The organism is Allokutzneria sp. A3M-2-11 16, assembly GCF_024213555.1.
Taxonomy (GTDB): domain Bacteria; phylum Actinomycetota; class Actinomycetes; order Mycobacteriales; family Pseudonocardiaceae; genus Allokutzneria.
This window is the reverse complement of sequence record NZ_JANAVO010000021.1, coordinates 1-55999: the sequence shown is the minus strand read 5'-3', so window position 1 is coordinate 55999 and position 55999 is coordinate 1. Positions and strand designations below refer to the sequence as shown.

The following is a 55999-nucleotide window of genomic DNA, read 5'->3' as shown; positions in this document are numbered from 1 at the left end:
TTCGGCCTCGACCTGGCGTGGTGGGTCTACTCGCTGGCCGGGTGGGTCGTCGTCGCCTGCCTCGGCTTGCAGTACATCGACCTCAACGGCAAGGTGCTCGCCCTGCTGCTGATCGCCGAGTGCCTGGTGATCGTGGTGTACAGCGCCGCGAACCTGGCCAACCCCGCCCGGGGCACCGCCTTCGCGGACGGTCTCGCCGTGGAAAGCCTCTTCGCGCCCGGAGCCGGAACGCTGTTCGCCATCGCGATCCTGGGGTTCGTCGGCTTCGAGACCACCGCGGTCTTCGGTGAGGAGACCCGGTCGGCGCGGCGGACGGTCCCCATCGCCACCTTCCTGTCGCTGGGCGTGCTGGTGCTGCTCTATGTGCTGGGCTCCTGGTCGATGAGCGTGGCGGTCGGGCCGGACCGGATCGCCGACGTGGCGCGCGGTCAGGGCACGAACCTGATGTTCGACCTCGCGGCGGCGAACCTGGGCGGCTGGGCCGCCGAGGTCGGCAGGCTGCTCTACATCACCGGAGTGCTGGCGGCGCTGATCGCCTTCCACAACACCGCGGCCCGCTACGCCTTCTCCCTCGGCCGCGAACGCCTCCTGCCCGCGTTCCTGGGGCGGACGTCCCAGCGCACCAACTCGCCCCGCAACGGTTCTCTCGCGCAGAGCGCCGTCTCGGGCCTGGTGATCGGTGGTTACGCCGTTGCCGGTGGAGACCCGGTGCGCGACCTGTTCTTCATCTGGAGCACCACGGGCAGCATCGGCGTCCTGCTGCTCATCGCCACCACGGCGATCGCCGTCGTCGTGTTCTTCGCCCGCGTCCCTTCCCGGCGGCGCGCGCGGCCGGGTGTCGTCGTCCCGGTCCTCGCCTGCCTCGGTTGCCTGCTCGCGCTGGTGCTCGTGTTGTCCACATTGGACAGTCTGCTCGAGGTGGACGGCGATTCCCCGCTGCGATGGGGGATTCCGGCCTTCTACCTCGGTATCGCCGTCCTCGGAGTGGGCTGGGGCCTGGTGCTGCGCCGGAGGCGGCCCGCCGTCTACGCCATGATCGGCCTGGGCACGATGAGCGCCTCGGGCACCGGTCTCGGGCAGGTCGGCCACGACGACGAGACCCGGCCCCGGCGGCGGTACGCGGGGCTTTCGCAACCGTTGGGTTGACAACGATCGGCTCCCGTCCTACGTTGGTATTCAACCGCTGGGTTGAATAAGGACGGGATGCACCATGAGCGTGATCAGGCACGAGACCGAGATCGCGGCGGACGCGAAGGTCCCGACGATCGAGATCGTCCGTGAGTTCGACGCCGCTCCCGCGCGGGTGTTCCGCGCCCACGTCGACCCCGAGCTCTACGCGCGGTGGGTCGGGCCGCGCTCGGTCACCACCCGGATCACCACGTGGGACGCCCGCACCGGCGGCGAGTGGGCCTTCGCCAACGACCGCGACGGCGAGGAGATCGCCTCCTTCCACGGCTGCTTCCACGAGGTGCGGGAGAACGAGCGGATCGTGTGGACCTTCACCTACGAGGGCGAGCCCGACGGAGTCGCGCTGGAGACGCTGACCCTTGAGGCGATCGAGGGCGGCCGCACGCGGCTGCGGGTGGTCAGCGTGGTGGCGGACTTCGAGACCCGGGACGGCATGCTGTCCAGCGGCATGGACATCGGCGTCAACGTGGGCTATGACAAGCTCGACGAGCTGCTCGCGGAGGAGCCCGACAGCACGCCGAAGAGCCCGGCGCAGCAGCACGCGCTTGACGCGGCCCGGTTCACCGAGCTGGTCGAGTCCGCCTCGTCCGGTGACTGGGGACGGCCCAGCCCGGTCGCCGAGTGGACCGCCCTGGACGTCGTGAAGCACCTGGTCGACTGGTCCCGCGGTTTCCTCAAGGGGGCCGGTGTGCAGCTCCCCGCGCTCGACGTCGAGGCCGACCCGGTCGCCGCGTGGAAGCGGCACGTCGCCGACATCCAGGCCATCCTCGACGACCCCGCCGGGCGGGTGCTGAGCAACCCGCACACCGGCGACAGGCCCGTGGACGAGGCGATCGACCAGTTCTACACCGCCGATGTCTGGATGCACCGGTGGGACCTGGCCAAGGCGCTCGGTCGCGAGCCCGACCTGGGTGAGCAGCGCTGCGCGGACGCGTTGGCGGGCATGGCTTCCGTGGAGCAGATGCTGCGCGACAGCGGGCAGTTCGGTTCCGCCGTGCCCGTCGCGCACGACGCGCCCGCGCAGGATCGGCTGATGGCGTTCATCGGCCGCGATCCCGCCTGGCGGCCCTCGGCCTGACATCGTGAACGTATTGGGGGTGGAGGTCGCGGCCGACCTGTTCCAGCGTTGGCGGGACTGGTTCGCACCACGGCTCCAGCCGTTCCGGGCCACCGAAGCGGTGCCGGGCCGTCGATCGCGGTCCAGCGCGGAGGTCCGCGACACCTTCCACATGTACGGCGGCAGCTGGATTTGGCTGCAGGAAACGGAATTCGCCCAGCTGCCGCTGGAGGAGCGCAGAGCGCTCGTCCGTGGGCGGGAGGCCACGGGGCGGTTGAGCCGGTTGCCGGAACCTGTCCGAAACCTGGTCACCCGTCACTGGACGGATTCCCGCATCGTCTGGTGGCCATCGATCCTGCGGGAAGTCGGCGACGGCCCGCTGGTGGACTACGTCGAGGACGGAGTCCGGCCCAGCCGCCACCGCGAAGTGCGGAGTCTGAATGGATATTCCAGGAACCGTTCGAGCAGTGGCTGGCCTCGCACGCGACACCGATTCGCGGCACTTCCCGAGATCACGGTCCGGGCGTCGTCCTCGTCTGTGCAGTCCGCGTCTGGTGTGGACGGTGCGGGAAACCATTGCCGCCGCTCGGTTTCGTGGCCTCACACTCAGCCGCTGGTCCTCGCCGCGCGGCCCTGAGGCGGCCGTCACGGTGGCTCGAACATGGGGTTGGCGGTGGCGGCCGCCCAGTCCGCGTAGAACAGGCCGATGCCGACCAGGCAGCACACCGCGGCCAGCAGCCACAGCCGGATGATGACCGTGGTCTCGGCCCAGCCGCCGAGCTCGAAGTGGTGGTGGAACGGGGCCATCCGGAACACCCGCCTGCGCCTCGTGCGGAACACCAGGACCTGGATGCCGACCGACAGCGCCTCGACCACGAACACGCCGCCGATGATGACCATGAGGAGCTCGGTGCGCGTCGTCATGGACACCCCGGCCAGCAACCCGCCGAGCGCCAGCGAACCGGTGTCGCCCATGAAGATCTTCGCCGGTGCGGCGTTCCACCACAGGAACCCGACGCAGGCGGCCATCCCGGCGGCGACGACCAGGGCCAGGTCGTGGGGATCGCGCACGGTGTAGCAACCCGCGGCCGCGTCGGGGAAGCAGTCGTGCAGGCCCTGCCACAGCGTGATCACCACGTAGCTGCCCAGGACCATGGCCGCGACGCCGCTGGCCAGGCCGTCCTGGCCATCGGTCAGGTTGACCGCGTTCGACCACGCGGAGACCAGTACGAAGCAGAAGACGACGAACCCGATGGCGCCGAAGCTGATCGGAACGGCCGCGTCGCGCAGGAACGACAGCCCATCGCCCGCCGGGGTCACGGACCGGGCGTCCGGGAAGCGCAGCGCCAGCACCCCGAAACCGATGGCCGCCACGGACTGACCGACCAGCTTGGCGGTCTTGGTCAGGCCGAGGTTGCGCCGCCGACGGATCTTGATCGCGTCGTCGAGGAGGCCGACCAGTCCCAGGCACGAGGTCAACGCCAGCACCAGCAGACCCGACACCGAGAACGGGACGACGCCGGTGAGGTGGGCGGCGAAGTACCCCGCGTGCAGCGCGACCAGGACGGCCACCCCGCCCATGGTCGGGGTGCCCCGCTTCACCTGGTGGCTCGCGGGTCCCTCCGCGCGGATCTCCTGCCCGAAGCCCCTCCGCGCGAAGAGCTTGATCAAATAGGGGGTCAGCAGCACGGACACGGCGAACGCGACACCGCCCGCGACGGCCACCGCTCCCAGTACCGGCACCGTCTCGGCCATCGCCCCGCTTCCGTGGAATTCGCCTTGTCCAGCACCGAATTCTTCGTGGAAGCGGGCGCATTGGCAATCGGTGTTCGTCCCCGCGGAAGGGCGGGGACGAACACCGCGATCACGGCGCGCGCCAGTCCTGGGCGGTGATCCAGGTGCTCAGCGGCGTCAGGGGAACACCGAAGGCCGCCTCGACCGCGCTGGGGTCGCTCGCGTACAGGTCGGCGTGCTGGGGAGCGGCGATGTGCCGGTACAGGCCGGCGATCCCGGCTGCGGTCGCCCCGTCGAACTCCTGGGCCAGTCCCTTCTCGAAGTCGTCGGCGTCGACGGGCACGTAGCCGATGTCGTGGCCGAGGGCCTGGCTGAAGGCGGCCGCCAGCTCCGGGCCGGTCACCACGTCTCGGCCGCCCACGTCGATCGTGGAGCCCACCAGGTCGTCCCGGCTCGCGGCGGCGACGAGCAGGGCGGCCAGGTCGTCGTGGCTCAGCCACGCGACGCGGTGACCGGCCGGGATCGGATAGGGGAGGACGCCACCGGCGAGCGCGCTCCTGGCCCACGGGGCGGCCAGGTTGTCCAGGAAGATCGGCGGGCGCAACACCACGGTGGGGACGCCGGAATCGAGCAGCACCTGCTCGGCGCGGCTCTTGACGTCGAACGCCGGAACGCCCGTGCGGTGCGGAATCCTCCGGTTGCCAGTGTTGAACACCAGGCGCCGCAACCCGGCTTTCTGCGCTGCGGTGACGATGTTGGCGACGTATCCGTCCACAATGGACTCGTCGAAGTTCAGTGGGATCGTCAGGAATGCCTGGGAGACACCATCAAATGCCTCGAACACCGCGTCGGCATCGGCGAGATCACCGTGTACCCATTCCATGTCGACCGGTGACGCGTCAGGGGTGGACAGGCCGCGGCGCAGTCCCCGGACCCGGTGCCCGCCGTCGAGCAGCCGTCGCGCGATCGCGGCCCCCTGCTGGCCACCCGCGCCGATCACAAGATGTGTTTCGCTCATGCCGGTGAGCCTGCCGTCCCCGGGCAGTACTGTCGTTTGACGGAAGTCCGCAAACTCTTATGGATCGTCCATGGACATCACGGTGCAAGACGCGCCCGCCGCCCGAGGCGACCTGTTGGGCGAGTTGTTGGAGCCCCTGCGGCTGCGCGGTGTGTTCGCGGCGCACTGGACGGCCCAGGCCCCGTGGGGGATGCGCGGAAACCAGGAGCAGAACGCGATCCTGCACTACGTGCGCTCCGGCGAGGCAGCCGTGACAGCGCCCGGCGCATCGGTGGTGTTGCGCCAAGGAGATCTGGCGGTGTTCCCGCACGGCACCGCGCACGACCTGGCGGACCGGCCGGGGCGCTCCGCTACCTCCCTCGACGTGCTGATCCCGGTGCGGGCGGCGGGAACGACCACGCGGGTGCGGGTCAAGGGCTCCGGGCCGACGACCGAGATCCTGTGCGGCGGGCTCCACTACGACGAGGCCGCGGTCTCGCCGCTTTACCGCGCCCTCCCCGAGATCCTGGTGCTGGACGCGGAGATGCTGGCCGGGGAACCCCTGCTGGCGGGGACGCTGCACCGGCTGGCCGAGGGGGCGCGACCGGAGGCGCCCGGCAGCAGGCTGGTGTCGCTGCGGGCCTACGAGCTGGCGTTCGTGCTCTCGCTGCGCGTCGCGCTGGAACGCCTGAGCGACACGGTTCCCGCGCTGCGGGCGCTGAACCACCCGCAGATCAGCCGCGTGTTGCTGGCGATCCAGGCGCGCTACGCTGAACCCTGGACGCTGCACACGCTCGCCCGCGAAGCGGCCATGTCGCGATCAGCCTTGGCGGCCACGTTCCACCGACTCGTCGGCCAGACGCCGATCCGCTACCTGACCGAGCGCAGGATGCAGGTCGCCGCGCAGCTCCTCGCCGACACCCGGGTACCGCTGACCGTTGTCGCCGACCGCGTCGGTTACCGGTCGCCCGTCGGGTTCCACCTGGCCTTCCGCCGCTTCTTCAGGCGCACACCGGGCGAGCACCGGCGGGCCGCCCGAGCCCAGGTCCTCCCACCCGCACCGCACACCACGTAAACTGTGCCCATGCGCCACATCCGCCCGTCGACCTCATCCACGGCGCGCGCGGTCTAGAGATCTCCCGTTTCGTACTCATAACGGGAAAAAGAGCGCTCCACAATCCCGGTAAGAGTACGAAACGGGTTCTTCGGCGAGCGCGGGTTCAGGTTCAGCTCGAGCATGGTCGGTAGCGCGGCCCGCAGCTCGTCCAGTGCGCGCTGGTGTTCTCCTTGCGCCGCAAGGGCTTGGCCGAGGTGGAAGCCCGTGGCGGCCAGCCCGCGCCGGTCACCGAGGAGCGCGGAGGTCTTCCTGGCGCGCACCGCCCAGTCCACCGCCTCGGTGAGCCGTCCCTCGGCGAAGTTGATCCGGGACAGCAGCAGGTCGGCGTAGCTCCCGCCGTACTGCCCGTCGCAGCGGCCCAGGAGTTCGGCGGCGAGCCCGGCCTCGTGCCTGGCCCGGACGAGGTCCCCGGCGTCCAGCAGCAGCTGCCCGAGGCCGCGGCGGAGCCTGCCTTCGGAGACGATCCCGCTGACCTCGTTGAAGGAACACCGCGCGATGACCTCCAGTGCCCTGTCGAACAGCGCCAACGAGCGCGGGAGGTCACCGAGCTTGCCCACCCTCGTCGCGAACAGGCGCAGGCAGAAGGCCAGCACCCGCGGGTCGCCCGCTTCCTCGGCCAGGTCGACCGACAGCTTCGACGCGGCGAACGCGTCCTGGCTCCTGCCCTGCTCCTGGTAGCAGAAGGACAGTGCCGCAAGGCAACGAGCGCGTAGGGCGTGCAGCGAGGTCGTCGCCAGCTCCTCGACGCACGCCTCGAAGGCGGTGGCACAGGAGACCATGTCACCGCCCACCGTGGCGGTGGTGATCCGATGGGCCTCGGCCCGCAACGCGGCCTCCCGGTCCCCGGCGCGCCGCGCGAGGTCGCGGATGGCCGCGTGCGCCTGGGCGAGCCGTTCCCAGTTGCCGTTGGCGTACTCCGTCGACGAGACCCGGATGAGGAGCAGCTGCGCCTCGGCGAAGCAGCCGGCGGCGGCCGCTTGGCGGGAGAGGTCCAGGAGGTTCTCGCGTTCGGCGCGGAACCACGCCTCGGCATCCGAGCCCACCCGCTCGACGAGCTCCTCGGGGATCGCGACGGGATGCCGCCACGGAGGACTCGGGATGTCGTCGGTGGTCAGGACGACCATGTCCGCCATGGCGCGTTCGCTGAGCAGCGTGTAGCCGTCCAGCACCAGGCGCAGAGCCGCGTGCTGTTCGGTCGCGGGGTCCTCTTCCCGAAGCTCCTCCCCGTACACGGACAACAGCGTGTGCAGGTGGTACCGGGGTTCGCCGGTGTCGTCGGTCCCGGCGGGGACGAGCATGCCGTGGTCGAGCAGCTGCTCCACGACGCGGTCGCCGTCGCTGTCCTCGCCGAGCAGACCGGCGGCCCACGAGGCGAACGGACGGTCCCCGAACACGCTCAGGCGGCGGAACGTCCGGCGCAGCGCGGCGGGCATCGACGAGTAGCCGAGCGCGAGGCTGGATCGGACCTGGTGGTCAGTGGTGGCCAGCTGGTCAAGGCGCGCCTTGGTGTTGCGCAGCAGCGGCAGGACCGCGGTGAGTCGACGGTGCGGCAGGGCGGCCAGGCGCGAGCCGAACACCCGTAGCGCCAACGGGTGTCCGCCGCACCGCGCGACGATCTCCTGTGCGGCGTCCGGTTCCTCGGCGATCCGCGACCGGCCGATGATCCGCTCCAGCAGCGCGACGCCTTCGGACAGCGCGAACTCCGCGAGCCCGACATGGCGGACGCGCCCGCCGATGGAGCGCAGCGCGTGGTACCCGGTGATGATGAACGCGCAGTCGCCCGACGCCGGGAGCAGCTGGTTCACCTGCGCCGAGTCGGTCGCGTCGTCGAGCACCACGAGGACGCGCTTGCCCTTCAACCGGTTGCGGTAGAGCGATTCCCGGGCAACGGGCGTCGCAGGGACACGGCCCGCCGCGACACCGGACAGGTGGAGGAGATCGCCCATGAGGTCGTGGGCCTGCGCCGCGGCGTCAGTGCCGTGCCGCATCCGGATCCAGTGCTGGCCATCGGGGAAACGTGGGCGGAGCGCGTGGGCGAGGCGCGCCGCGAGGGCGCTCTTGCCCATGCCCGACAACCCGTGGATCACGACCACGGCGGGACTGCTCGCCCCCGCCGTGTCCTCGGTGAGCCAGCCGACGACGTCGCGGACCACGTGCGACCGCCCGACGAAGTCGACGACCTCCGGGGGCAAGGACGACACCGTCACCCACGGGGGCTCCCATGCGCGGTCGTCGCCGCACTGCGCGGGCGTGGCCTGGGGCGGGGAACCGGCGCCCCGGAGGACGGCCTGGTGAGTGTCGCGCAGCGCCTGCCCGGGCTCGACGCCGATGTTCTCGGCCAGCAGGGTGCGGATTGTGCGGTACGCCTCCAGCGCCTCGGCCTGGCGCCCGCCGTGCAGCAGCGCGGTCATCAGGTAGCGCCACAGCTCCTCGCGCAGTGGATACCGCCGGACCATGGTCTGGAGCTCACCGACGAGGCCCGCGTGCCTGCCGAGGGCGAGCTCCAGGTCGATCCGCAGCTCGACGGCGCGCAGGCGCTCCTCGTCCAGCGTGTCCGCGACCTCGCGGCGCAGCACGGTGGAGTCCACGTCGACCAGGGCCGGGCCGCGCCACAGCGCGAGCGCGCCCCGCAGCAGCTCCACGGCCCCGGTGAGGTCGCCCTCGGCGCGACGGAGCTCGGCGCCCCGGGCCATGGCGTGGAACCGGCCGAGGTCCACCGAGTCGGGGGAGAGGTCGGCCAGGTAGCCGCCGGGGGTGGTCTGGATCAGCACGGCCCCGGTCGGGCAGTCCGCGAGGGCCTTGCGGAGCCGGTTGACGCAGGTGTGCAGGCGGGATGACCAGCCGGGCGCGTCGGGGGAGTCGTCGAGGTACTCCGCGAGGTGAGCGGCGGTGACCACGCGCCGCGGCCGCAGCAGCAGTGCCGCGAGCAGCGTTCGCGCCTTGCCCGCCGGGATGCGCAGCTGCCGGCCCTGGCACCACGCTTCCACCGGGCCCAGGAGTCCGATCTCGCAGCACTCCGTCACGCGTGAGCAACCCCGATCCGTTGTCCGGATCCGCTCGTCCCGGACGTCGGCCGTTGACCTTAGCAACGCTCGCGCGGCTCAGCCGACGAGCAGTCCCGTCAGGAACGCTCCCAGCTGGTGCGGTGACGCGTTCCCGGCGCCCGCGCACTCCTGGATGACCGCGGTCGGGCAGCCGAGCGCGGCGATGAGCCCGCCCGCGGCGGCGAGGCCGCTGCGGGTGACGCGGACCCGCCCGGTGAGATCGGTGGCCGCGGTGTCCAGGCCGAGCGAGACCACGACCGCGCTCGGCCGGAACCGGCTGGCCTGCCGGACGATCTCGGTCAGCGCGGCGAGGTACTCGCGATCACCGGCCGCCTCGCCCAGCGCCACCGTGCGCGCGGTGGTGCCCGTCGTCGGCTCGCCGTGCACGGAACCGACGAAAACGGTGCGGCGGTCGCGGAAGATGTCCTGGGTGCCGTGCCCGTGGTGGAGGTCGATGTCGATGACCGCGACCGGGCCGCGCTTGCTCAGCGCGTCCGCGGCGAGCGCGGCGTTGTTCAGGCTGCGGGGATCGCCGAGCTTCGTCCGGCTCGTGCGGTTGCCGGGAGCGTGGCACGGCGCGTAGGCGACGCGGGACTCGAAGCCGACGAGCTGCGCGGCGGTGACGGCGAGCGCCGCGGAGCGGTGTGCCGCGTCGGTCGCGGCACCCAGCGCGGCGAGCACGGTGCCGTCGTGCACGGACAGCACGTCCTTCGCGGGGAGCCGGCCGGGCCGCACCACCGCCGAGCCGAGCGCGGTGGCCCCGTCCAGCAGGGCGGCGGTGTCCGGACTCGCCGGTGACGCCTGGTCGTGCACGGTGATCAGGTCGCGCATGCGCTGTCCACCGGCACCGATATGTGGTTCTGCCGCGACATTGTGTCAGGCCGCCTTTCGTCGTTCCGCAGCGCATTCATGAGGAATCTTCTGATAAGTGGGAATTCCTCTTCTTGGTGCGGGCGATCCTGGCACGGAATGTCATGCACGGTGACTGTTCGAGCGACGGGGACTCCCATATGTGAGGTGGCATATGAATGGGAGGCGCTGTGCTACGGCGCGGGGTGTCCCGGGTCCGGGTCGTCCTCGGGTGTCGCGGTGATCCACCGCGACCAGGCGGTGAGTTCCCTGGCCCTGGCCGCGGCGGCGACGCGGCACGCCCCGGTCGTGGCGCAGGTCTGCAGTGCCGAGACGTCGGCGGACCGCGCCGTCGCCTCGACCTCGTCGAGCACCACGCGCAGCCAGCGCGGCTCGAACTCCGCGGACATCCGCAGCGAGAGCGCCCGGTGCTGGTCGCAGCCGTCCCAGTTGCCCGCGAAGGTCAGCTCGACCACCAGGTCGTCGGCGTGGTCGGAATGCAGGGCGCAGCTGGGCAGCTGGGGTTGCAGCAGGCCGGTGTCGTCGAGCTCGGCCCAGGCGGGCAGGGCGGGGTGGGCCCAGAGCACGCCCGGTTCGGAGAGCTCGGTGAGCGGGTCGGGCACCTCCTCGCCGAGCTTGGACCAGCCGCGGCCGAGCAGTTCGGTGTGCAGGCGGGCGTAGATCCGGAGCGCGTGCCGCTCCGCCGCCGAGTGCTCCAGCGCGGGAGCCCGCTTCAGGAATTCCAGGCTGCACGAGCAGAGCTGGTCCGGGCGGTGCGCGTGGTCCGGGGCTGGCCACTCGCGGAAATCGTGACTGGACATTCGACCCTCACCGTGATGGTCCTGGTGGTGCGACCGGCTCGGCGATTCTTGCATTTTTCACAACGAAATCCACTGTTCGGTGCGCGTGAAAAAAGTGTTCGACTACGGCAAAAGGCCACAGACGAACGCATCAGAATCCTTTGCGGAGCTCGGACGCGTTTTCCTTCGCGAGCCGCCGCCGCTCGGACAACATATGTTCATGCCCTCCATTCGAATTGCGGTCGCGTCCCTTCTCGCGGTCATTTCCGCGGCTGCCCTCGCGGTGGGACTGCGCACCTGGGCGGTTGAGGAGGGGGTCATCGGGCCCGCGCGCGTGTCGGTGCACTCGCAGGAACCCGCGCCGAGCCGCCTCATGATCAAGTGTTTCCGCGCGGACCAGTAGGCTCCGTGTGGGCGCGGGAAGCGGGGCATCGCAGATGGACGCGGAGTTCGAGTTCGGGCTGCTGGGCCCGCTGGACGTCCGCTGCGGCGAGCGCCGGATCACCGTCCCCACGGGCAAGCTCCGGATCGTGCTCGCCGCGCTCCTGCTGGCACCGGGGACGATCGTCACCGCCGACCGGTTCGCGCACTGGCTCGACGACGATCCGCACAGCGAGGGCTGGCCGGCCCGCATGCAGAGCTACATCGGGCGGCTGCGCGAGATCCTGGCGCCCTACCCCGGCGGGCGCGAGGCGATCAGGACCCTCGCCGGGGGTTACCTGCTCGACGTCCGTCCGTCCACCGTGGACCACCTCCGGTTCCGCGAGCTGACCCGCCGTGCCGAGGGGGTCGCGGCGGAGGAGGCCGTGCGAACACTCGGGGAGGCGCTGGCGCTGTGGCGCGGACCCGCGCTGGCCGGGATCAGCTCGGCCTCGTTGCGGCGCGAGGTCGGCGACGGGCTCGAAGAGGACTACCTGACCGCGCTGGAGAAGCGGATCGAGGGCGAGCTCGCCCTGCACCGGCACGCCTTCCTCATCGGGGAACTGCAGACCCTGGTGCGGCGCCACCCGCTCCGCGAGGGCCTGTGGCGCTCACTGATGCTGGCACTGCAGGGCACCGGCAGGCAGGCCGAGGCGCTGGATGCCTATCAGACGGTCCAGCGCCACCTGGCCGAGACGCTGGGCATCGACCCCGGTCCCGCGTTGCGCAAGGTCCACCGGCTCATCCTCGGCGGGGGTGAGGCGGAGGAGGTCCCGGAGACCAGCGCGCGGGAGCTGGCGGAGAGCCTGGCCGAGCACGCGGTGACGGCTCCGTGGGTGAGCGCGTGCGCGCTGCCGCCGGATGTGACGGACCTGGTGGGCCGGGAGAAGGAGCTCGACGAGATCGCGTCCTGGCTCACCGCCGAGGACGAAGCGCCGGGCGGGCCGAGGGTCGCGGTGATCCACGGCCTGTCCGGGATCGGCAAGAGCTCCCTCGCGCTGCGCCTGGCGCACCTGCTCCGCGACCGTTTCCCGGACGGGCAGCACTGGCTGCGGCCCGGGGCCACCGCGGAGGCGTCGCGGCAGGCGTTCGCCGTGATGGGGGACGTCCTCTTCGCCACGGGGGTCGCGGTGAAGTCGATTCCCAGCGCGCCGAGGGTGCGCGAGTCGGTGTACCGCGCCCGCTTGGAGGGCAGGCGCGTGCTGGTGGTGCTCGACGACGCCACCGACGCCGGGCAGGTCGACGCGGTGATCACCGGTTCCGGGCGGTGCGCGTTCGTGGTGACCGCGAAGCAGGCGCTGCGGTCGTTGTCCGGGCGGGTCACCAACTTCCGGGTCGACGAGCTCAGCCACGCCGAGGGTTTCGACCTCCTGGTGCGCATGATCGGCTCGGACCGCGTGCGCGATGAGGAGGACGCCGTCCACGAGATCGTCGACCACTGCGGCGGGCATCCGTTGGCGCTACGGGTGATCGCCGCCAGAACGAACGCGTTGCCCGCCCGGCGGATCGGGGCGGTCGTGCCGCGGCTGCGCGACGCCCGCAGGCGGCTCGACCAGTTCGCCTCGTCGGACCAGCAGGTCCGGTCGAGCTTCGCGCTCGGCTACGCCTCGATGCCGGAGTGGTTGCAGCGCGCGTTCCGCGGGTTGAGCCTGCTCGGCGAGCACACGTTCGCCTCGTGGGCGGTCGGCCTGCTGGCCGCGCACGGCGACGGCGACCGGGTCGTCGCCGCGCTGGTCGACCGGGGGATGCTCACGCCGGTCGGGGTCGACGAGGCCGGTGAACCGCGCTACCAGCTGCACAGCCTGCTGGCCCTCTACGCCGGGGAGCTGGCCGCCGAGGACCCCGCGGAGCGCCACGCAGCCCTGCGCCGCCTCGTCGACGGGTACCTGGTGTTCAGCGAGCGGGCCAACGCCGGGATGATCGTGATCATCACCGACATCTCCGTCCATCCGGGGCTGCGCGAGGCGATCGGGCTCCCCGCGGACGAGGTCGAGCGCGTCACCGCGGACGCCCAGACGTGGTTCCGCTCCGAGCGGCACAACCTGACCGGCCTCGCGGTGCGCGCGGCGCGGGCGGGGTTCTCCGCCGACGCCGAGGTGTTGCTCGACCGCGTCGCCCCCACCGAGGAGAACGACGGGAACTGGCGGCGCGTGGCCGAGCTCTACGCGGCCCTGCGGGACGCGGCGCGGGAGCACGGTGACGAGAACGCGGCCCTGACCGCAGAGGCGGCCAGGATCAACACGGTCATGATCGGCGGCGATCCCGGGCAGCTGATCGCCGACTACACGAAATGCCTTCCAGCGTTGGAGAAATCGCCCTTCACCTCCGATCACGCCCGGTGCCTGGCGAACCTGGCCCTCTGCCACTACGGCCAGGGCGACTACGCCACGGCCGAGAAAATCGCGCAGCGCGCGGCCGACGCCGCTCGGGCCGCGTCGAACGAGCGGGTGCTGGCGTACTGCCTGCGCGTGTGCGGATCGACCGCGAGCATGCTGGGCGATTACGGCAAGGCCGTCGTCCATTTCGAGAGCGCGCTCGCGACCGTCGAGAGGAGCGCTTTCAACGACGCCAGCCGCAAGATCAGCGAAGCGAACGTCCGCTTCGCCCTGGCCACCAGCGCGTTGCGACACGGTGATCCGCAACGAGCCCGTGCGGAGGCGGAGACCGTCCTGGCGTTGGTCGAAGGCTCCAACCGGCAGCTCACGAGGGGCTACACCGCGATGTTGCTCTCCCGGCTGCACGCCGCGGGCGAGGACTGGACGCAGGCGGAGGTGTGGGCGGCCCGCGCGGTGCGCGTCCTGGTGGCCATGGGCGACGAACGCGGGCAGGCGTACTCCCGGCACCAGCTGGCCCGGGTCCTGGTCGCCCAGGACCGGCACGAGAGCGCGATCGCCGAGCTCCGGGTGGCGCTGCCGATCATGGAGGAGATGAGCCTCGCCGAGCGGACCGAGGCGGCGGAACTACTCGCGCGCATCACGGCTTCGCACGGACAAAGCTGAACAACGCGTTCGTCTGCCCGTCGTGTACAGGTGATCGGGAAGCGGGATCTGGTTGGCTTTCCGATCATGCGGCGAGTGATGGTGATCAGCACGGTCCTGCTGGCGGTGGCGGCGGTCGCGACTCCGGTCGCGGGCGCCCGAGTCGTCGATCCGAGTGCCTTTCCCGACGTGCTCGACCGTCGAGGCACCCCGGCCGCCTCCCAGCCGCCGGAACACGATCCGATCAACGTCTTTGCCGACCACGGCTCGTGGCACGGCTACGCGCTGCCCGACGCCGCGAGCTACGGCGCGTTCACCGGGCCGATGTACATCGCTCAGGAATTCCCTTGGTACCTGGGCAAAGCCTTCACCCGTCTCGGGCTGACCGATCAGGCGACCGGGAAGCGGATCGACCTGGCCGACGACCCCGCTCCCGAGATACGCAGCTATCCCGGCTCGCTTTCCCAGCGGTACCGCGTGGACGGCTTGACGCTGACCATCGACCTGCGGTTCGTGACGGAGCGCAGCGCTCTGCTGCGAGCACGCGTGGACAACTCCGGCGACCGGCCCCGCACGCTCGGCGTGGACTGGAGCGGTGCCCTGCTCCGCCCGGCGCGGGAGCCGATGCGCTCGGCGCCCAGTCTCTCCGCCGCCGCTGACGGTGTCCAGGTGGACTTCGCCGAAGTGCGTGTGCCCGACGAGTACATGACCAGCGGCACCGAACGCTTCCACGTGACCCACGCGGACGCGGTTTCCACGACGGTGCAAGGTGATTCCTACGTCACCGCGCGGCAGGCGCCCTTGCGCGTCGGCCCCGGTTCGGGCCAGGAGGTGCACTGGGCCGAGACCTACACCTTCACCCAGGCCGAGCGGACCGCCGATGCCACGGAGGTGCGCCGCGCGCTCGCCCAGCCCCAGCAGGCGATTCGGCGGTCCGAAGCCCGCTGGCGCGGATACCTGGCCGGTGCACTGCGCGGGGTGGCGCCGCAGTACCGGCGGCTCGCCGTGAAGTCGGTCGAGACGTTGACCGGGAACTGGCGCGGTGCCGCGGGCAGGCTGCGGCACGCGGGCATCACCCCGTCGACGACGTTCAGGTGGTTCGTCGGCGGCTACTGGCCTTGGGACAGCTTCAAAGCGGCGGTGGGCACGGCCCGGTTCGCCCCCGAGCTGGCCGAGTCGGCGATCCGCGCCCAGTTCGACCACCAGCTCACCGGTGACTCGCCGGACGCCGGGATGCTGCCCGATGTCGTGGCCTACAACAACATCGCCGAGGGCGGGCGGCACTGGAACGAGCGCAACACCAAACCGCCACTGGCGGCATGGGCCGTCTGGGAGACCTTCAAGGCGGGCGGGCGTGCCGGGTTCCTGCGGGAGATGTATCCCAGGCTGATCGCCCAGCACGACTGGTGGTACCGCAACCGGGACGTCGATCACGACGGGTTGGCCGAGTACGGCGCGACCGCGCACCCGGACAACGCGAAACCGGGCGGAGCGCTCACCGCTGCGGCGTGGGAGAGCGGAATGGACGACGCGCCGCGCTTCGACCCCGACACCGGCATCAGGGTGCTGGAGAACCGTGACCGGTCCGGCAGGCTGATCGGGTACTCGCTGGACCAGGAGTCGGTGGACCTCAACGCCTACCTCGTCGCCGACAAGCGCCACCTCGCCGAGATCGCCCGGACGCTGGGCCACCACGCCGACGCCCGCGGCTTCGACCGCCAGGCCGAGTCGGTCGCCGGGGCGATCCGCGAGCGCATGTACGACGCGAAGACCGGCTTCTTCTACGATTCGGCCATCGACTCCGGTGCCCCGCTTGTCAAGCGCGGCAAGGGAATGGAGGGTGTCATTCCACTGTGGACCGGAGTCGCCGCCCCGGAACAGGCTGCGGCCGTGCGAGCGTCGCTGGTGGACCCGGACCAGTTCGGCACGGCCGTCCCTTTCCCGACCGTGCCGAAGAACTCGCCCGATTTCGACCCCAACGGGTACTGGCGTGGCACGACCTGGGTGGACCAGGTGTACTTCGGCACAGCGGCTCTCGACCGCTACGGCTACCGCGCCGACGCCGACCGGCTCCGTGCGCGGTTTCTCGGCAACGCCCAAGGGCTCACGGGTGCCGCGCCCATCAGGGAGAACTACAACCCGCTGACCGGTGCGGGCACGTTCGCCACCAACTTCAGCTGGTCGGCGTCGCTGCTGCTGGTGATGTCCGGCCGCGGCTGATTCAGTCGAACACTTCCGCGCCGGTCGCGGTCCTCGTAGGGCACGCCGAGCACCTGCTGGGTGTGCTGGTGGGCCGCGCGCGATGAGCTGGAACTCCAGATGGCTGTCGGCACGATGCTGAGGCGGCTGCCGCGCCTGGAGCTGGCCGTGCCGCGGCAGGAGATCTCCTTCGACAACACCCGCCTCTTCCGCAGTGTGACCTCTCTGCCGGTCACCTGGTGACGGGTCCGGTCGCGATCAGGGCGTCACCGAGCGGTGTGCGGTGGTAGAGCACGGAACGGCCCGCGCGGCTCCCCGCAACCAGCCCGCTTCTGCGCAGGACAGAGAGGTGGTCGCCAACCGCCCCGGGAGCCAGGGCGAGGGTCGCGGCGAGTTGCGTGGTGCTGGCCGGGGACTCAAGTTCGACCAGCAGACGGGCACGGGACTTGCCGAGCAGGTCCGCGAGCGCGTCCGGCTCGGCGGGGATCTCCTTTTCCCACAAGGCGTTGACGCCGCGGGCGGCGTAGATCAGCGACTTGGGCCACGGGGGATCGGTGTGCACGGCCGCGCCCGGCCAGACGAAGACCGACGGGATCAGCAGCAGGCCCGCTCCGTCGAGTTCGACGGTTTCCTTGTGCGCTGAACGAAATCGGACCTCGATGGCCCCGTCGCGCCACCGCGTTCTCGGGTCGAGGCCGTCGATGGCCGCCGCCCAGCCCGCGCGTGCGAGCAGCCCGGCGCGGTGGACCACGTCTCGTTCGCACAAGGCGCGCAGGCGGGGCCAGTCGGGGGCGAGCAGTTCGTGCCAGGCGATCTCCAGGGCGTTCGCGAGCCGGGCCACCACATCGCGCCCCTGGAGAACCGACAGCGCCCTGGCGTCGCCGCAGGCGTGAACGCGCAAGCACTCGGTGATCTCCGCGCGTGCTCGGCACGTCGGGGTCGCCCGCATGGTCGCGAGGTCGTCCTCAACCGTCTGGGCCAGCCCCCGTGGCGGTGGGGCGGTGAACGTCGCGCCACTGCGGGGCGCCAGCAGCGCGAGCACGGCGTCGAGTTCGGTGTCCTCGCGGAGCTGCCGGAACTTCGGGCGCAGCCGGTCGGACCAACCCGAGGGCAGAGGTCCCCTGCTGCGCCCCGAAAGCTTGCGCAGCAGGCCGTCCAGCTCGAACAGGGGAGCGACGGCGAAGCGGCTCGCCGCGATGTCCTCGGTTCCCGCACGAAAGCGCAACATCTCTCGACCTTACGTCCACCGACGTAACAGTGGTGGCGGCACCGCGGCGCGCCGGAGCCTGACCGCATGGTTTCTCCGAGTCGCGTGACCTTCGGGCACGTTCTTACCCGGCCCGTGTTCCGGGAGCTGTTCCTCGCCCGCGTGGTCACCATCGCCAGCGACGTGCTGCGCACGGTCGCGTTGTCCACGGCCGTTTTCCACGGCACCGGATCGGCGTGGCTGGCAGCGCTCACGTTCGGGTTGGCGTTCCTGCCGCAAGCATTCACCGGCGTGCTGCTCGGCCCGCTCGCCGACCGCGTCCGGCCGCGGGTGTTGATCGCGGGCGAGTACCTGGTCACCGGGATCGCCACCGCGCTGCTGGGCTGGGTGCCGATGCCGCCGTGGGTGAGCCTCGGTGTGATCACCGTGCTCGGCTGCCTCGCCCCGGCGTTCAGCGGCGCTGCCGGGCGCCTGCTCGCCGAGACCCTCGACGGTGAGGCGTACGTGCTCGCCCGGTCCTTGATGTCGATGGCCGTGTCCTTCGCCCAGATCGTCGGACTGGCCCTCGGCGGGATCGCGGTGGCCGTGCTCGGCCCGGCCACCGCTTTGTCGATCAGCGCGGCGTGCGCGCTGGCCTCGGCGGCCGCGATCTGGCTGCTGTTGCCGGACTCCGCTCCGCCAAAGGCAACGGAGTCCCTTGTGCGGCAAGGAATCCGTGGCACCCGCCAGCTCCTGGCCGACCGGCGGGTCCGCGCGCTGCTGATCGTGCAGTGGTTGCCGCCCGCCTTCGTGGCCGGTGCCGAGGGACTGCTCGTGCCGTTCGCGCTCTCCAGCGGCCTGAGCACCGGCGCGGCCGGAATGATGATCGCTTCCCTGCCCGTGGGGATGCTCGTCGGCGAGCTCGCCGTCGTCAAGCTGCTGTCCGCGCGGGCGCGGGAACGCTCAACACCCGCCCTGATCGCGCTGATGGGCTTGCCCCTGCTCGGTTTCGCACTCGCTCCGTCAGTGGTTCCCGCCTGCGCGTTGCTGGTGGCCAGCGGCGCTGGGTTCGGCTACGTGCTCGGCGTCGCCGCGCCATTTCGCGAGGCCGTGCCCGAACCTCTGCTCGGGCAGGCGTTCACGCTGCTGTCCGCCGGGCTGATGACCGCGCAAGGACTGGGACCCGTGCTGTGGGGCGCGCTCGCCGAACACGTCTCGGTCGGGAACGCCATCGCGGTCGCGGGGGCGGTGACGCTCAGTATCGCGTGGGCGTATCGCGAATCGCCTGAACCACGGCGTCCGGCCGGAGCCAGGCGATGCCCGAGTGCCCGGCATCGTCGAGGCGGCGGACCTCGGTCCGGGGCCGCGTCGTAGCCAGGTGGGTGTAGAGCCGGTGCTTGGTCCGGTTGGACTCGGCCAGTCGAATTGCGCAGCTGCTGCGCCTTCTCCGCCGACAGGTAGTCGACGATGTCCTCGTGGTCGGGTCGAGCAGGACCAGACCCGTTACCTCGCTGGGGAAACGCTTGGCGTAGAGCCGCGCGTACAGGCCGCCGAGCGAATGCCCCACCAGGACGTACGGGCCGGGTCCACCACGTCGTTCCAGCCCGTGCCCAGCCGGTCGTAGACCACGCTCGTGGCGAACTCCGCGACGAGGTTGTGCACGTTCCAGTAGCACAGGCTTGCCAGAACTCGGTGGAGAACCTTCGCGTCGCGCCCTAGCCTGTCCGCCATGACGCAGCAGTTCTTCTTCGGTCTCGGCTGACTCGGGTCCCAAGCCATTTCTGGTCATTCCTGAAGGAGAACCGTGCTGTTGCTCGTTTGCGGCGCCTCCGGTGTCGGCAAGTCCACCGCGCGCGTGCACGCGCGTCGCCTGCTCGACGACACCTACGAGACCGCCGAACTCATCACGTTCGGCCGGATTCCGGCTGTGCCAACCCTTTCCTGGCGACAGGAAAGGGTAGAAGCCGCGGTCCTGCGCGCGATCACCCTTGAAGCCGAAGGCAAACATCTGCTCTTCGCGGGTGATCCGGTGCCGCTCGGCGAGGCGCTGGCCGCCCCGAGCGCCGACCGGATCGACATCGCCGCGTGCCTGCTCGACCTCGACGACGAGGCCCATCTCGCTCGGCTCGCTCGGCGCGCCGAGCCCGCGGAGCTGATCCCGTTCCAGCAGGGCTTCGCCGCGTGGCTGCGCGCGCACGCCACCGATCCCGGCCACGTGACAGAGGTGATCACCACCGACGCGTGGTCGGAGATGCGCTGGGAGCGCTGGCTCGGTCGCACACCCGCGCCGGAGTGGGCGATGACGGTGCTGGACACCTCACGGCTCACCCCCGAACAGGTGGGCGCCGAGATCGCCGACTGGTGCGGGCGCGCGGTGGCCGGTGACGCTCCCGTCTTCCGGGCGGGCTGGTTCCGCCGAAAAGGAATTGACCCTCCCGGCGGCGCCGACGATCCTTGAGAAGCTCACGTGGTCCAGCGGAATGGATACCGGGTTCTCAGCCCGGAGACGCGGGTTCGATCTCGCACGCGTTACGCGGCTCTTTAGCTCAACTGGCAGAGCACCGGGGTGAAGACCCGGGTGTCGGGGTTCGAGTCCCTGGAGAGCCACCACTACTCGGTGGAACAGGCCCCGCCAATCGTCCGACTGTCACATCAACCAGGCCGCGCCCCACAAGTGGCCACCAACGCCCGCAACGCCCCCTCGTGCTCTCCCCCGAAACATCAGCTGGGCAGCCCAAACTCCCGTTTCGTACTCAAAACGGGTTTTTGGAGCGCTCTTTTTCCCGTTATGAGTACGAAACGGGGTTCTCTAGACGGCGCCCGCGGGGGTTGGGGTGGACGGGCGCGTGGAGTGCATGGGCTGAGTTTACTTGGTGTGCGGAGTGCTTGAGGACTTGCAGGACGCGGCCTGGGCCACGCGCGTGAACCAGGCTGAAGCCGCCGATTTCGCTGCTCTTCGGCTGTAGCGTCCTTGGCTGCGACAAATCGTCTACGGCTGCTGGCGAGAACCGGGGGACTTCTACGTGAACGGGAGTGTCGGTGAACTGCTCGCTCAGCTGCTTCAGCTCATCGAGCAGCTGCCCGCCGCAGTAGTCCTTCAGAACAAGAGCGATGCCCTCGCCGCAGCCGACGAGCTGGCCGAAGCCTGGCGCTCCACGGGCGATGCAAGCGCCACCGAGGTCGTGGGGTTCATCCACCAAGCCGTGGACCAGCTAGAGGACATCGTGGAGCGACTTGCCGGTGCCGGGGACCTGGTGTCCGTCTACATCCAGCGCATCTTGGCATTCAGGGTGGCGAACGTCGGTGAAGTGGCCCAGCGGCTTCGCGCCGCGCTGCACGGCATCCGCCCCGAGGAGCTGATGACCACCGCGGCGCGGTTACGCGAGGACCTCGTTGTTCTCCGCGCGGCCGCAGTCGAAAGCAATCAGCCTGACCTACAGGAGGCTTTCGAGCTGCTGGCGAACGTGCCCGATGAACTCGAAGCTGCCGCCGTGCTGTACATACAGGCTCGCAGCGGAACCGAGCACTACATCCGGCGACACAGCCGGGCGGGCGTTCTTCCCGACGCCGCGAAGCCCAGCGGTACCAAGGCGTCGCCACGCACGGGCGAGCCCGCCAGGTTCGGTTGGACGACTTCCACCAACTACCGCAAGACCTTCTTCGACGCCCACCCCCACACCGAGGGCAAGGTCGTCGTGCACCACGCCGTCGAGCAACAGGTGCTCCAGCGATACCCCGACGTGGTTCAGCCAGAAGAAATGCACTCGCTGGAGAACCTGCGGGGAATCCCCAGGGGAGAAACCAACAACAAGGTGCACCTCAGCGCGCTGCGTCGAGCGTGGAACGCCTTCTATCTCCCTTTCACCATCAACAACGCCGCGCCCACGGCGCAACAACTCCTTGACTTCGCTACCATGCTGGACGACCAGTACGGCAGCTCGTTCAACCCGAACATCCGCGAGAAGTGAGATTCATGGGATTCTTCATCGTTGAGCCAGAAGTTGCCGGTGAACTCGGCCCGCGCACGGTCTTTGACCGCGCTGGCCACACGCTCGCAGTGACGCGACTGGAATACCAGTTCTTTGGATGGCTCGGCGATCCCATTGTGGAAAGCACCCCGTGTTTCATAGTCACTGAGGAACTGTCCGCCGCGATCACTGCCGCGGGGCTCACCGGCGCGACGTTCGACGAGGTGGAGGTCAGCGTCTCCCCGGAGGGTGAAGAGTTCATCGAAGGGCCGCTCCCACCGTGGAAGTGGCTTCGCTTCACCGGCGAGGCCAGCCACGATGACCTCGGCCTCAACGACGGGTTGCGCCTGGTTGTGTCCGAGCGGGCGCTTGGAGTGCTTCGCGAGCATGGCCTCAGCAACGCGGAGGTCGCAGAAGCGTCCGGATAGACCGCTTCGCTGCAGGCCAGCCGTTCTGCAGTGAGTCGCTGCGCGACGCTTGGAATGAGACATCCGGTGAAGCGTCCAGCATCAGTGTCGAACCGGCGGTGGTGACGCGCCTTGAGTACCGCGCCGCAGACTGGCTCGGCGACGCCATTCTGGAGTGCACGCCGTGCTTCGTCGTCACCGAGGAACTGGGGGCGACGATCACCGCCGCAGGGGGCACCGGTGTCGAGCTCGAGGACTTCATGCTCGTGGTGTCGGATCGTGCTTTGGGCTCGGGCGTACGGACGGCGAGGGCCGACTGTTCGACCGGCGCACTCGAAACGATCTCTGCGAGCGGTGCCTCGGCCACTAACGTCGAAGCGGTGCCACACCCCACAACGGCGACTGATCACGTCGATCCCTGGTTCGTCATGCTCAGCCCGACCGAACCGGTGCGGGGCGAGGTGGCTCGGCTGTCCGGGCTCGACCGGGCCCCGGAGGTGGTGGCGGAGCTGGACTACGGGGCCCTGCGGGAGGGGACGATCGCCGAGACGGAGCGGTTCGTCGGCGGCCGCTGGCCCGCGCTGTCCAAAGTGGACGATCCGTCGCTGCGGGTCTTCGAGCTGATGGCCGCGGGCCGGTACCGGGCGGGAAGCGCCGAGCGCACGCGGTTCGCCGGGAACTGGGAGCTGAGGCGGGACACCCCGCACCGGCACGTCGGATCAGTTGCACACCGTTCAGAAGCACATCATGTCGCGCGCGGACGAGTCGGCCTTCTGCTTCACGCTGTGCCTCTACACGTTGCGGGTGACCGACATGGTCGGCCCGGCACTACCCGGACTCGATCCGCGGCACGGTGCACCCCAAGCCGGGGCAGTGGGGAATCCACCTGGTGAACAAGCACACCAGCGTGTTCCCCTGGCAGGGCGTCGCCGTGCGGAAGGCCAGCGGGGTGTGGCGGGTGCGGGGCGAGGTCACCGCTCGTCTTCGCGGCGCGGTGCCAGTACACCTGCCGGACGATCCGTATCCGTTCTGCTACAAGGAAATCCCGAGCTGAGGTCGCGACGCCGTGGCTTCCCAGGCGAACCCGTCCGGGTCGGTGAACGTCCCGGCGCCGCCGATCGTGATCCGGTGCGATCCCGTGCCTTCCGGGGAGACACCGGCGGCCTTGGCGAGGGCACGACGGCGGTACAACCCCAGGGTGATCGGGCTCGACCCGGTGGCGAACTCGACGTAGGTGCGGCCGAAGCTCTTCGCGACGGTGAGCCCCTGGTCGAGGTAGAACCGCTTGCTGGCGGCCACGTCCTCGGCGCCGAGCAGGAGCACGATGTCGTCGACCTCCCGGGTCGCGGGACCGGTGTTCTTCTTCGCCGAGGTCGCGACCTTCCAGATCGTCCCGTCCGGGGCGCGCACGACTCCGCCGTAGCCCCAGAACGACTTCGAGACCGGCTTCAGCGTCGTGGCACCGGCGTCGAGGGCGGAGGCGACCAGGTTGTCGACGGTGCCGGGCTGGGACACCGTGAGCGACAGCGTGAAGCCGCGGAAACCGGTCGTCGGCGCCTCCGACGCTCGCAGGCGGATCGGTGTGTCCAAGCCGAAAGCGTTGCTGTAGAAGCGCTTCGCGGCCGGGAGGTCGGCCACGTCGAGGGTGATGGTGTCGATGAGTGCCATGGCGAAGACGCTAGGTGCGGCGTGCCGGGCGGCGCTTCTCGATTCCTGATCGGTGCGGCCACAGGAGCCGGGCGGCGTCGAGCGCGGCGCGGTGATAGGTCGGTAGTCGCTCGTCGGCCGCGAAAACCTCGACAAGGCCGTTGCCCGCCCGGTGTTGCGAATGCAGGAACGCGACGTCCTCGCCGGGGGCGACTTCGATCAGGTAGACCCACGTCTCCGCGGGCAAGGCATCGGGTGAAGCGGGCCTGCGGTAGGCCGCGAAGAGCCGCTTGCCCGGGGTCATCGTGTCGAGAAGCTCGGCGGACGTCGGCCCGTCGTCGCTGAACCGGTAGCTGGGCAGGTCCGCTCGCAGGGCGAGGAGATCCTCCACGGCCCGCGGCCCGTTCTTCCCGAAGAACCAGGAGATCGCGGCCCGCTCGGCGTCGGTGATCGACTCGTCGCGCAGGCGGCCCACGAGTCCGCGCAGCAGCCGAGTCATCGCGGAGCTTTCCGCGTCGCCGAACACGCGGTCGTCGCCGGGGTCGAACTCGATCCACATACCGCCCTCCACGCGATCAGCCGAGGTCGGCGATCTTGCGCCGCAACACCGCCCGCTCCCGTTCGTTGCCGCACAGCCGCACGGCGCGCTCCAGTTCGGCGCGCGCCTCGTCGGGGCGCCCCAGGCGGGTGAGCAACTCCCCGCGAACGCTGGGCAGCAGGTGCGAGTTCGCGAGCGCCTTGGCGGCCACCAGGTCGTCGACGATCTTCAGCCCCGCGGCGGGTCCCCGTGCCATCGAGACGGCGGCGGCCTTGTTGAGGTCGACCACCGGTGACGGGGCGAGCCGGCCGAGCGCCTCGTAGAGGAGAACGACGCGCTCCCAGTTCGTCTCCTCGACCGAGGCGGCCACGGCGTGGCATTCGGCGATCGCGGCTTGCAGACCGTAAGCGCCCAGGCCCCGGCCGACCCGCGTCGCGTGGTCGAGGGCGGCGCGTCCCCGGCGGATCGCGGCGCGGTCCCAGCGGCGGCGGTCCTGCTGCTCGAGCAACACCGGCTCACCGTCCGGACCCGTGCGGGCGGGAAAGCGCGCCGCGGTCAGTTCGAGCAGCGCCAGCAGGCTGTGCACCTCGGGCTCCCGCGGCATCAGGCGGGCCAGCACCCGCGCGAGCCGCTGCGCCTCACCGGCGAGGTCGAACCGGATCAGCTCGGCGCCCGAACTGGCGGAGGACCCCTCGGTGAAGATCAGGTAGACGACGCTGAGCACCGAGCCGAGCCGTTGGGCGCGCTCCTGCGCCTGCGGCAGCTCGAACGGCACCCGGGCCTCCGCGAGCGTCTTCTTCGCGCGCGTGATGCGGGCCTGCACGGTGGCGGTCGGGACGAGGAACGCCTTGGCGATCTGGTCGCTGGTGAGGCCGCCGACCACGCGCAGGGTGAGTGCCACCCGTGCTTCCCGCGACAGCACGGGATGGCAGGAGATGAACATCAGCGCGAGCACGTCGTCGTCGATCTGCTCCGGGTCCCACGGCGCGTCCTGGTCGACCGGGCTGCCCGAGAAGGCACCGCCCTCGCCCAGGTCGCGGGCGAGGGCGGCGTACCTCTCGTCGAGCGCGGAGCGCCTGCGGAAGGCGTCGATCGCGCGGCGCCTGCCGACGGCGAGCAGCCACCCCGCGGGGGTGCGCGGCACACCCTCGCGCGGCCAGGTCACCAGCGCCTCGGCCAGCGCCTCCTGGGCGAGGTCCTCGGCCAGCGCGAAGTCGCCGGTGTACCGGGCGAGCGCGCCGACGATCCGCGCGGACTCGATCCGCCAGACGGCGGCGACGGCCTCGCGGCCGGTGTGCTCAGCCATCGCCCGCCGTCCCGGTCAGAGCTGGCCGGTGGCCTCGCGCCACTCCCGCTCCTTCTTGATCCACTCGTTGTCCTGCGGGAACTCGTCGATCGTGGCGACCCGGCGGATCTCGCACTTGCTGCCCGGCCCGGCCATCGGAGCGCGCCGCGCCCACGCCACGGCCTCCTCCCTCGACGCCACGTTCAGGATCCAGAAGCCGCCGAAGAGCTCCTTGGTCTCGCCGTAGGGGCCGTCGGTGACCACGGGCGGCTCGCTGGAGTAGTCGACGACGACACCCTCCTCCGCGCTGTCCAGCCCCTCCGCGGCGACCAGCACACCGGCCCGGATCAGCTCGTCGTTGAATCGGCCCATCGAGTCCATGACCTCGGCGAGGTCAGCGTCCTGGAACGCCTCGAGCGTCTCGTCGGTGGCGCGCATGATCAGCATGTACTTCACGGCTGTGTCTCCTCGGGTCATCGGGGTCCCACTGTGGACCCTCGCACCCCTAGGTCGAACGGGCAAAGCCACGGATCGACAACCGCGCCCGACTTTTTCGAAAGTTTTCCTGGAGTGATCGGGCGCGCTGGCGGGAACCGGCTCAGGGCACGATGAGCGCCTTCACGGTCCGCTGGGCCGCCACGTCGTCGAGGGCTCGCTGGGTCTGCGAGAGGTCGTACTCGGCGCTGATCAGCTCGGTCCACGGGAACTGGCGCGCGTACCGCGCGATCACCTGCACCGACCGGTACACGTGCCCGGTGTCGCTGCCCCAGCAGCCCTGGACGTCCAGGTGCTTCTGGTTGAGGTCCAGGTGCGGGTTGAGCGAGGCGTCCCCGGCGTTGGTGTACTGGCCGACCACGACGTAGCGCCCGGCGTCGCGGGTCAGCCGCATGCCTTCGGGGACGGCGGAGGGCACGCCGGTGGCTTCGACGGTGACGTCGGCGCCCCGGCCCCCGGTGAGGTCGCGGATCGCTTCGACGCGTTCGGTTTCCGTGGTCGAGGCGATGTCGATGACCGCGTCGGCGCCGAAGCGGCGTGCCGCGTCAAGGCGCACGTCGGGGCCGCCGACGACGACCACCTGACCGGCTCCGCGCAGTTGGGCGAGCGCGGCGGCGCTCAGCCCCACCGGACCGGCTCCCTGCACGACGACGGTGTCGCCGAAGGCCACGTTTCCGAGCGTCATCGCGTGCAGCGCGGTCGGCATGCCGCACCCGACAGCCAGGAACGCGCGCCAGTCGAGCCCTTCGGGCAGCGGGACGATGTGCACGCCGGGACGCAGGTGGACGTGCTCCGACCAGCCGCCGTACAGGCCGTCGGCGCAGGACATCGTGACGCCGTAGACCTTGCGGTACGGGCACCGCGTGCTCGCGTGGGCGATCGTGCAGAACCAGCAGCGGCCGCAGGTGCCGTAGACGTCCAGGTAGGTCACCACCTGCCCGATCTCGACCGGGGCGCCGGACACGTCGAGCACCGGATCGCTCCCGCCGATCTCCTCGACGCGCCCGACGGCCACGTGCCCCGGGATGATCGGGTAGGGGACACCCGCGAGCTGCCCCCTCTGCAGGTGGGTGTCGGTGCCGCAGACCTCGCTGCCCAGCGTCCGCAGCAGGACCGCGCCGGGTTCGAGCCGGGGGCGGTCGAACGTGCGCAGCTCCATGGGCGCGTGGGGCGCGGGCATGACCGATGCGGTGACCACGAGATCTCCTCTATCTGCCAGGGACATCAGGACTCGGCGCCGAACACTGGCAGATGGTCCCGGACGGGGTAGAGCCGGGCCATCGCGTGGACCGTGCCGGTCATGTGCGCGAGGAGCTCGGCGGGCGTGAGCACCTGGACGTCCGCGCCGAGGCGGAGCAGCCCGGCGGCGGCGTGGGACACGCTTTCCAGGGGGATGGTGGCGCGTCTCCAGCCGTCGGGGTCCGTGGGCGCGAGGGTGCGCAGCGCCGACTGGGCGGCCCTCGGGCCGAGCACGTCGGTCAGGGCGGCGACGCCGTTGGGGGACAGGCGTATCTCGGCGACTCCGGCGGACTCGGCGCTCTCGTACCGATCGACCTGCGTCCGCCAGAACTCGGCAAGGTCGAAGTCGGCCGGGCGGGTGAACGCGGTCGGCAGCGGCTCGGCGTCCTCGATGGAGGAGACCCGGTAGGTGCGGGGCCCGCCGCCGCCTCCGGTGGCGACCAGGTACCAGACCCCGGCCTTGAGGACCAGGCCCAGCGGGTCGAGGCGCCGGGTGACCACACCGGGGTTCGGTGCCCAGCGGCGGTACCGGACCTCGATCCGCCGGTCCTGCCACAGCGCCTCCGCGACGGTGAGCAGGTGCGGAACCGCGTCCGGCTCCCGGTACCAGCCCGGCACGTCGAGGTGGAAGCGTTGCCGGATCCGCGTGGACGCCTCCCGGTAGGGGGTGGGCAGCGCCGCCGTCAGCTTCAGTTCGGCGGCGGCCACCTGGGCGCCGAGCCCCAGCTCCGCCGCGGGCCGCGGCAGGCCGGTCAGGAACAGCGACCCGGCCTCCTCGGCGGTCAGCCCGGTCAGCCGCGTGCGGTAGCCCTCCATGAGCCGGTAGCCCCCGGCCGGGCCCTGCTCGGCGTAGATCGGCACGCCCGCCGCGGCCAGGGCCTCGACGTCGCGGTAGACGGTCCGGGCGGTGACACCCAGCTCCGCGGCGAGGTGCGCCGCGCTCATCAGCCCGCGGTTCTGGAGCAACAGCAGCAGGGACAGCAGGCGGCTCGCACGCACGGTGGAAGTATGTCCGCGGCCACTGACAGAAGATGTCAGGGGTAGCCGGGCAGGCTCGTCGACATGAACGACTTCGACTTCTTCATCGGCTCCTGGAACGTGGTCAACCGGCGCCTGGCGACGCTCTTCGCCGGCAGCGACGACTGGAACGAGTTCCCGGGCGCCTCGATCTGCCGGTCGATCTTCGACGGCGGCGGCAACACCGAGGAGATCATCTTCCCGACCCTGGGAAGCCGCGGCTTCACCCTGCGGCTGTTCGACGTCGAACGAGAGCAGTGGTCGATCTACTGGGCCAACAGCCGCTCCGGCGTCCTCTTCCCGCCGGTGGTGGGCACGTTCGTCGACGGCCGCGGCGACTTCTACGGCGACGACACGCACGAGGGCAGGCCGATCAGGGCGCACTTCATCTGGTCGGAGATCACCCCCACCTCCGCGCGGTGGGAACAGGAGTTCTCCGCCGACGGCGGGCGGACCTGGGAGTCCAACTGGATCATGGAGTTCACCCGCGCGGTCACGTGACGTCGAGGCGCATGGACACGTACGCCTCGAATCCCACCCGTGCGGTGTGCTTCTGCGGGCGCCGCCGGTACTCGGTGAAGCCGAGTTTGCGGTAGAGCCCGAGTGCCGGTTCGTTGGTGTCCTTGATTTCCTCGAGCACGAAGGCGCGCGGACCCGGCTGCGCGACGAGGTGTCGCAGGAGGGCGGTAGCCACGCCGCGTCCCTGGTGCTCGGGCGCGGTGGTGACGAAGCCGATCTCCGCGACGTCCTCGGCCGCGCCTTCGGAGACGGCCATGAACTGGTTGCGGATCACGTGGTAGCAGACGGTTCCGCGCACCCATCCCAGGTGCTTGCGGAACGGTCCCCACCTCGGCGCGAAGCACTGTTGGGTCCCGGAGGTCAGCGTCGCGACCGCCGCGGGCTCGCCGTCGACGCACGCCACGTGGAACCGGTCGAGCAGCAGCATGTGCGCGAAAGCGTCGGCGAGGGCGCGGGAATCCTTGGAGAAGAAGGAGAAATCCTGGGCGAAGCCCCGCACGAGCACGTCGGCGATGCGCATCCGGGAACGCTCCCCGAGCTCGTCACCCCTGGCCATGGTGATCATCGGCCGCCTCCGTTCAGCAGGTGCAGGACCATCGTGGGCGGGGGTACGGCGCTGGGCCCCAGGCACATCCGCATCGTCACGGCCCCGGACAGCAGCGACAGGAGCACCACGGTCAGGGCCGCGGGGTCACCGGTCGGGCAGTGCCCGTCCCGCTGGGCGCGCGAGATCGCCGTTTCGAGCGCCTGCCGGAAGTCGAGGTGGCTGGCGAAGAGGCGTTCCCGCGCGCCGGGTGGTTCGTCGCTGAGGAACGCCTGGTTGGCCACGACCGAGAACTCGGCCGCGCCGTCGATGTCGGCGACCCCGCCGAGGTAGAGCTCCAGGAAGCGGGTGAGGGCCACGTACCCGTCGTCGGCGGCGGCGATCTCGCGGGCGGCGTCGTCGAGTCCGGCGGCCGCGCGGCCGAGCACGTCGGCGAACAGCTCTTCCTTCGTGGCGTAGTGCCGGTAGATGAGCCCGACGCTGATCCCGGCCTCGTTGGCGACATCGCGCATGCTCGTGGCCGCGTAGCCGCGCCGGGCGAAGATCCGCACGGCGTGGGTGAAAACGGTTTCCCTGCTCGCGGTGCGCAGGGCCTCGTTCTGCGCGGCCGTCCTCGGCACAGTGCCTCCACATTTTTGAATGAACTGATGTTCACTTTATAGCACCGCCCGGTGTGGTGATCAAGTAGGCTGCGCACATGGACGCGGGGTTCGAGTTCCGGCTGCTCGGTCCTTTCGAGGCGCGGTGCGGTGACCGCCGCCTCGCCGTCCCGGCCGGCAAGCTCCGCACCGTCCTCGCCGCGCTCCTGCTGACCCCGGGGACGGTCGTCACCCCGGAGCGGTTCGCGCACTGGCTCGGCGACGACCTGGACCGCAAGGGCTGGACGGCCCGCATGCAGAGCTACGTCTGGCGGCTGCGCGAGATCCTGGCGCCGCACCCCGGCGGGCGCGAGCTGGTCCGGACCCTCGCCGGGGGCTACCTGCTCGACGTCGATCCGTCCACAGTGGACTACTACCGGTTCCGGGAGCTGGTCCGTTCGACCGAGGCCGTCGAGCCCGCCGCCGCCGTGCCCGCGCTCACCGAGGCGTTGGCGTTGTGGCGGGGACCGGCGCTGACCGGGATCAGCTCATCCGCGTTGCACGAGGAGATCGGCGCGGTGCTCGACGAGGACCGGCTTTCCGCCCTGGAGCGGCGGATCGAGGGCGAGCTGGTCCTGGGCGGGCACGCGGCCCTCGTCGGCGAGCTCCAGTCGCTGGTGCACCGGTACCCGCTGCGCGAGGGCCTGTGGCGTTCGCTGATGCTGGCGTTGCACGGAAGCGGCAGGCAGGCCGAGGCGTTGGCGGCCTACGAGCGGGTGCGGAGCCATCTCGTGGAGACGCTGGGCATCGATCCCAGTCCCGCGCTCCGCGGTGTGCACCGGCTGGTCCTCGGTGCGGACGGTGCCCCGGCCGCCGAGGAGGCCAGTGCGCGTGAGCTGGCGGAGAGCCTGGCCGAGCACGCGGCGACGGCTCCGTGGGTGAGCGCGTGCGCGCTGCCGCCGGACGTGGTGAACCTGGTGGGCCGCGAGAAGGAGCTCGACGAGATCGCGGAGTGGCTGACCGCCGATTCCTTGGCGGGCCCGGGTGTCGCGGTGGTCCACGGCCTGTCCGGGATCGGCAAGAGCGCGATCGCGGTGCGCCTGGCCCACCGGCTCCGCGACCGCTTTCCGGACGGGCAGCACTGGCTGCGGCTGGGGGCGACGGCGGAGGTGCCGCAGCAGGCGTTCGCGGCCATGGGCGATCTCCTCTACGCCACCGGGGTCAGGGCGAAGTCGATCCCCAGCGCGCCGGGAGCCCGTGAGTCGGCCTATCGCACCCGGCTGAACGGAAGGCGGCTGCTGGTCGTGCTCGACGACGCCACCGACGCCGGGCAGGTGGACGCGGTGATCACCGGCTCCGAGCGATGTGCCTTCGTGGTGACCGGGAAACAGGCGCTGCGCTCGTTGTCCGGGCGGGTCCGCAACTTCCGGGTCGAGGAGCTGAGCCACGAGCACGGCTTCGACCTGCTCGTGCGCATGATCGGCGCCGGTCGCGTTGGCGAGGAGGAGGACGCCGTCCACGAGATCGTCGACCACTGCGGCGGGCATCCGTTGGCGCTGCGGGTGATCGCGGCCAGGATCGGCGCGCTCCCCGGGCGGCGGATCGGGTCGGTCGTGCCGCGGCTGCGCGACGCCCGCAGGCGGCTCGACCAGTTCGTCACGCCGGACCAGCAGGTCCGGTCGAGCTTCGCGCTCGGCTACGCCTCGATGCCGGAGTGGTTGCAGCGCACATTCCGCGGGTTGAGCCTGCTCGGCGAGCACACGTTCGCCTCGTGGGTGGCCGGTCTGCTCGCCGGTGACGATGACGGTGACCGCGTCGTCGCCGAGCTCGTCGACCGCGGGATGCTCACGCCGGGCGGGCTCGACGAGACCGGTGAACCGCGCTACCAGCTGCACAGCCTGCTGGCCCTCTACGCCGAGGAGCAGGCCGTCGCTCACCCCGACGAGCGTCACGCCGCGGTGCGCCGCCTCGTCGACGGCTACCTCGTGTTCAGCGAGAAGGCCAACGCGGAGTCGGTCGTGCTCATCGCGGAAATGGTCAGCCACCCGGGGCTGCCGAAGATCTCCGCCGAGGAGGTGGAAGGGATCACGGCGGACGCCCAGGGGTGGTTCCGCGCGGAGCGGCACAACCTGGCCGGGCTCGCGGTGCACGCGGCTCGGGCCGGATTTTCCAGTGATGCCAAGCTCTTGGTCGACCGGATCTCCTCCACCGAGGAGAACGACGGGAACTGGCGGCGGCTCGTCGAGCTCTACGCGACCGTGCGGGACGCGGCGCGGGAGCACGGTGACGAGAGCGCCGCCCTGCGCGCCGAGGTCGCGCGGATCAACATGGCCACGACCGGCGGGGACGTGGCTCAGCTGATCGCCGACTACACGGAATGCCTTCCCGCGCTGGAGAAATCGCCGTTCGTCGCCGAGCACGCCCAGTCCCTGGCGAACCTGGCCGTCTGCCACCGCGAACAGAACAACCAAGCCGGGGCGAGGGAAGCCGCCGAGCGCGCCGTGGACCTCGCGAGGACAGCGCCGAACGGGCTTGTCCTGGCCTACTGTCTCCGCGTGCTCGGCGGGGTCATGAGCCAGTTCGGTGACTACGAGAAGGCCCTCGTCCTTTTCGAGAGCGCGCTCGACACCGCCGCGAAGAACGCCGTCAACGACGTCAGCAACAGGATCGGCGAGGCGACCATCCGCTTCGGCGTGGCGGCCAGCGCGGTGCGTCACGGCGATCTGCCGCGAGCGCAAGCCGAAGCGGAGACCGTCCTGACGTTGCTCGCCGGATCCAACCGCCACCTGACCATGGGCCACGCCGCGATGATGTTGTCCCGCTTGCACTCCGGGAAGGAGAACTGGGCGGAGGCCCGGACGTGGGCGGCCCGCGCCGTGCGCGTCCTGGTGGCCATGGGCGACGAACGCGGGCAAGCCCACGCCCGGCACCACCTGGCGACGGTGCTCGCCGCCCAGGAGCAGTACGACAGCGCGATCGCCGAACTCCGCGTCGCGCTGCCGATCATGGAGAAGGCGAACCTCGCCGCACGCGAGGAGGCAGCGAACTTGTTGGCACGCATATCCGACTCACGGTCCTAGCCCCCTCCTGCAAGCCCCCCGCACTCCGCGCACCAAGTAAACTCCGTCCCATGCACTCCACGCGCCCGTCCACCCCAACCCCCGCGGGCGCCGTCTAGAGAACCCCGTTTCGTACTCATAACGGGAAAAAGAGCGCTCCAAAATCCCGACAAGAGTACGAAACGGGATTTTGGGCTGCCCAGCTGATGTTTCGGGGGAGAGCACGAGGGGGCGTTGCGGGCGTTGGTGGCCACTTGAAGGTCGCGGCCTAGACCCTGTCCTGCACGCCTTCCCCGGCCACCCACGCCCGCCGCGTTTTCCCGTTTCGTACTCATAGCGGGATTTGGAGCGCTCTAATACACGGAACTGAACTCACTCACGCCGGAAGCGGATCGCGGTGCCGCCACCGGCGACGAGCCGCAGGGTCAAGACGCTGGAGGACCGCACGGTCTTGGTCTCGACGTCGATGGGCAGCGGATTGTGCTGCCAGCTGGTGTCCGCGGCGTCGCGGTAGATCTCGGCGCTGTACCGCCCCGAGCCCAGGAACCGCAGCGGCACCCGCAGCGTCCGGTCCTGCTCGTCGGTGATCGCGCCGAGGTACCAGACGTCGCCCTTCCGGCGCGCGGCGACCGCGTGGTCACCGATCACGCAGTCCAGGAACCGCGTCTCGTCCCAGCTGGCTGGCATGTCCTTGAGGTAGGCGAATCCGGGGTGGGAACGGTAGTTCTCCGGAGTGTCGGCCAGCATCTGCAACGGGCTGAAGAACACCGAGTACAGCGCGAGCTGCGCCGCTGAGGTCGTCTGCACCCGGGTACCGAGCCGAGCCGGGTCCCAGGTCACGTTGAGCACGCCGGGGGTGTAGTCGGCCGGACCGCCCATGAACCTGGTGAACGGCAGGATCGTGGCCTGCTCCGGCGGGTTCCCGAGCGGCCCCATGTAGTGGTGCTGCTCCATCCCGGCGACGCCCTCGCCGGTCATCAGGTTCGGGTAGGTGCGCGCCAGCCCGGTCGGTTTGATCGCCTCGTGCGCGATGATCATGATCCGGTGCCGGGCCGCGGCGTCGACCACCCGCTGGTAGTGCCGCACGGCCTCCTGGTCGAAGTGGCTGCGGTTCGCCCCGCCCAGCTCGAACCTGATGGCGTAGCCGGTCTTGATCGCGTGGATGCCGAGTTGGGCGTAGCGCGCGAAGATCGTGTCCAGGTGCTGCTCGTAGTAGTCGACGAAGCCGCGGGTCTCGTTGTGCGCGGTGAACCCGATGTCGTTGGCGCGCGCGTAGCGCAACACCTCGGCCAGGTCGAAATCAGGTTGGGGTGTAAGGAAGTCCTGGCCGCTCCACTGACCGCCCGCGTTGGTGTTCCACCCCTCGGCGAGCACGTGGCGCGCGCCCGCCTCCTTGGCGAGGTCGATGTACTGCTTGGCGCGCTCGGTGGTCGCCCCGTGCCGCGGCCCCGCGGTCCAGGTCGTGTGCCGTCGTTGCAGCTCCCACCACACGCCGACGTACGTGCCCGGGGTGATCCACGACGTGTCGGCGAGCGCGCACGGCTCGTTCAGGTTCTCGATCAGATGTGATTCCGCGAGATCACCTGGGCGGTCGCCGATGGTCAGCGTGCGCCACGGCGTGGAGAACTCGCCCGACAGCCGGGCCTTCGTGCCATCGGGGAGGCTGATCAGCTCGCTCGCGAAGGTGCCGGGGCGGGTGGCTGCCAGCGTCATGCTCGGGTAGTCGATCAACGCGGCTTCGTGCACCACGACGTGCTGACCGTCCGAAGTGGCCAGGGTGAGCGGGGTCTGCGCGGTGCGCACGTCGGACAGGGGCGCCTGCCGGTAGTGCCGCTCGTCGGCGTTCCAGTCGGTTCCCGCCGCCAGTGACCAGCTCGTGGCGGTCGGCGGCAACGCGAACTCCGTGCGCTCGGCCGTGACGGTGTACGCGTCGAGCCCGGCCTGTGCGGGCAGGTGGTAGCGGAAACCGACACCGTCGTCGAAGACGCGGACGACCAGGTTCAGCCGCAACCCGCTCGACGGCTGCACGGTCCGCAGCACGCACTCCCTGGCGTGGTTGCGCACGAGCGCGTCGGAGCCCCACACCGGGCGCCACGTCTCGTCGATCGTCCTGCGCTCAACGGATTCCACGACAAGACCGCTGGTCAGCGACGGCCGTCCGGCCAGGTCGAGCCCGAGCCCGGAGGAGGCCACCAGGACGCGGCCGCGGCGCTTGACCTCGTAGCGGAGGCGTCCGTTCACCACCCTGACCGCCACCCGCAGCAAGCTGTTCGGCGAGCGGACGGTGACGTGGCCGGACGTCGCGGCGACAGTGGTGGCGAGGACGGCACCGAGGGCGGTGCCCAGAACAGCGCGGCGGTTCGGTTTGCCGACCACTCCACCCTCCATCAAGGGTCTTGGATGGACCCGGCCCATCCTGTCGCCGATCATGGCCACGCGGCAAGAGCCGAGCGGAGCGGAGGAGCCCATGTCCCGAGTGCTGAGGCAGCTGGCGTTGGTCTGTGCGGCGCTGATCGGCCTGAGTCCCGTCGCGCAGGCGTCGGCCGGTCCGGTGATCGGCCCGGCCCGCGGCGACGCGCTGCACGTCATGTCGTTCAACCTGCGCTACGCCTCGACCACCGAGCCGAACTCGTGGGCCGCCCGGCGCCCGGTCCTGGCGGAGCTGTTGCGCCGCGAGCAACCGACCGTGCTCGGCACCCAGGAGGGGTTGTACGGGCAGCTCAAGGACATCCAGCACGACCTGTCGCGGCACTACGACTGGATCGGCGTCGGCCGGGCCGGGGGCAGCCGCGACGAGTTCATGGCGATCTACTACGACACGCGGCGGCTGGAGCCGCTGGAGTTCGACCACTACTGGCTCTCCGACACGCCGAACGTGATCGGCTCGAAGTCCTGGGGCAACAACGTGATCCGCATGGTCACGTGGGTCCGGTTCGCCGACAAGCGCACCGGCACCGAGTTCGTCGTGGTCAACACCCACTTCGACCACGAGTCGGAGAACTCCCGCCAGCGCAGCGCCGAGCTCGTGCGGGACCGGATCAACGCGCTCGCCCCCGGCCTCCCCGTGGTGCTCACCGGCGACTTCAACACCGCAGCCCCGGGCACCCCGACCTACGACATCCTGATGAACGGCGCGGGCATGACCGACACCTGGCCCGCCGCGACCGAACGCCGCACCCCGCTGCACGGCACCTTCCACGGCTACCGCCCGCTGGTGCCCAACGGTTCGCGCATCGACTGGATCCTCACCCGAGGCGCGAAGTCCGTTGCGGCGGCGGCGATCAACACCTATTCGCGAAGCGGCCAGTTCCCCTCCGACCACCTGCCCGTCCAGGCGTTGGTGACGCTGTGAATCACGCGGGACACGTGGTGCCGCGCGCCGGGACGGCCCTGTCGACGAAGTACCGGTCGACCAGGCTCTGCATGCACTCGCTGCGCCGATAGGCACCGTGACCCGCGCCCTCGTAGGTCACCAGCACCGCGCTGCGCAGCTGAGAAGCCACGCTGACCGCGGACTCGTGCGGGGTCGACGGGTCGTGCCTGGAGTTGGTCACCAGGATCGGCGGGGCGTCCGGCGCGTGCGTCCGGTGGTTCGGGTTGGTCGTCTTGCCAGGCCAGTCCAGGCACAACGTCGTCGGGCCGTAAGCACCCCGGCCGACGTCCGGCGCGACCGCCGCGGCCCGCCCGCGCGCGGCGGTCAGCTGCTGGAAGGACCTGATGCCGTATTCGTTGTCGGCGCAGGAGATCGCGATGGCCAGCGGGGAGATCGCGGGCGGGGGAGAGTCGGCCGGAGCGGGGCCGGGTTTGCCGATACCGGCCAGGGAAGCGATTCGCTGCGCGGTCACGTTCCTGCGCGGGATCGACAGCGGCGTGATGATGCTGTGGATCAGCCTGTCCGGCTCGACCTTGGTGGTGGTGCCGGGCTCGACGAGGGTTCCCTTCGCGGCCTTGTCCCGCAGTTCGGCGAGCATGGCTCGGACGTCGCGGCCGTGCAGTGCGCACTCGGTTTCGCGGGCGCACCACGCGACGAACTCGTTGAAGGAGTCCTGTGCCCCGCGAGCCGAGACGACCAAGTCCTGTTCGGTGTTCGTGCTGTGGTCGACGTTGGCGTCCAAGACCATCGTGCGGATGCGCTTCGGGAACAGCTCCGCGTACATCTGGCCGAGAACCGTTCCGTAGGACAGGCCGTAGAGGTTGATCGTCGCTTCGCCGAGCGCCTCGCGCAGCGCGTCGACGTCCCGGGCCATGTCCGTGCTGGCGATGTGGTCGAACAGCGGCCCCGTGCGGGCGCGGCAGTCGTTGCCGAGCACGGCGTTCGCGGCTCGGCGCGCGTCGAAACCCGCCTGGTCCCACGGAGTGCGCTGATCGGCGAAGAGCTTTCCGTCGCACACCACCGGATGACTGCGCCGCACACCCCGTGGGTCGAGGCTGACCACGTCGAACCTCGCCGCGATCTCGGCGGTGAACATCATGGAGAACTGCTGGTCCTGTGCGATCGCGTCGACCCCGGAGCTCCCGGGGCCCGCTGGCGCGTAGACGAGCACGCCGACGCGCCGCGCCGGATCGGCGGCCTTCCGTCGCACCACGGCAATGTCCACTGTGGACTCTTTCCGTTTCGTCCAGTCGACGGGAACGGTCAGCGTGGTGCACTCGGCTGCGGCGTTTTCCGCGCAGGGAAGCCAAGGCAGCGACTGCGGGTTCGTCGTGGCGGCGCAGCCCGCGGCGACCGTGCTCGCGGCCAGCAGCAGCGCGGTGAGTTTCATCGGCACAGGATCGTGTCTACCGGGCGGGTCGGCTCGCGGACTCCTCCTTCAGGCCGGAGTCACCGCCCTATCGGATGACCCTGGTGTTCGACCACGTCCGGCTCTACGGACGAACTCGCAGTGCCTTGATCATGACCGACGGCGCGAACAAGGTCGCCGGAGGCGCGAGCAGGTGCTGGACCTTCCAGAACGCGCGCCGTACCCGGACATCGGAGTTCGCGGCGATCTGGAGCCGCCGGGAGTAGGCGTTGAGCAGGTCGACGCCGAACGGCCGCGGGCCGGACGTCTCCGGGTAGCCGAAGTCGGCCCCCACGGCGAAGCTCCACGGCACCGCGATGATCTTCGCCGCCGCGCGGTAGTAGTCGCGCGCCAAGTCCGCCGACACGCCGCTGTGGCGGTTCAGTGCGCGACCGAGCGCGAGCGCTTCCATTGCCGCGCAAGTGATTCCCTGGCCGTACACGGGATTGAAGCTGCACATCGTGTCGCCCATCGCGAGGTAGCCCGCGGGCAGCTCGCGCACCCGGTGGAACTGCCGCCAGCGACTGGACGGGAACTGGTGGGGGACGATGTCGGTGAGCGGTTCCGCGTCGGCGATGAGATCGGCCACGCCGGGATGCGGCAGCTCGCGCGCGAAGCGGAGGAAGCCGTCGTCGTCGGTGGGCGCCGTGTCGCCGTGCCAGCCGCCGAGCGTGACGATCCACCGGTCGTCCTCGATCGGCAGGACGCTGGCCGCCCGCGTCTGCTCCGGCGGAGCGGGCAGGACGGCCAGGCCCAGTGCGTCATCGGCCAGGTCGCCGGGCTTGCGGCGGTAGAGCCGGGTCGCGTAGCTGACGCCGATCTTCACGTCGAGCGCGGTGGGACCCGGCAGGCCGAGCGGGGCCAGCCAGCGGTCGGACCGGCTGCCGCGCCCCGAGCAGTCCACGACGAGGTCGGCGGGCAGGACCTCGCCGTCGTCGAGGGTCACCCCGGTGACGCGGTGGCCTTCGTTGGTCACTCCGGCGACCGAGACCTCATCGCGCAAAGTGACGTTCGGCAGCGCGCTGACCCGCCGCCGCAGCGTCAGCTCCAGCAGCGGTCTGCTCATCGACACCAGGTGCAGCCCGAGCGGCTCCGGCGGCCACGTCACGCCGTACCGGTGGAAGGCGAGGCGGGCTCCGGCGTCGAACGGCGTCGCGCCCGCCCGCACCAGCTCGTCGTGCAGGCCGGGGAAGAGCTCTTCGAGGTCGCGCTGACCGGCCGCCAGCAGCACGTGGGCGTGGTAGGACTGCCCGGCCCCGCGCCTGGGCGAAGCGGTGCCGGGCAGGCTGTCGCGATCGAGGATCACCACGCGCTCGAACCGGTCGGCGAGCACCCGGCCCGCGCTGAGCCCGGCGATTCCCGCGCCGATGACGACGGCGGCCGAACCCATGGTCATTCGCATGCGGCCGGACTGTAGGAGCGACGCCACCTGATTCGCGATCACGGCGCCCGCCACTCGAACACCGGACGGGCTCCCGGGCGCACTCGAACGAACGTGAAGTTGTTTACCGGAAGCGGTGTTCCCGGCTAAACTGAGCGCCCCTGTAATCCCTGTTAACCAGGGTGGATGTTCGGTTTCCCTGCCGTAGCATGCTGATCATCCGGAGGTTCGAGATGTTACGTCGATTATTGGCGTTGACCTCGGTTTTGGCTTTATTGATGACAACGAACGCGGTGGCCACCGCCTCGTCTCCCGAGTCGACTGGGGACGTTGGCGCGCAGGCCACCGGGAAGCTTCTGCGTGACGGCACCGGGCTCTATCCGCGTGCCATTCGGCTGAGCAACGGAACGATCGTCGCCAGCGTTGTCGACTTCGATGCCCGCGGTGGTGTCGGGGTCATCTACCACAGCACCGACAACGGGGCGAATTTCCGCCAGGTCGGCGCGATCCACGACCAGGCCGCCTCCGGTGGCCTGTGCTGCACGAGCCTGTTCGAACTGCCCCACCAGATCGGCACCATGCCCGCGGGGACGCTGCTGTGGGCCGCCTCGATCGGCCAGAACGCGCCCAACCGGCGGATGACCATCAGCCTGTGGCGCAGCCCCGACCGCGGTGTCTCCTGGTCGTACCTCTCGGTGTGCCGCGTGGCGCACAACACCGGCGGGCTCTGGGAGCCGGAGCTGTCGGTGAACGCGGCGGGCGAGCTGGTGTGCCACTACTCCGACGAGACCCGGCAGCCCCAGTTCAGCCAGCTCCTGGTCGAGACCTACTCCAGGGACGGCATCCACTGGGGGACCATCTACAACACCGTCGCGTCGCGGACCCCCGGCCACCGGCCGGGCATGCCGGTCGTGCGCCGGTTGAACAACGGGACCTGGTACATGTCGTACGAGATCTGCGGCACCGGGAACCAATTCGACTGCGCGGCGTACTACCGCACTTCCCGTGATGGCGGGAACTGGGGTGATCCGGCCCTTCTCGGCACGATGGTCAGAAGCCGCACGAATCAGTACTTCACCCACGCGCCGACGATAGCCGCGGTCGGCGGGCGGCTGGTGATGGTCGGCCAGCAGCTCCGCGAGGCCAATGGCGCCATATCCGGCGGAAGCGGGCGCACCGTCATGGTGAACGACCAGGGCGGGGGTGGCGGGTGGAACTCCATCGGTTCCCCGGTGGCCGTTCCCTCGCCGCCCAACAATTACTGTCCCAACTACAGCTCCGCATTGCTGCCGTCCGTGGACGGCAGGAGTCTGCTCGAAATAGCGACAGACTATGACCGCAATGTGTGCAAGCCCTATTACGCCACTGGGCCCATGTAGGGATCGGCCGGTACCGCCGTCATCGGCGGTACCGGCTTTCGGGTTTCCCTCCGCCGCTGAGGAGGAGGGCGCTGGCCCTGGCCTTGACCTCGTCGCGGGTGCGGCCGGGGTGGTCGGCGGCGAGGAAGTGGTTGCCGATGGCCATGCAGAAGGCGAGCAGGCTGCGGGCCTCCACCTCGTCCGGGTCGGCGCAGAAGGTGCCGATCGCGTCGCGGAGCAGCTGCATGCGCCGGTTGTCCACGCGGCGGAGCCGGTCGGCGACCTGCGGGTCACGGCGGGCCCAGTCGCGGACAGCCAGGTCGATGGGGAGCAGGCGGTCACCGGTGAAGGTGAGCTGCCCGGCCAGCCTGACCTTGTCCAGCGCGTCGCCGCCCTCGTGCTCGATCCGGTCGAGGACGGTGTCGACGCTCTCCCGCTCCCAGGTGTCCAGCATTTCGGCCAGCAGTTCGCCGCGGTCGGCGAAGTAGCCGTAGAACCCGCCCTTCGTCACGCCGAGCGCCTTCGCCAGGGCTTCGACGCGCACGGCGTCCACCCCGCCGGTGGCCAGTGCCCGCAGGCCCTCCTCGACCCACTTCTCGCGTGGTGTGCGCAATGCGCCCATGCCGTGGCCCACCTCACCCTTCCGCCGGTTGTACGGACCCGTATAACGGGTTTAGCCTCACCTTGTACGCCAGCGTATAACGCCGAGGGGGAACTGACATGATCAAGTGGGCCGGTTGGCTGATGGTGCTGCTCTCGGCCGGGCACCTGCTCAGCGGTCTGGTGCTGACGGCGCCCGAGCACGCGGGCGCGTGGTTCACCGGGGCGTTGTGGGGTGAGGACCTCTCCGCGATGAGCCCGGCCAACGGAGCGTTCTGGCTGACCTTGGGTGGTTTCGGGGTGTCGCAGATCCTGCTCGGGGCCATGGTGCTGTGGCTGGACCGCCGGGGGATCACGCCGCCGCAGTTCATCCCGTGGACGCTGTTGGTGATGTCGTTGGTCGGCGCCGTCATCTGGCAGCCCGCGCCGTGGCCGGTCGACTGGCTCTCCATCGGCCTGCTGCTGGTGGGCATCCGCCGCGCGCGTCGGGCCGAAACCATGACACAAGGTGTCAGTGTTGGCGGGGGAGCATGACCGCATGCGCGAAACGCCGGAAGACCTCAAGGAGCTCCAGGCTCTCCTCGACGCCTCGCTCGCCCGCTCCACCTCGCACCTCCGCTCGATCATCACCGCCGAGAGCACGCTGACCGCCGAGCGGCTCACCGGGATCTTGACGGGCATGTGCACTCTCGCTCTGTCCACCGTGACCGCGAAGGGGGAGCCGCGGATCAGCGGTGTCGATGGGCATTTCCTGCGCGGCAAGTGGCATTTCGGCACCGCGCGTACCGCCGCCAAGGCTCGCCACCTGAGCGCGCGCCCCGCTGTCAGTGCCGCCCACATGCGGGGTGAGGAGCTAGGCGTGTTCACGCACGGCACCGCCGAGGTCCTCAATCCCGAAGGCGGCGAGCAGTCCGCTGACTGGCCGGAGCTGCTCGCGTACTTGAAGGACTTCTACGGCGAGGATGGCTTCGACTGGGAGAAGGACGTCGTCTACTTCCGCCTGCACCCGCACTGGATGACCGTCTACGCCACCCAGGTTTGAGGGTTTCCACGGCACCGTCCTGTAGTTGGCGCGGAGAAGTATCAACCGATTCTTCAACGATACTGTTCAACTCTATGACTGCTGCCGACGAGAACTTCACGATCGAGCTCAGCATGGAGGAGCTGCGCGAGGTCACGCGCTTCTCCGTGGCCTGCGCCGAGCCCGCGCTGACGATCTTCGAACGCACGTGCCCTTCGGACCCGCGCCCGCGAGCCGCGATCGACGCCGCCCGCGCCTTCGCGGACGGAGCCAAGCGGTCCAAGGTGATCCGCGATGCCGCATGGGCCGCGCAACGCGCATATCAGGTGACTCGCGATGCGGGTCAGTCCGCCGCGAGCGACGCCGCGCGTGCCGCTGTAGCCGCCGCCAGTGCCGCGTATCTGCATCCGCTGGCCAAGGCCACTCAGATGCTGCACATCCTCGGCGCCGCTGCCCACGCCGCGCGCGCGTTCGAACTCGATGCCGGTGACGATCGTGCTGTGGGCGCTGACCACATCGGGAAGACACTCATTCTGGCCAGTCCCGTTGTGGTGGGCGTCCTGTTGCGATTCCCCGCCGCTCCGAACGGTCGCGGCCGAGTCGGAGAACTGGTGCGGACCCTGGACGTGTCGTTGCGCCGGTCGACCACCGCTTAGAACGGCGCCGGTTCGCCGATGGGTTCGACTTCGCTCTCGTAGGTCTTGCCCTCCGGCGTGATCCAGACATGGCGTCCGTCGTCAAGGTTGTGGCATTGCCAGCTGGTTTCGTGCTTCATGCGGTGGTGCCTGCGGCATTTCGGCCGGAGGTTGTCGACGGTGGTGTTGGTGCCGTCGAAGGGGCAGCAGTGGTCGAGGTCGCAGCGGTGGACGGGTTGTCGGCATCCGATCATCGTGCAGTGCGGGTACCGGGCGGCGATGAGTTCTCGCTGCTTCGCGGTGGGCCGGTAGGTGGTGACATCCTCCGCGATTCCGGTGGCGGGGTCGGTGAGGATGCGCTTCCAGATCCCTCCTGCGGCGACATCCCGGGCGATGTTGATCGGCAGGGGTCCGTGACCTTGCAGGATGGCGGGGTCGTCGTCCATGCCGATGAGTGAGCTGATGGCCATGGTGAGGTTGACCGTCACCTGACCCTGTGGGGCACCGGTTTCCTTGCCCAGCAACAGGTCCAGGGCTACATCGACGCGTTTCTGGTCCAGGGTACGGCCGTCCTTCGGTAGGCCGCGTGCGATGGCGTCGATGTGGTCGAAGGCCAACGCGGTGTCCAGGGCGGGCAAGATCAGCCGGAGTGATGCGATGCCGTCATCAAGGTTGGTCTTCTCCACCTTGCGCTGCTCACGTTTCTCCTGATGACGGTGTTCGGCGGCCTTCGGGTCGAGCCGGTCGATGTAGCGGCGGGCGTACTGGCGTGTCGCGGAGTAGGCGTTCTTCTCCGCGTGCGCCAACAACGCCTGCTCGGCGGTGGCGGCCTGCACGGCGGAGAGGGGCTGAAGGAGTTCGACGATCATCAACGCTTTGCCCTCGTCCACGCGGCCTTCGGCCAGCGCCTGCAACACCACGGGACGAGCGGTCAAATCGGAGGCTTTCGCCAGCAGTCGGGATGCTTTCTCCTTCGAGATCCGCAACAACGGCATCAACAACTCCTCGGCATACTCACGCTCAGCGGGCCGGAGCTGAGCGACGTACTCCATCAACGCCACCAGAAATGCAACAACCGCAGTACCGATACCGGTGAACGTTGACTTGACTTTCGCATCTGTCACATCGAGGGCCATGTCTCCATTTTATCGCACAATAATAGTGGATCATGGCTCTACAGGGTGAATTGCCAGGCGCCCGAAAAGCCCGAAACGCAACCCCAGTGAAACAGCGAGCCGCGAACGAGAATGGGTCGGCTTTACCTGGGGTGCGCGTGCCATACGCTTGTCGCGAGGGCCGGGGTTTCATCCCGTGCCCCCGTGAGGCCCAAGGGCACGCGCAAGGGGCCCCCAGGTCAAGCCGACCCCGCCGCTGGTACCGACGCGAGCTGGAAGCCCAGCCAACTCCGCTGGAAGCCCAGCCCACGCAAGCTGGAAGCCCATCACGCCAAAGGAACATCCACAACCCGATAAGGCCGCAAGAACACAGGCCCCAACAGCCCAGACAAAACAACCTGCCCCCGCACATTAGCCCCAGTATTAGTAACCCGAACACGCACCTCATTCCACCCCCGACGCAACACGTCAGTCACCTCAAAAGAATAAGGCGCCCAAAGCCGAGCCCCAACCGCAACGCCATTCACCACGACCTCAGCCACCTCGTGAACCCTGCCAAGATCCAGCACCCATCGCCCGTCCGACACATCGAAAGCCCGCGAGTACCAGCCAGATCCGGAGTAAGCGCTGTCCACATCCGTCCACGACCCCAACGGCCGAGTAAGAGTCGGCGCGCCAGGCCGATCGAAGCGGAATCGCCAGTCACCGCCGAGCGGAACCGCGGTCAATGCATCGGACACGCTCAGCGAGCCCCGATACCGGCGTCGGCCATCGGTGGCGACGACGGTGACCAATCCGGGGTCGGACACCCGCACATGAGCTCTCGCGCCGTGCGCGTCGATGCGCACGCGTTCCACGGGGGCCGACGCGGACACGGCATGCGCGACATTGCGTCCGGGCTTGAAGACCACGAGCAGCGTCGCTTTCGGCTCGATCCGCATCGACACCTCGGTGCCCCCGGGAAAGGTGTCCCACACGCCCGCGGGCGTTGCGGCGCCGGTGTCGGGGTCCCAGATCTCCGGAGCACCAGTCGCCGGGAACGAAGCGGTGACCTCCGTGACGGCATCGCGTTCGTTCATCACCACGAATGCACTTTCGCCGTCTCGTTCCAGGCGGAGCACGCGAACCTGTTGCAGCGCAGGCTGAAGCACCGCCGCAGCGCCACCGGCCGCAACCACGGCCCGAGCCGCCGAAACGGGATCGGGCACGCGGACGGCCGACAGCTGGTCCAGCGCTCGACGCAAGCCGACATGATCACCGCCTGCCTCCATGGTCGGCAGATCGCCGATCACGACAACTGTTCCGCCGCCGCGGACGAACTGGATCAGCGTGTGCACGGAGCCGACAGCGAGCATGGGCGTCCGCGGCACCACGACGATCCGGTACTCCTGTCGCCCCACCGCCAAACGGCCTCCGCGAGGTCGTGCGTGCACTCGCAGCGCGGGGTCCGCGTCGAGCGCGCCCTCGTCGAGGAAGTCGAAGTCGACCTGAACGTCTTCGAGCGAGTGCGCGGCCGCGATGAGCGCGGTGTCGATCCCGGCCAGGTCGGAGGTGCCTTGGTAGGACTCGGCGGCGCGTTGCGGCTGGAGCAGCGCGGTCCGCGCCGGAGCCGACGCGCGGCACGCCTCCATCAACCGCCCGATCCACTCGTTGAGCGGCGAGGACACGTTCCACCACGGATTGACCGGTTGGAACGGCGGCGGGTAGACGATCTTGTCGGAGTCGGTGAAGGCCGCGTGCAGCATGGTGTGGTTGATCCCGCGCACCGCGAACGCGCCGATGACCTCGCGGGTCAGCGCCGGGGTGGCCGCCCAGCCGGTCGCCCCCATCGCCTCCAGGTAGACGCGCTCCAGCCCGAGTTGGTGCGCGGTGCTGGCGGGCCACCGCGACAGGACGCGGTGGAAGCCGCGCTGGTACTGGTCGAAGACGAGGTCGGTGCCGGGCACCTGCGTCCACTGGTTGGCCGTGTTGAGGTTGCCGGTGCCCTGGATCTGTTTGCCCGGCCCGAACTCGTCCCACATGGGGTTGGAGACGAACTCGATCCCGTTGCGCGCCATCCACTCGCCCTGGCCCCGGTAGTACGCGGACGCGTGGCGGTTGGAGACCGCGCGCCAGAACGCTCCGCGCAGCCGCAGGCCCTCCGGCCCGAGGTCGTCGTGCACGGCGGTCAGCGCTATGCCCGGTTTCACCTTGAGCCGGGCCAGTTCGGCGTCCAGCGAGGGGGACCAGGGCGCGGTGCCCGAAGGACCGTAGTCCCGGGTGGAGGCGAAATACGGCTCGTCGTCGGCGAAACCCCGCAGGACCGTGCCGACGGCCCACGGGAACCGGCGCAGGTACTCGCCGGGCACGACGTCGAGGAACCGCGCGACCGCCGTGTCGTCGAGCACGTCGAGGTAACCGCGTCCGGCGCCGGAGGCGGCGGTGAGCTGACGGACGGTGAACAGGTCCAGCCGCCAGTTCCCGGCCGGTGCGTTCCACGTGCCGTTGCCGCGGGCGATCTCGGTCAGGTCGATGATCGAACCGGGATCGGAGCTGCCAACCGGCCGAGCCGACGCGGCGGCCAGCGGTACGGAAGTCGTTGGCAGATCAAAGGAATCGAGCGCGGCCGAGGTGTCGAAGCGTTCCGTGTAGAGCACCTGCCCGCCCGGGTCGAGAACGGTCAGGCTGTCCCACGACGACTTCTGCGTGGCGACCGCGCGCACTCCGACGCGGCCCGCCGTGTGCGTGCCGTCATCGGCCGGGGGCTGAGCGATTCCGTCCACCGAGACGGTGATCCGCGCTCCGCGTACTCCGACGCGCAGCTCGTGGTAGGCCGCAGGATCGAACCCGCCGACCGGTTTTCCCGAGCGCACAAGGGTGTAGGTGTCGCCGTGCAGCCGCCAGATGTCCACGGCGCCATCGGTGCGCAGATCCGCCAGGAGGCCGTGCGCCTCGTCAGCCGCGCGCACGATCAAGCCCGCCGTGTGGCGGTTCACGCGCACCCGCGCGACGACGTCGTAGTCCTGCCACTGCGCCCCCGCGCGGAGCAACGTGACGCCGTTCCGGACGGCGGCGTCGACCTCAAGCTTCCCGTCCCACACCGAAAGTCCGCGTGCCGCCACCTTCACCGGCGCGCCACCGGTGACCATCGTGGGCTGGTGGCCGATGCCCTTCATGCCCAGCTCGGGCCGCGGCGGGTAGACGCGGTTGCCCACCCTGCCGCCGTTGACGACGAACCCACCGCCACGTCCGCTGGGGAAGTAGTCGTCATTGAACAGCCACAGGCGCATCCCGTGGCGTTGCGCCTCGCGCAGGGTGAACTCGATGAGCGCGAACCACTCCTCGGAGAAGAAGGCGGGCTGCAAAGCCTTGGTCTCAAAGGGAAACACCAGCACCTCGTGCACGCCCTTGCTACGGATGTCCGCGAGCTGGGCGGTCACGAGGTCCTTCGTGACGGTGCCGTTCCAGAACCACAGCAGGCTGGGTCGGCTGTCGGGCCGCGGAGCGGGGAACCCCGTGCTCGGCGCCGCCCCGCCGAACGCGGGCGACACTGCAGCCAGCGCGCTGAGCGCGAGCACCGCTCGCCGGGACACCAAGTGGACCGGGTTCATCGCCCCTCCGAATGCCGGTTTGAAACGATTCAAACGGCGAGGCTAGGGTGCGGACGCCCGACCCGTCAAAAGGTTCGAGTGCGCTGACTATTGATCATGGTCAGTACCGCAGCCGAAACTCCGGAATGAGTTCGGCGTGGTCGCGCCTGCCGTAGGTTTCCCATTCCCGGCGCCGCACCGTGACGAATGCGTGGTGCAGTTCCGGCCCGAGCGCTTTCACCGCCATCTCGCTCCTGGCCAGCAGGTCGGTGGCCTTGCCGAGATCCGAAGGCAGGCGCGCGATACCGGCCTTCGCCCGCTCCGCCTTGGACAGCGTGTGCGGATCGCGCTGCACCGGCCTCGGCAGCTCGGCGCGCCGGTCGAGGCCGTCGAGCGCGGCCGAGAGCAGGACCCCCAGCGCCAGGTAGGGATTGGCGGACCCGTCGAGCGTCTTGATCTCGACGTTGGCCGAGGAGGCCCGGGACGAGACGGTTCCCGGCACCAGGCGCAGCGCCGCCTCGCGGTTCTCCACGCCCCAGCAGGCGTAGGCGCCCGCCCACTTCTGCGGCTGGAGGCGGGCGTAGCTCAGCACGCTCGGCGCGAGGACCGCCAGCACCTCGGGCAGGGCGTGGAGCATCCCGGCGACCATGGCCGCGCCGTCGCCGGAGAGCCCGCCGACCGCATCGTCACCGCCCTGCATCAGGTTGACCCCGTCGCGCCACGCGCTGAGGTGGAGGTGGCAGCCGTTGCCCAGCGCGCCGGGGTGGACGCTCGGCGCGAAGCTGACGGCGAGGCCGTGCGCCCGCGCGACCTTGCGCGCCACGATCCGGCTCAGGGCCAGCTGATCGGCCGCCCCCACCGGATCGCGGGGAGCGCAGGAGAACTCGACCTGGCCCGGCGCGTACTCGGGGTGCAGCTGCTCGACCTCGATGCCGTGCCCGGCGAGCGCGTCCATCAGGTCGAGGGCGAACGGCTCGACCTCCAGCAGCGCCGAAGCGCTGTAGCCCGGCCCGTGGTGCCCGGGGTCGCCGTCCTCGCCCAGCAGCGACATCTCGACCTCGAACGCCGCCTTGAACTCGATGCCGAGCTCCCGGCCCCGCTCCACCGCCCCGCGCAGCATCGATCGCTGGCAGCACGGGGAGACGTCGAGTTCCTGGGTGTACTGGTCGGCGGGGACCCACACGAGCCGGGGGCCGCCGGTGATCCGGCTCAGTGCGTCGAAGTCCGGGAACAGGCGCAGATCACCGGCGGGTGTGTCGAACGGCGCGGACAGGGCGAAGCTGTCGTCGGCGCCCGCGACGGCCCACACGACCGAGAACCCGATCCCGCCGCGCAGGGCGCTCGCCAGCCGCTGCACCGGGACGACCTTCACCCGGGTGACGCCGCCGTTGTCGACGACGGTCAACGCGATCGCGCGTACGCCGTCGGCCCGGAGCCGCTCGATGAGCTCGGCGTTCGCGTCCGGATCGGCATGGAGCACCCGGTGGCGGAGTTCCACCGCGGTCCCGGCCGAGCCGTTGGTGATCTGCATGATCGAATTCTCCATGCGCGAGGCGGGTTGTCAATCGTGAAGAACATTTCTCTCAGTATGGAGGAAATCGTCTGATAAATACGGTTTTCGCGGCCGAATTGCGCATGCCGGTCATTCGGCGGACCGGTGAACGCGCTCCAAGATCGTCATGCGATCATCTACGCCCCCGGGAGCCGCGAGGAGCCACACATGAACGCTGGGCCGCCTACCGACGACGTCCGCGCACGCATCCTGGGCGCGGTCGACGCCCTCCGCGACGAGATGGTCACCTCGCTGCGGAGCCTCGTGCGGATTCCATCGGTCAACCCGAAGTACCCGGGCGTCGAGTACCGGGACCACGTCGGCAAGGAGGGCGAGGGGAGCGCGTTGCTCGCCGAGCTCTACCAGCGGGCGGGCGCCTCCGTCGACGTGTTCGCCGTCGAGCCGGGCCGCGAGAACGCGGTCGGCCGCCTCGGCGGCGGCAACGGCCGCTCGCTGATCTTCAACGGCCACGTCGACGTCGTCCCCGGGGGAGACCCGGCCGAGTGGCGCGTGGCACCGCCGTTCTCCGGCGAGGTCGTCGGCTCGCGGATGTACGGCCGGGGCACCACCGACCAGAAGTCCGGCCTCATCGGGCAGGCATACGCCGTCATCGCGCTGCGCCGCGCGGGCGTCCAGCTCGCCGGGGACCTGCTGCTGCAGTGCGCGGTCGGCGAGGAGACCGTGGACTACACCTGCGGTACCGGCGCGATCATCGAACGCGGCTACACCGCGGACGCGGCCGTGGTCTCCGAGCCGAGCGCGCCGCCGACGCCGGTGTCGCTGGCCGTCGTGAGCCCCGGGCTGCTGTGGTTCTCGGTCACCGTCGAAGGCATCAAGGTGCACTGCTCGATGCGCGGCGAGACGATCCACCCGCACCGGGCGGGCGCGGAGCTCGGGGTGAACGCGATCGACAAGGTCTTCACCATCTACCAGGCGTTGCGCGGCCTGGAGCAGGAGTGGGTGCAGACCCAGCGGCACGACCTGTTCTACGACGGGCACTTCTCGTTGCTGCCCGGCGTGATCCGCGGCGCGCCCGGCGACCTGGCGGTGCCCTTCGCGCTGTCGGACTCCGCGACGATCGAGTACACCGTCATGTACCACCCGCAGCGCGACGGCGAGGACGTGCGCGCGGAGATCGAGGGCGTCATCGACCGCGCCGCGGACTCGGACCCGTGGCTGCGCAAGCACCGCCCGGTCTGCGAGTGGAAGCTCCAGTGGGACCCGTACTCGATCGAGCCCGACGCGGACATCAACCAGGCGCTCGCCGCGGCCTACCGGCGGGCGGCGGTCGGCACGGGCTTCGCGCCGGAGCCGACCCTGACCGGGTTCTACGGCGGGTGCGACGCCACCGTCCTGAAGAAACTCGGCATCCCGTCCGTCGTCCTCGGCCCCGGTGACCTGCGCGTGGCCCACGGCAACGACGAGTACGTCGACCTCGACGAGATGTGGCTGGCGGCCCGCACCTACGCGCTGCTCGCCGCCGACTGGTGCGGCATCGCGTAAACTGGCCCCATGCGCCCCAACCGCCCCCAGACCCAACGTGAGGCGGCCTCAACCTAGAGATCTCCCGTTTCGTACTCTTAACGGGGAAGAGAGCGCTCCCAAATCCCGACAAGAGTACGAAACGGGAGTTCTTGGCGGTCTCAGCGCGGGTTGAGGCCGTACACGCGGCGGGCGTTACCCGCGAGCAGCAACTCTGAGTACCGTCTCGCGTCGGCCTCGCCGATCGCGTCGGCGGCGAGCCATTCGCCGAGGACGCGGGCCAGCGCGAGACGGTGCACTCGGGCTCCGACCAGGTAGAGCTCGGGCAGCCCGAACGCGTCGGTGGAGAACAGGACCTTGGTGAACGGGGCGATCTCCAACGACTGCCGCACGATCGCGGTCGCCGACGCGCCGGAGAACCCCGCTGCCAACCCGGTGTCGAGGTAGACGTGGGGGTAGACGTGGGCGAGGTAGCCCGCCTCGCGCACGAACGGGTAGTTGTGCAGCAGCATGATCGGCGTGCCGCTGCTGACCGTCGCCCTCAGGAACTCCGTCATCCGCGTCGGATCGCAGCGGTGCAGGACGATGTCCGAGTCACCGAAACCCACGTGCATCTGGATGGGACGACCGGCGTCGACCGCCGCCCACAGCAGCGCCCGCAGCACCACCGGATCGGTGAGCCGCGGTTCGCCGGAGCGCAGCCACTGGTCGACCGCCGAACGGATCTCGGGCTCGGTCGGGCGCGCCGGGTCGAAGTCGAGCCCGTACCGGTACGCCATGATCGACTTGACGCCGACCGCGGTGCGCAGCGCGGACTCCAGCTCGCCGCGGAAGGTCGCGGAGAACCCGCTCGCCGTGCAGCCGGAGCGCGCCAGCCGCTCGGCGAGTGATTCGAGCCGGACGATCTCGAACGCCTCGCCGCCGGAGTACCCGGCCAGCTCAGCGGGCGTCGTGATGTCGTCGCTGCCGTACCCGGTGTCGACGAGGTAGGTCGAGATGTTCGCCGCGGACAGCAGGCGCCGCGTCACCTCCCGCGGACCGAGTTCGGCGCGCGCACCGAGGTAGCTCGCGCCGTCGACGTGGCGCGGCAGGCCCAGCAGCGGCGCGCACTCCGCCCGGATCGCCACGCCGACCGGGCTGTCGAACGCGTCGGCGGTCTGGGGCAGGTCCGACTCGGTGGCCAGGCTCTGGAACCGGTCGGCGTCGATGGCGTCCTCGATGACTCCGTGGCAGTGGTGATCCACGGCGGAGATCGTGCTCAGCATGTCGATCAACGCGTCAGGCTTGTCCACCGCTCGACCTTACGCGCCCGCTCATTCCTTCCAGCGCAGCGGAAGCGTCCTGAGGCCGACCTGGAAGAAGGCCCGCCCGGTGACCACCGCGTCGTCGGGGACGTGGTACTCGGGGATCAGGCGATGCCACTCTTCGAGCGCGATGCGCAGCTGCTGGCGCGCCAGGTGCGCGCCGACGCAACGGTGCGTGCCCATGCCGAAGGCCACGTGCCGGTTGGGGCTGCGGTCGAGCACGACCTCGTCCGCGCGGTCGAACTCGGCCGGGTCCCGGTTGGCGGCGGGGGCGAGCAGCAGCACGGCGTCGCCCTTCCGCATCGGGCATCCCGCCACCTCGGCGTCGCGGGTCACCCGCCGGCCGTCGAGGATGATCGAGTAGTAGCGCAGCAGCTCCTCCACGGCGCTGGGGAGCAGGTCCGGGTTCGCGGTCACCCGTCGCCGGTCGGCGGGGTGGGTGGCCATGTGCCACAACGAGAAGGAGAGCACGGAGGTCACCGTGTCCTGGCCCGCGGCGAAGAGCGTGTACAGGACGTTGACGATCTCGTCCCCGGTCGGGGCCCGCCCGTCCACGTCCCAGGCGAACGCCCGGCTGATCAGGTCGTCACCGGGCTGCGCGGCGCGCTTCTCCACGAGTTCGGCGAGGTAGCCGACGATCTCGGCCTCCAGCGCGATCTGCTTCGCCTGGTAGTCCTCCTCGGTGACGTCGGGGTGCAGGAGACCGTTCTGCCAGCCCAGGAACCGGTCCAGCTCGGTGTCGGGCAGGCCGAGGGTGCCGAGGAAGACCAGGGTCGGCAGGGGAGCGGTGAACTCGGCGACGGCGTCGCAGGAACCCTTGGCGCGCAAGCGTTCGATCAGCTCGGTGCACCGCGATCGGATCAGCGGCGCCATGGCCTTGGCCCGGGAGCTGGAGTACTCCGACATCAGCGAGCGGCGCCAGGCGCCGTGCTCGGGCGGGTCCAGCATCATCGGGATCATGCGCGCCTCGGGCTCCGGCCCCGGGAACAGCGCCAGCAGGCCGGAGTTGGAGAACGTCGCGGTGTCGGCGTAGATCTCGCGGAGCTGCGCCATCCTGGTGAACACCCAGTGCCCGTCCTGGTAGGTGCTCCGGAAGACCGGGCATTCCTCTCGCGCCTCGTCGAAGCGCCGGTGGTGGCCGCCGGGTGGTTGTGACCAGTTCGGATAATCGAAGTATTTTTCGGGAACGGTCATGCGGAGAACGTATGAGCGGTTCTTATCCGACGTCCACCCTGCTGGTCCGACTGCGCCAGGGACCCTTTCCGGCACTCCGGAAATTTGATGCGTCTTGTCGTGGTTTGACGCGCGATCGGACTTCTTTGACGGCGGGGCCACGAGGCGTGCATGCCCAAACGGCCCCACCACAGCAGTCGAGTATTCCGCCGGGAGCGGAACCGCGGCGCGCGGATGCCGGACCGGTACCAGGATGACGGTATGGCGGACATCCTCCCTTTCGCTCAGAAGCACGCCCCCCAGCCGTTGTGGCGCGAGGCGCTCGGCCGGAGCCTGCGCGCGACCAGGGAGGAACAGGGCGGTCGCCTCGTCGACATCGCCGAGCGGGCAGGCATCTCGCCGCAGTACCTGTCGGAGATCGAGCGCGGTCGCAAGGAACCGTCGAGCGAGATGATCGCCGCGGTCACCGGCGCGCTGGGGGTCGAGCTGGACGAGCTGCTTGCCGGGATCGCGGTCGAGGTCCGACGGCGCCGCGGCACGCGTCCCGCAGTCGGGCGCCGTCCTGCGGGACTCGTGCTCATGGCCGCGTGAAACCGTTGGGGCTCAAGGTTTGTGGTCCAGAACGCGATCGGCGAGCCCGTAGGCGACGGCGCCCGCCGCGTCGAACACGCGGTCCCGGTCGGTGTCGTGGCGGAGGTCCGTGACATCGCGACCGGTGTGCGCCGAAAGGATCTCCTCCAGCTGCGTGCGCACCCGCACCACCTCGTCGGCTTGCAGGATGAGGTCCGGGATCGTGCCGCGGCCCTGTGCGGCGGGTTGGTGCAGCACGACCCGGGCGTGCGGCAGCACGGAGCGGAGTCCGGCCTCGCCCGCGGCCAGCAGCACCGCGCCGGCCGCGACCGCCTGGCCCACGCACGTCGTGGCCACCGGCGACTTGATGTGGTGCATGGTGTCGTACAGCGCGAGCATCGCGGACGGGTCACCGCCCTCGCAATTGATGTAGAGGTTGATCTCCTGGTCCGGGTTGTCCGACTCCAGGTGCAGCAGCTGGGCGATCAACGCGTTCGCCACGCCGGAGTCGATCGCGGTGCCCAGGTAGACGATGCGCCCCGCCAGCAGGTGCGAGTAGACGTCCATGATCCGTTCGCCGCGCGCGTCCCGCGTGATCACATTGGGGATGCTGTAGGTGCTCATGCGCGGGCTCCCGTCGTAGAGCGCAAGCCCAGTCCGTGCGCGCGCTGGGGCAGAACCTGGCCGAAGTCGTTCACGATGTGGTCGATGAAGCCGTACTCGCGCGCCTGCTCGGCGGTGAACCAGCGGTCGTGCAGCGAGTCGGTGAAGATCCGCTCGACCGGCTGACCGGTGTCCTCCGCGATGATCTTGAGCACCGTGTCCCTGGTGTGCCGCAGGTCGTCGGCCTGCACCTCCACCTCCACCGCGGAGCCGCCGATCCCCGCCGAACCCTGGTGCATCAGGATGCGCGCGTGCGGCAGCGCGAAACGCTTGCCCGGTGTGCCCGCGGACAGCAGGAACTGCCCCGCGCTGCACGCCAGCCCCAGCGCGAGCGTGGCCACCTCGCACGGCACGAGCCGCATCACGTCGCGGATGGCCAGCATCGCCGGGACCGAGCCGCCCGGCGAGTGGATCCACAACGCGATGTCCTTCCCGGGGTCCTCGCTCGCCAGGGACAGCAGCTGGGTGGCGAGCACCGTCCCGTTGTCGTCGTCGAGCGGGCCGTCGAGGACGAGGACCCGCTGGCTGAAGAACCGTTCTCGGAGCCGGTGGTCGAACAGCGGCCGCTTCTCGTTGTCCGTCATGCCCCGACCATGCCGCCGTCACGCCGCCGCCCGCCGGTTGTGCTGCTGTGAGCAGATCAGCCGTGGGCGGACCGCTCCCGCGCTAAGCCATCTCGGACAAGCCCCGCCCGCACTCCGCACACCAAGTAAACTCTGCCCGTGCACTCCACCCGCCCGTCCACCCCATCCCCGGCGCGCGTGGTCTAGAGAACCCCGTTTCGTACTCATAACGGGAAAAAGAGCGCTCTAAAAACCCGTTTTGAGTACGAAACGGGAGTTTGGGCTGCGGTGAGGATGTTTCGGGGGGCGTCACGATCGCTGGTGACCGCTTGCAGGACGCGGCTAGGGCTTCGGGACGGCGATCACACCGACGTCGAGCACCCGGTGCGCTCCGGGCTCGACCATGAAGATCTCGCTCTGCCCGTTGCGGTGCCAGAAATCCTCGGTGGTGGGCACGATGTCGGAGTCGACGGCGTCGCCTCCCGCGTTGGGCGTGGTGAACTTCCAGGAGGACTTGGACAGCTGCACCTCGGCCTGGAACCGCTTGGCGGCCAGCTCCTCCCAGTAGGTGCCGTCAACGGTGTTGGAGAAACCGTCCAGGTCCTCGTCGTCCACCGAGCGGAGGCTGAGGCCGATGCTGTTGACGGTGGGTTCACCCTGCTCGCGCACGCCGTTGGCGTTGAGGTCGTGCCAGATCCGCCCCTTGACGACGCCCGTGCCGACGAAGCGGATCGACTTCTCCGAGCGGTTGTTGCCGGTGATCGACTCCGGTGAGCTCGTCGTGACGGACGCGGTCGCGGAGACCGAGGTGCCGATCGGCGCCTGGTAGCTGACACCGGCGCTGAACCGGAAGTGGAACGGGGTCGCACCCGGCCGCAACGGCCCGATGTGCAGACAGGTCGCGGTCGCGCCCTGGCGCTCGCAGTTCCATTCCGACGACGTCTCGGTGCTGTTGACCTCCAGGTGCTGCGGCAACGCGAAGGTGAACCGGACGTTCTCCGCCGCCACCGCACCGATGTTGCGGACGTTGGCCGCCACCGAGGTCCCGCCGCCCGGCGCCAGGATGTTCCGCGGCGCGGAGACCTCGATGGTCACATCCGCCTCGGCTTCCTGAGCCACTGCTGTCCCCGTCGTCGCCAGTGCGAGCGACATGATCATCACGACGGCCTTCACCGTGTACCTCCGCGAGTTGGTGGAGGCTGATGCTAGGGAGCTGGGCTTCCAGCTCGCGTGGCTGGGCTTCCGGCTCGCGTGGCTGGGCTTCCAGCGGGGGGCGCTGGGCTTCCAGCCTGGGGTCGGCTTGACCTGGGGGCCCCTTGCGCGTGCCCTTGGGCCTCTCGGGGGCACGGGATGAAACCCCGGCCCTC

Annotated in this window: 50 protein-coding genes, 1 tRNA gene and 1 pseudogene (1 of these 52 cut by a window edge); 25 read left to right on the top strand and 27 right to left on the bottom strand. The window is 70.1% G+C overall.

Going from position 1 to position 55999, the window contains the following annotated elements; genetic code table 11:
- The 4 genes and pseudogenes from NLX83_RS37970 to NLX83_RS37955 form a co-directional block, all read left to right on the top strand.
- Positions 1–1146, top strand: the 3' portion of a protein-coding gene (locus NLX83_RS37970; RefSeq protein ID WP_254240122.1) for an APC family permease. It extends 402 nt beyond the left edge of the window; 1146 of the gene's 1548 nt are visible here — the last part of the coding sequence; its start codon lies off the left edge, out of view; its stop codon occupies positions 1144–1146.
- Between the two features lie 64 nt (positions 1147–1210).
- Positions 1211–1690: pseudogene (locus NLX83_RS37965) on the top strand (SRPBCC family protein); the annotation flags it as partial.
- Entirely contained in the window at positions 1679–2266 is a 588-nt protein-coding gene (locus NLX83_RS37960) for a TIGR03086 family metal-binding protein (RefSeq protein ID WP_254240143.1), read from the top strand. The pseudogene NLX83_RS37965 and the gene NLX83_RS37960, both read left to right, overlap by 12 nt.
- Positions 2267–2270: 4 nt before the next feature.
- The gene (locus NLX83_RS37955; protein ID WP_254240121.1) at positions 2271–2882 is read left to right on the top strand and encodes a hypothetical protein; all 612 of its coding nucleotides are present in this window, start codon (positions 2271–2273) and stop codon (positions 2880–2882) included.
- Between the two features lie 8 nt (positions 2883–2890).
- Here NLX83_RS37955 and mraY read toward each other — a convergent pair whose 3' ends face one another.
- Together mraY and NLX83_RS37945 are read right to left on the bottom strand one after the other, a co-directional pair.
- Positions 2891–3979: a phospho-N-acetylmuramoyl-pentapeptide-transferase gene (mraY, locus tag NLX83_RS37950; protein ID WP_374118862.1), complete on the bottom strand. Its 1089-nt coding sequence runs from the start codon at positions 3977–3979 to the stop codon at positions 2891–2893.
- Positions 3980–4109: 130 nt separating this feature from the next.
- Complete coding sequence (locus NLX83_RS37945; protein ID WP_254240119.1) at positions 4110–4997, bottom strand: SDR family oxidoreductase; 888 nt, start codon at positions 4995–4997, stop codon at positions 4110–4112.
- Between the two features lie 70 nt (positions 4998–5067).
- Here NLX83_RS37945 and NLX83_RS37940 point away from each other — a divergent pair, with 70 nt between their 5' ends.
- The gene (locus NLX83_RS37940; protein WP_254240118.1) at positions 5068–6051 is read left to right on the top strand and encodes an AraC family transcriptional regulator; all 984 of its coding nucleotides are present in this window, start codon (positions 5068–5070) and stop codon (positions 6049–6051) included.
- A 53-nt stretch (positions 6052–6104) separates the two neighbouring features.
- Here NLX83_RS37940 and NLX83_RS37935 read toward each other — a convergent pair whose 3' ends face one another.
- The 3 genes from NLX83_RS37935 to NLX83_RS37925 all read right to left on the bottom strand — a co-directional run bounded on the left by NLX83_RS37935 (position 6105) and on the right by NLX83_RS37925 (position 10807).
- Entirely contained in the window at positions 6105–9116 is a 3012-nt protein-coding gene (locus tag NLX83_RS37935; protein ID WP_254240117.1) for an AfsR/SARP family transcriptional regulator, read from the bottom strand.
- A gap of 78 nt (positions 9117–9194) precedes the next feature.
- Entirely contained in the window at positions 9195–9968 is a 774-nt protein-coding gene (locus NLX83_RS37930) for a hypothetical protein (RefSeq protein ID WP_254240116.1), read from the bottom strand.
- 212 nt (positions 9969–10180) lie between these two features.
- Positions 10181–10807: a hypothetical protein gene (locus NLX83_RS37925; RefSeq protein ID WP_254240115.1), complete on the bottom strand. Its 627-nt coding sequence runs from the start codon at positions 10805–10807 to the stop codon at positions 10181–10183.
- Positions 10808–11006: 199 nt separating this feature from the next.
- On the opposite strand from NLX83_RS37925, the gene NLX83_RS37920 reads away from it, so the two are divergent.
- The 4 genes from NLX83_RS37920 to NLX83_RS37905 all read left to right on the top strand — a co-directional run bounded on the left by NLX83_RS37920 (position 11007) and on the right by NLX83_RS37905 (position 16626).
- A complete protein-coding gene (locus tag NLX83_RS37920; RefSeq protein ID WP_254240114.1) occupies positions 11007–11189 on the top strand; it encodes a hypothetical protein in 183 nt (60 codons plus the stop codon).
- A gap of 34 nt (positions 11190–11223) precedes the next feature.
- Positions 11224–14205 (top strand): AfsR/SARP family transcriptional regulator, encoded by a 2982-nt coding sequence (locus NLX83_RS37915; RefSeq protein WP_254240113.1) that lies wholly within the window; start codon positions 11224–11226, stop codon positions 14203–14205.
- Between the two features lie 66 nt (positions 14206–14271).
- Positions 14272–16404 (top strand): MGH1-like glycoside hydrolase domain-containing protein, encoded by a 2133-nt coding sequence (locus tag NLX83_RS37910; RefSeq protein ID WP_254240112.1) that lies wholly within the window; start codon positions 14272–14274, stop codon positions 16402–16404.
- 60 nt (positions 16405–16464) lie between these two features.
- Complete coding sequence (locus NLX83_RS37905; RefSeq protein WP_254240111.1) at positions 16465–16626, top strand: hypothetical protein; 162 nt, start codon at positions 16465–16467, stop codon at positions 16624–16626.
- Here NLX83_RS37905 and NLX83_RS37900 read toward each other — a convergent pair.
- Positions 16616–17611 carry an ArsR/SmtB family transcription factor gene (locus NLX83_RS37900; RefSeq protein WP_254240110.1) on the bottom strand — a complete coding sequence of 332 codons (996 nt, stop codon included), beginning with the start codon at positions 17609–17611 and terminating at the stop codon, positions 16616–16618. The genes NLX83_RS37905 and NLX83_RS37900 overlap by 11 nt on opposite strands.
- Positions 17612–17677: 66 nt before the next feature.
- On the opposite strand from NLX83_RS37900, the gene NLX83_RS37895 reads away from it, so the two are divergent.
- Positions 17678–18943 (top strand): MFS transporter, encoded by a 1266-nt coding sequence (locus tag NLX83_RS37895; protein WP_254240109.1) that lies wholly within the window; start codon positions 17678–17680, stop codon positions 18941–18943.
- Here NLX83_RS37895 and NLX83_RS37890 read toward each other — a convergent pair.
- Entirely contained in the window at positions 18825–19358 is a 534-nt protein-coding gene (locus NLX83_RS37890) for an alpha/beta hydrolase (protein WP_254240108.1), read from the bottom strand. The genes NLX83_RS37895 and NLX83_RS37890 overlap by 119 nt on opposite strands.
- 15 nt (positions 19359–19373) lie before the next feature.
- On the opposite strand from NLX83_RS37890, the gene NLX83_RS37885 reads away from it, so the two are divergent.
- From NLX83_RS37885 to NLX83_RS37860, 6 genes are all read left to right on the top strand, one after another.
- Complete coding sequence (locus NLX83_RS37885) at positions 19374–20027, top strand: AAA family ATPase (protein WP_254240107.1); 654 nt, start codon at positions 19374–19376, stop codon at positions 20025–20027.
- A 77-nt stretch (positions 20028–20104) separates the two neighbouring features.
- Positions 20105–20179 (top strand) — tRNA-Phe (locus NLX83_RS37880).
- Positions 20180–20592: 413 nt separating this feature from the next.
- A complete protein-coding gene (locus NLX83_RS37875; RefSeq protein ID WP_254240106.1) occupies positions 20593–21537 on the top strand; it encodes a hypothetical protein in 945 nt (314 codons plus the stop codon).
- Positions 21538–21542: 5 nt separating this feature from the next.
- Complete coding sequence (locus NLX83_RS37870) at positions 21543–21965, top strand: hypothetical protein (RefSeq protein ID WP_254240105.1); 423 nt, start codon at positions 21543–21545, stop codon at positions 21963–21965.
- Between the two features lie 101 nt (positions 21966–22066).
- The gene (locus tag NLX83_RS37865; RefSeq protein ID WP_254240104.1) at positions 22067–22837 is read left to right on the top strand and encodes a hypothetical protein; all 771 of its coding nucleotides are present in this window, start codon (positions 22067–22069) and stop codon (positions 22835–22837) included.
- Complete coding sequence (locus tag NLX83_RS37860; protein ID WP_254240103.1) at positions 22834–22998, top strand: hypothetical protein; 165 nt, start codon at positions 22834–22836, stop codon at positions 22996–22998. Before NLX83_RS37865 ends, NLX83_RS37860 begins: the two co-directional genes overlap by 4 nt.
- Here NLX83_RS37860 and NLX83_RS37855 read toward each other — a convergent pair.
- From NLX83_RS37855 to NLX83_RS37830, 6 genes are all read right to left on the bottom strand, one after another.
- On the bottom strand, positions 22977–23612 hold the full coding sequence (locus tag NLX83_RS37855) for a glyoxalase (protein ID WP_254240102.1): 636 nt from the start codon (positions 23610–23612) through the stop codon (positions 22977–22979). The two genes, NLX83_RS37860 and NLX83_RS37855, sit on opposite strands and share 22 nt — an antisense overlap.
- A gap of 10 nt (positions 23613–23622) precedes the next feature.
- Positions 23623–24150, bottom strand: a complete 528-nt coding sequence (locus NLX83_RS37850; RefSeq protein WP_254240101.1) for a hypothetical protein — start codon at positions 24148–24150, stop codon at positions 23623–23625.
- 16 nt (positions 24151–24166) lie between these two features.
- Positions 24167–25435: an RNA polymerase sigma factor gene (locus tag NLX83_RS37845; RefSeq protein ID WP_254240100.1), complete on the bottom strand. Its 1269-nt coding sequence runs from the start codon at positions 25433–25435 to the stop codon at positions 24167–24169.
- 15 nt (positions 25436–25450) lie between these two features.
- Positions 25451–25870 (bottom strand): YciI family protein, encoded by a 420-nt coding sequence (locus NLX83_RS37840; RefSeq protein WP_254240099.1) that lies wholly within the window; start codon positions 25868–25870, stop codon positions 25451–25453.
- Between the two features lie 142 nt (positions 25871–26012).
- Positions 26013–27107, bottom strand: coding sequence for a zinc-binding dehydrogenase (locus NLX83_RS37835; protein ID WP_254240098.1), 1095 nt, complete (start codon positions 27105–27107; stop codon positions 26013–26015).
- 26 nt (positions 27108–27133) lie between these two features.
- Positions 27134–28147, bottom strand: a complete 1014-nt coding sequence (locus NLX83_RS37830) for a helix-turn-helix transcriptional regulator (RefSeq protein ID WP_254240097.1) — start codon at positions 28145–28147, stop codon at positions 27134–27136.
- A gap of 63 nt (positions 28148–28210) precedes the next feature.
- Between NLX83_RS37830 and NLX83_RS37825 the strand changes: the two genes are divergently transcribed.
- Positions 28211–28666 carry a hypothetical protein gene (locus NLX83_RS37825; RefSeq protein WP_254240096.1) on the top strand — a complete coding sequence of 152 codons (456 nt, stop codon included), beginning with the start codon at positions 28211–28213 and terminating at the stop codon, positions 28664–28666.
- Here the strand turns inward: NLX83_RS37825 and NLX83_RS37820 are convergent.
- Together NLX83_RS37820 and NLX83_RS37815 are read right to left on the bottom strand one after the other, a co-directional pair.
- On the bottom strand, positions 28659–29249 hold the full coding sequence (locus tag NLX83_RS37820; RefSeq protein WP_254240095.1) for a GNAT family N-acetyltransferase: 591 nt from the start codon (positions 29247–29249) through the stop codon (positions 28659–28661). The genes NLX83_RS37825 and NLX83_RS37820 overlap by 8 nt on opposite strands.
- A complete protein-coding gene (locus NLX83_RS37815) occupies positions 29246–29848 on the bottom strand; it encodes a TetR/AcrR family transcriptional regulator (protein ID WP_254240094.1) in 603 nt (200 codons plus the stop codon). The genes NLX83_RS37820 and NLX83_RS37815 overlap by 4 nt, the downstream gene beginning before the upstream one ends.
- Positions 29849–29925: 77 nt before the next feature.
- On the opposite strand from NLX83_RS37815, the gene NLX83_RS37810 reads away from it, so the two are divergent.
- Complete coding sequence (locus NLX83_RS37810) at positions 29926–32886, top strand: AfsR/SARP family transcriptional regulator (RefSeq protein WP_254240093.1); 2961 nt, start codon at positions 29926–29928, stop codon at positions 32884–32886.
- Between the two features lie 351 nt (positions 32887–33237).
- Here NLX83_RS37810 and NLX83_RS37805 read toward each other — a convergent pair whose 3' ends face one another.
- Complete coding sequence (locus NLX83_RS37805; protein ID WP_254240092.1) at positions 33238–35241, bottom strand: glycoside hydrolase family 97 protein; 2004 nt, start codon at positions 35239–35241, stop codon at positions 33238–33240.
- Positions 35242–35332: 91 nt separating this feature from the next.
- On the opposite strand from NLX83_RS37805, the gene NLX83_RS37800 reads away from it, so the two are divergent.
- Positions 35333–36217, top strand: a complete 885-nt coding sequence (locus NLX83_RS37800; protein ID WP_254240091.1) for an endonuclease/exonuclease/phosphatase family protein — start codon at positions 35333–35335, stop codon at positions 36215–36217.
- Position 36218: 1 nt separating this feature from the next.
- Here the strand turns inward: NLX83_RS37800 and NLX83_RS37795 are convergent, their stop codons facing one another.
- Both NLX83_RS37795 and NLX83_RS37790 read right to left on the bottom strand, forming a co-directional pair.
- The gene (locus tag NLX83_RS37795) at positions 36219–37628 is read right to left on the bottom strand and encodes an alpha/beta hydrolase (RefSeq protein WP_254240090.1); all 1410 of its coding nucleotides are present in this window, start codon (positions 37626–37628) and stop codon (positions 36219–36221) included.
- Positions 37629–37731: 103 nt separating this feature from the next.
- Entirely contained in the window at positions 37732–39048 is a 1317-nt protein-coding gene (locus tag NLX83_RS37790; protein WP_254240089.1) for an FAD-dependent oxidoreductase, read from the bottom strand.
- 257 nt (positions 39049–39305) lie between these two features.
- On the opposite strand from NLX83_RS37790, the gene NLX83_RS37785 reads away from it, so the two are divergent.
- Complete coding sequence (locus NLX83_RS37785; protein ID WP_254240088.1) at positions 39306–40406, top strand: sialidase family protein; 1101 nt, start codon at positions 39306–39308, stop codon at positions 40404–40406.
- Positions 40407–40425: 19 nt separating this feature from the next.
- Here NLX83_RS37785 and NLX83_RS37780 read toward each other — a convergent pair whose 3' ends face one another.
- On the bottom strand, positions 40426–41007 hold the full coding sequence (locus NLX83_RS37780; protein WP_254240087.1) for a TetR/AcrR family transcriptional regulator: 582 nt from the start codon (positions 41005–41007) through the stop codon (positions 40426–40428).
- A 98-nt stretch (positions 41008–41105) separates the two neighbouring features.
- On the opposite strand from NLX83_RS37780, the gene NLX83_RS37775 reads away from it, so the two are divergent.
- From NLX83_RS37775 to NLX83_RS37765, 3 genes are all read left to right on the top strand, one after another.
- Complete coding sequence (locus NLX83_RS37775) at positions 41106–41519, top strand: DUF6463 family protein (protein WP_254240086.1); 414 nt, start codon at positions 41106–41108, stop codon at positions 41517–41519.
- 4 nt (positions 41520–41523) lie between these two features.
- Positions 41524–42027: a pyridoxamine 5'-phosphate oxidase family protein gene (locus tag NLX83_RS37770; protein ID WP_254240085.1), complete on the top strand. Its 504-nt coding sequence runs from the start codon at positions 41524–41526 to the stop codon at positions 42025–42027.
- A 74-nt stretch (positions 42028–42101) separates the two neighbouring features.
- The gene (locus NLX83_RS37765; RefSeq protein ID WP_254240084.1) at positions 42102–42662 is read left to right on the top strand and encodes a putative immunity protein; all 561 of its coding nucleotides are present in this window, start codon (positions 42102–42104) and stop codon (positions 42660–42662) included.
- Here NLX83_RS37765 and NLX83_RS37760 read toward each other — a convergent pair.
- The 3 genes from NLX83_RS37760 to NLX83_RS37750 form a co-directional block, all read right to left on the bottom strand.
- Positions 42659–43693, bottom strand: a complete 1035-nt coding sequence (locus NLX83_RS37760; RefSeq protein ID WP_254240083.1) for an HNH endonuclease signature motif containing protein — start codon at positions 43691–43693, stop codon at positions 42659–42661. The two genes, NLX83_RS37765 and NLX83_RS37760, sit on opposite strands and share 4 nt — an antisense overlap.
- A gap of 389 nt (positions 43694–44082) precedes the next feature.
- On the bottom strand, positions 44083–47346 hold the full coding sequence (locus NLX83_RS37755) for a glycosyl hydrolase (protein WP_254240082.1): 3264 nt from the start codon (positions 47344–47346) through the stop codon (positions 44083–44085).
- A 100-nt stretch (positions 47347–47446) separates the two neighbouring features.
- Positions 47447–48856: a glutamine synthetase family protein gene (locus tag NLX83_RS37750; RefSeq protein WP_254240081.1), complete on the bottom strand. Its 1410-nt coding sequence runs from the start codon at positions 48854–48856 to the stop codon at positions 47447–47449.
- 189 nt (positions 48857–49045) lie between these two features.
- On the opposite strand from NLX83_RS37750, the gene NLX83_RS37745 reads away from it, so the two are divergent.
- Positions 49046–50380, top strand: a complete 1335-nt coding sequence (locus tag NLX83_RS37745) for an ArgE/DapE family deacylase (protein ID WP_254240080.1) — start codon at positions 49046–49048, stop codon at positions 50378–50380.
- 140 nt (positions 50381–50520) lie between these two features.
- Here the strand turns inward: NLX83_RS37745 and NLX83_RS37740 are convergent, their stop codons facing one another.
- Both NLX83_RS37740 and NLX83_RS37735 read right to left on the bottom strand, forming a co-directional pair.
- Positions 50521–51651 (bottom strand): amidohydrolase family protein, encoded by a 1131-nt coding sequence (locus NLX83_RS37740; RefSeq protein ID WP_254240079.1) that lies wholly within the window; start codon positions 51649–51651, stop codon positions 50521–50523.
- A gap of 21 nt (positions 51652–51672) precedes the next feature.
- A complete protein-coding gene (locus tag NLX83_RS37735; RefSeq protein ID WP_254240078.1) occupies positions 51673–52857 on the bottom strand; it encodes a cytochrome P450 in 1185 nt (394 codons plus the stop codon).
- Positions 52858–53097: 240 nt separating this feature from the next.
- Between NLX83_RS37735 and NLX83_RS37730 the strand changes: the two genes are divergently transcribed.
- The gene (locus NLX83_RS37730; RefSeq protein ID WP_254240077.1) at positions 53098–53427 is read left to right on the top strand and encodes a helix-turn-helix domain-containing protein; all 330 of its coding nucleotides are present in this window, start codon (positions 53098–53100) and stop codon (positions 53425–53427) included.
- A 12-nt stretch (positions 53428–53439) separates the two neighbouring features.
- On the opposite strand, the gene NLX83_RS37725 is transcribed toward NLX83_RS37730, so the two are convergent.
- The 3 genes from NLX83_RS37725 to NLX83_RS37715 all read right to left on the bottom strand — a co-directional run bounded on the left by NLX83_RS37725 (position 53440) and on the right by NLX83_RS37715 (position 55805).
- Positions 53440–54030 carry a ClpP family protease gene (locus NLX83_RS37725; protein WP_254240076.1) on the bottom strand — a complete coding sequence of 197 codons (591 nt, stop codon included), beginning with the start codon at positions 54028–54030 and terminating at the stop codon, positions 53440–53442.
- Positions 54027–54653: a ClpP family protease gene (locus NLX83_RS37720; protein WP_254240075.1), complete on the bottom strand. Its 627-nt coding sequence runs from the start codon at positions 54651–54653 to the stop codon at positions 54027–54029. Before NLX83_RS37720 ends, NLX83_RS37725 begins: the two co-directional genes overlap by 4 nt.
- A 321-nt stretch (positions 54654–54974) precedes the next feature.
- Positions 54975–55805, bottom strand: coding sequence for an SdrD B-like domain-containing protein (locus tag NLX83_RS37715; RefSeq protein ID WP_254240074.1), 831 nt, complete (start codon positions 55803–55805; stop codon positions 54975–54977).
- Positions 55806–55999 lie beyond the last annotated feature (194 nt).

What these genes read in the sequence shown, in the direction of transcription:
- NLX83_RS37945 (WP_254240119.1), bottom strand. Translation starts at nt 4,997, where the DNA reads ATGAGCGAAACACATCTTGTGATCGGCGCGGGTGGCCAGCAGGGGGCC.
- NLX83_RS37940 (WP_254240118.1), top strand. Translation starts at nt 5,068, where the DNA reads ATGGACATCACGGTGCAAGACGCGCCCGCCGCCCGAGGCGACCTGTTG.
- NLX83_RS37930 (WP_254240116.1), bottom strand. Translation starts at nt 9,968, where the DNA reads ATGCGCGACCTGATCACCGTGCACGACCAGGCGTCACCGGCGAGTCCG.
- NLX83_RS37925 (WP_254240115.1), bottom strand. Translation starts at nt 10,807, where the DNA reads ATGTCCAGTCACGATTTCCGCGAGTGGCCAGCCCCGGACCACGCGCAC.
- NLX83_RS37920 (WP_254240114.1), top strand. Translation starts at nt 11,007, where the DNA reads ATGCCCTCCATTCGAATTGCGGTCGCGTCCCTTCTCGCGGTCATTTCC.
- NLX83_RS37915 (WP_254240113.1), top strand. Translation starts at nt 11,224, where the DNA reads ATGGACGCGGAGTTCGAGTTCGGGCTGCTGGGCCCGCTGGACGTCCGC.
- NLX83_RS37910 (WP_254240112.1), top strand. Translation starts at nt 14,272, where the DNA reads ATGCGGCGAGTGATGGTGATCAGCACGGTCCTGCTGGCGGTGGCGGCG.
- NLX83_RS37900 (WP_254240110.1), bottom strand. Translation starts at nt 17,611, where the DNA reads ATGTTGCGCTTTCGTGCGGGAACCGAGGACATCGCGGCGAGCCGCTTC.
- NLX83_RS37895 (WP_254240109.1), top strand. Translation starts at nt 17,678, where the DNA reads ATGGTTTCTCCGAGTCGCGTGACCTTCGGGCACGTTCTTACCCGGCCC.
- NLX83_RS37890 (WP_254240108.1), bottom strand. Translation starts at nt 19,358, where the DNA reads ATGACCAGAAATGGCTTGGGACCCGAGTCAGCCGAGACCGAAGAAGAA.
- NLX83_RS37870 (WP_254240105.1), top strand. Translation starts at nt 21,543, where the DNA reads ATGGGATTCTTCATCGTTGAGCCAGAAGTTGCCGGTGAACTCGGCCCG.
- NLX83_RS37855 (WP_254240102.1), bottom strand. Translation starts at nt 23,612, where the DNA reads ATGGCACTCATCGACACCATCACCCTCGACGTGGCCGACCTCCCGGCC.
- NLX83_RS37850 (WP_254240101.1), bottom strand. Translation starts at nt 24,150, where the DNA reads ATGTGGATCGAGTTCGACCCCGGCGACGACCGCGTGTTCGGCGACGCG.
- NLX83_RS37845 (WP_254240100.1), bottom strand. Translation starts at nt 25,435, where the DNA reads ATGGCTGAGCACACCGGCCGCGAGGCCGTCGCCGCCGTCTGGCGGATC.
- NLX83_RS37825 (WP_254240096.1), top strand. Translation starts at nt 28,211, where the DNA reads ATGAACGACTTCGACTTCTTCATCGGCTCCTGGAACGTGGTCAACCGG.
- NLX83_RS37820 (WP_254240095.1), bottom strand. Translation starts at nt 29,249, where the DNA reads ATGATCACCATGGCCAGGGGTGACGAGCTCGGGGAGCGTTCCCGGATG.
- NLX83_RS37810 (WP_254240093.1), top strand. Translation starts at nt 29,926, where the DNA reads ATGGACGCGGGGTTCGAGTTCCGGCTGCTCGGTCCTTTCGAGGCGCGG.
- NLX83_RS37800 (WP_254240091.1), top strand. Translation starts at nt 35,333, where the DNA reads ATGTCCCGAGTGCTGAGGCAGCTGGCGTTGGTCTGTGCGGCGCTGATC.
- NLX83_RS37795 (WP_254240090.1), bottom strand. Translation starts at nt 37,628, where the DNA reads ATGAAACTCACCGCGCTGCTGCTGGCCGCGAGCACGGTCGCCGCGGGC.
- NLX83_RS37790 (WP_254240089.1), bottom strand. Translation starts at nt 39,048, where the DNA reads ATGCGAATGACCATGGGTTCGGCCGCCGTCGTCATCGGCGCGGGAATC.
- NLX83_RS37785 (WP_254240088.1), top strand. Translation starts at nt 39,306, where the DNA reads ATGACAACGAACGCGGTGGCCACCGCCTCGTCTCCCGAGTCGACTGGG.
- NLX83_RS37780 (WP_254240087.1), bottom strand. Translation starts at nt 41,007, where the DNA reads ATGGGCGCATTGCGCACACCACGCGAGAAGTGGGTCGAGGAGGGCCTG.
- NLX83_RS37775 (WP_254240086.1), top strand. Translation starts at nt 41,106, where the DNA reads ATGATCAAGTGGGCCGGTTGGCTGATGGTGCTGCTCTCGGCCGGGCAC.
- NLX83_RS37770 (WP_254240085.1), top strand. Translation starts at nt 41,524, where the DNA reads ATGCGCGAAACGCCGGAAGACCTCAAGGAGCTCCAGGCTCTCCTCGAC.
- NLX83_RS37765 (WP_254240084.1), top strand. Translation starts at nt 42,102, where the DNA reads ATGACTGCTGCCGACGAGAACTTCACGATCGAGCTCAGCATGGAGGAG.
- NLX83_RS37760 (WP_254240083.1), bottom strand. Translation starts at nt 43,693, where the DNA reads ATGGAGTACGTCGCTCAGCTCCGGCCCGCTGAGCGTGAGTATGCCGAG.
- NLX83_RS37755 (WP_254240082.1), bottom strand. Translation starts at nt 47,346, where the DNA reads ATGAACCCGGTCCACTTGGTGTCCCGGCGAGCGGTGCTCGCGCTCAGC.
- NLX83_RS37750 (WP_254240081.1), bottom strand. Translation starts at nt 48,856, where the DNA reads ATGCAGATCACCAACGGCTCGGCCGGGACCGCGGTGGAACTCCGCCAC.
- NLX83_RS37745 (WP_254240080.1), top strand. Translation starts at nt 49,046, where the DNA reads ATGAACGCTGGGCCGCCTACCGACGACGTCCGCGCACGCATCCTGGGC.
- NLX83_RS37735 (WP_254240078.1), bottom strand. Translation starts at nt 52,857, where the DNA reads ATGACCGTTCCCGAAAAATACTTCGATTATCCGAACTGGTCACAACCA.
- NLX83_RS37730 (WP_254240077.1), top strand. Translation starts at nt 53,098, where the DNA reads ATGGCGGACATCCTCCCTTTCGCTCAGAAGCACGCCCCCCAGCCGTTG.
- NLX83_RS37725 (WP_254240076.1), bottom strand. Translation starts at nt 54,030, where the DNA reads ATGAGCACCTACAGCATCCCCAATGTGATCACGCGGGACGCGCGCGGC.
- NLX83_RS37720 (WP_254240075.1), bottom strand. Translation starts at nt 54,653, where the DNA reads ATGACGGACAACGAGAAGCGGCCGCTGTTCGACCACCGGCTCCGAGAA.